Annotated in this window: 55 protein-coding genes and 2 pseudogenes (1 of these 57 running past the window's edge); 27 read left to right on the top strand and 30 right to left on the bottom strand. The window is 64.8% G+C overall.

Annotated elements, in window-relative coordinates; all coding sequences use genetic code 11:
* The 5 genes from flgA to K359_RS0148890 all read left to right on the top strand — a co-directional run.
* Positions 1 to 373: the final stretch of a flagellar basal body P-ring formation chaperone FlgA gene (gene flgA / locus K359_RS0148910; protein ID WP_029085394.1), read on the top strand. The gene continues 683 nt to the left of window position 1, outside the view; 373 of the gene's 1,056 nt are visible here — the last part of the coding sequence; the start codon falls outside the window, past its left edge; its stop codon occupies positions 371 to 373.
* A gap of 5 nt (positions 374 to 378) precedes the next feature.
* Complete coding sequence (gene flgH / locus K359_RS0148905) at positions 379 to 1,131, top strand: flagellar basal body L-ring protein FlgH (RefSeq protein WP_029085393.1); 753 nt, start codon at positions 379 to 381, stop codon at positions 1,129 to 1,131.
* Positions 1,132 to 1,459: 328 nt separating this feature from the next.
* On the top strand, positions 1,460 to 1,894 hold the full coding sequence (locus K359_RS0148900; protein ID WP_035978650.1) for a hypothetical protein: 435 nt from the start codon (positions 1,460 to 1,462) through the stop codon (positions 1,892 to 1,894).
* 96 nt (positions 1,895 to 1,990) lie between these two features.
* Positions 1,991 to 2,284, top strand: a complete 294-nt coding sequence (locus K359_RS0148895; protein WP_029085391.1) for a hypothetical protein — start codon at positions 1,991 to 1,993, stop codon at positions 2,282 to 2,284.
* A gap of 9 nt (positions 2,285 to 2,293) precedes the next feature.
* On the top strand, positions 2,294 to 2,725 hold the full coding sequence (locus K359_RS0148890; RefSeq protein WP_029085390.1) for a hypothetical protein: 432 nt from the start codon (positions 2,294 to 2,296) through the stop codon (positions 2,723 to 2,725).
* Here the strand turns inward: K359_RS0148890 and K359_RS0148885 are convergent.
* From K359_RS0148885 to K359_RS62990, 7 genes are all read right to left on the bottom strand, one after another.
* Positions 2,715 to 3,230 carry a GNAT family N-acetyltransferase gene (locus K359_RS0148885; RefSeq protein WP_029085389.1) on the bottom strand — a complete coding sequence of 172 codons (516 nt, stop codon included), beginning with the start codon at positions 3,228 to 3,230 and terminating at the stop codon, positions 2,715 to 2,717. The genes K359_RS0148890 and K359_RS0148885 overlap by 11 nt on opposite strands.
* Before the next feature lie 41 nt (positions 3,231 to 3,271).
* A complete protein-coding gene (locus tag K359_RS0148880; RefSeq protein WP_029085388.1) occupies positions 3,272 to 3,706 on the bottom strand; it encodes a DUF1801 domain-containing protein in 435 nt (144 codons plus the stop codon).
* Between the two features lie 46 nt (positions 3,707 to 3,752).
* Complete coding sequence (locus K359_RS0148875; RefSeq protein ID WP_029085387.1) at positions 3,753 to 3,986, bottom strand: hypothetical protein; 234 nt, start codon at positions 3,984 to 3,986, stop codon at positions 3,753 to 3,755.
* Positions 3,987 to 4,020: 34 nt separating this feature from the next.
* Positions 4,021 to 4,452: an SRPBCC domain-containing protein gene (locus tag K359_RS0148870; protein ID WP_029085386.1), complete on the bottom strand. Its 432-nt coding sequence runs from the start codon at positions 4,450 to 4,452 to the stop codon at positions 4,021 to 4,023.
* Positions 4,449 to 4,772, bottom strand: coding sequence for a helix-turn-helix transcriptional regulator (locus K359_RS0148865; protein ID WP_029085385.1), 324 nt, complete (start codon positions 4,770 to 4,772; stop codon positions 4,449 to 4,451). Before K359_RS0148865 ends, K359_RS0148870 begins: the two co-directional genes overlap by 4 nt.
* 299 nt (positions 4,773 to 5,071) lie before the next feature.
* Positions 5,072 to 5,917 carry a cytochrome c gene (locus K359_RS0148860; RefSeq protein ID WP_035978648.1) on the bottom strand — a complete coding sequence of 282 codons (846 nt, stop codon included), beginning with the start codon at positions 5,915 to 5,917 and terminating at the stop codon, positions 5,072 to 5,074.
* 14 nt (positions 5,918 to 5,931) lie between these two features.
* Positions 5,932 to 6,207 (bottom strand): hypothetical protein, encoded by a 276-nt coding sequence (locus tag K359_RS62990; protein WP_156929163.1) that lies wholly within the window; start codon positions 6,205 to 6,207, stop codon positions 5,932 to 5,934.
* Between the two features lie 1,053 nt (positions 6,208 to 7,260).
* Between K359_RS62990 and K359_RS0148855 the strand changes: the two genes are divergently transcribed.
* Positions 7,261 to 8,013 (top strand): carbonic anhydrase, encoded by a 753-nt coding sequence (locus K359_RS0148855; RefSeq protein ID WP_029085383.1) that lies wholly within the window; start codon positions 7,261 to 7,263, stop codon positions 8,011 to 8,013.
* A gap of 129 nt (positions 8,014 to 8,142) precedes the next feature.
* On the top strand, positions 8,143 to 8,499 hold the full coding sequence (locus K359_RS58200) for a ClpXP protease specificity-enhancing factor SspB (RefSeq protein WP_198031305.1): 357 nt from the start codon (positions 8,143 to 8,145) through the stop codon (positions 8,497 to 8,499).
* A gap of 228 nt (positions 8,500 to 8,727) precedes the next feature.
* Here the strand turns inward: K359_RS58200 and K359_RS0148845 are convergent, their stop codons facing one another.
* Positions 8,728 to 9,513, bottom strand: a complete 786-nt coding sequence (locus K359_RS0148845; RefSeq protein ID WP_029085382.1) for a 2-keto-4-pentenoate hydratase — start codon at positions 9,511 to 9,513, stop codon at positions 8,728 to 8,730.
* Positions 9,514 to 9,621: 108 nt separating this feature from the next.
* The gene (locus K359_RS0148840; protein ID WP_029085381.1) at positions 9,622 to 10,650 is read right to left on the bottom strand and encodes an aldehyde reductase; all 1,029 of its coding nucleotides are present in this window, start codon (positions 10,648 to 10,650) and stop codon (positions 9,622 to 9,624) included.
* Between K359_RS0148840 and K359_RS0148835 the strand changes: the two genes are divergently transcribed.
* Positions 10,631 to 11,173 (top strand): winged helix-turn-helix transcriptional regulator, encoded by a 543-nt coding sequence (locus K359_RS0148835; protein ID WP_371261272.1) that lies wholly within the window; start codon positions 10,631 to 10,633, stop codon positions 11,171 to 11,173. The two genes, K359_RS0148840 and K359_RS0148835, sit on opposite strands and share 20 nt — an antisense overlap.
* A gap of 105 nt (positions 11,174 to 11,278) precedes the next feature.
* Here K359_RS0148835 and K359_RS0148830 read toward each other — a convergent pair whose 3' ends face one another.
* The 3 genes and pseudogenes from K359_RS0148830 to K359_RS56805 all read right to left on the bottom strand — a co-directional run bounded on the left by K359_RS0148830 (position 11,279) and on the right by K359_RS56805 (position 13,517).
* Entirely contained in the window at positions 11,279 to 12,085 is an 807-nt protein-coding gene (locus K359_RS0148830) for a hypothetical protein (RefSeq protein WP_051346868.1), read from the bottom strand.
* Positions 12,086 to 12,322: 237 nt separating this feature from the next.
* Positions 12,323 to 12,688: an RNA polymerase-binding protein DksA gene (dksA, locus tag K359_RS0148825; RefSeq protein ID WP_170991616.1), complete on the bottom strand. Its 366-nt coding sequence runs from the start codon at positions 12,686 to 12,688 to the stop codon at positions 12,323 to 12,325.
* A gap of 222 nt (positions 12,689 to 12,910) precedes the next feature.
* Positions 12,911 to 13,517: pseudogene (locus tag K359_RS56805) on the bottom strand (NAD(P)-dependent oxidoreductase).
* A 103-nt stretch (positions 13,518 to 13,620) separates the two neighbouring features.
* Between K359_RS56805 and K359_RS0148810 the strand changes: the two are divergent.
* Complete coding sequence (locus tag K359_RS0148810) at positions 13,621 to 14,007, top strand: helix-turn-helix domain-containing protein (protein ID WP_029085377.1); 387 nt, start codon at positions 13,621 to 13,623, stop codon at positions 14,005 to 14,007.
* 66 nt (positions 14,008 to 14,073) lie between these two features.
* Here the strand turns inward: K359_RS0148810 and K359_RS0148805 are convergent, their stop codons facing one another.
* Positions 14,074 to 14,487, bottom strand: coding sequence for a flagellar assembly protein FliX (locus K359_RS0148805; protein WP_029085376.1), 414 nt, complete (start codon positions 14,485 to 14,487; stop codon positions 14,074 to 14,076).
* Between the two features lie 264 nt (positions 14,488 to 14,751).
* On the opposite strand from K359_RS0148805, the gene K359_RS0148800 reads away from it, so the two are divergent.
* The 4 genes from K359_RS0148800 (at position 14,752) to K359_RS0148785 (ending at position 17,296) form a co-directional block, all read left to right on the top strand.
* Positions 14,752 to 15,876 (top strand): flagellar basal body P-ring protein FlgI, encoded by a 1,125-nt coding sequence (locus K359_RS0148800; RefSeq protein WP_029085375.1) that lies wholly within the window; start codon positions 14,752 to 14,754, stop codon positions 15,874 to 15,876.
* On the top strand, positions 15,876 to 16,232 hold the full coding sequence (gene flgJ / locus K359_RS0148795; protein WP_029085374.1) for a flagellar assembly peptidoglycan hydrolase FlgJ: 357 nt from the start codon (positions 15,876 to 15,878) through the stop codon (positions 16,230 to 16,232). The genes K359_RS0148800 and flgJ overlap by 1 nt, the downstream gene beginning before the upstream one ends.
* A 23-nt stretch (positions 16,233 to 16,255) precedes the next feature.
* The gene (locus tag K359_RS0148790) at positions 16,256 to 16,753 is read left to right on the top strand and encodes a hypothetical protein (RefSeq protein WP_029085373.1); all 498 of its coding nucleotides are present in this window, start codon (positions 16,256 to 16,258) and stop codon (positions 16,751 to 16,753) included.
* A 156-nt stretch (positions 16,754 to 16,909) separates the two neighbouring features.
* On the top strand, positions 16,910 to 17,296 hold the full coding sequence (locus K359_RS0148785; protein ID WP_029085372.1) for a hypothetical protein: 387 nt from the start codon (positions 16,910 to 16,912) through the stop codon (positions 17,294 to 17,296).
* Between the two features lie 17 nt (positions 17,297 to 17,313).
* Here the strand turns inward: K359_RS0148785 and K359_RS0148780 are convergent, their stop codons facing one another.
* The 3 genes from K359_RS0148780 to K359_RS0148770 form a co-directional block, all read right to left on the bottom strand.
* Positions 17,314 to 17,679, bottom strand: a complete 366-nt coding sequence (locus K359_RS0148780) for a hypothetical protein (RefSeq protein ID WP_029085371.1) — start codon at positions 17,677 to 17,679, stop codon at positions 17,314 to 17,316.
* Between the two features lie 24 nt (positions 17,680 to 17,703).
* The gene (gene flaF, locus K359_RS0148775) at positions 17,704 to 18,069 is read right to left on the bottom strand and encodes a flagellar biosynthesis regulator FlaF (protein WP_029085370.1); all 366 of its coding nucleotides are present in this window, start codon (positions 18,067 to 18,069) and stop codon (positions 17,704 to 17,706) included.
* A gap of 204 nt (positions 18,070 to 18,273) precedes the next feature.
* Positions 18,274 to 19,443, bottom strand: a complete 1,170-nt coding sequence (locus K359_RS0148770) for a flagellin (RefSeq protein WP_035978669.1) — start codon at positions 19,441 to 19,443, stop codon at positions 18,274 to 18,276.
* 369 nt (positions 19,444 to 19,812) lie between these two features.
* Here K359_RS0148770 and flbT point away from each other — a divergent pair, with 369 nt between their 5' ends.
* The gene (gene flbT, locus K359_RS0148765; RefSeq protein ID WP_029085368.1) at positions 19,813 to 20,244 is read left to right on the top strand and encodes a flagellar biosynthesis repressor FlbT; all 432 of its coding nucleotides are present in this window, start codon (positions 19,813 to 19,815) and stop codon (positions 20,242 to 20,244) included.
* 75 nt (positions 20,245 to 20,319) lie between these two features.
* Here flbT and K359_RS0148760 read toward each other — a convergent pair whose 3' ends face one another.
* The 5 genes from K359_RS0148760 to K359_RS0148740 form a co-directional block, all read right to left on the bottom strand.
* Positions 20,320 to 22,200: a flagellar protein gene (locus K359_RS0148760; RefSeq protein WP_029085367.1), complete on the bottom strand. Its 1,881-nt coding sequence runs from the start codon at positions 22,198 to 22,200 to the stop codon at positions 20,320 to 20,322.
* Between the two features lie 7 nt (positions 22,201 to 22,207).
* Positions 22,208 to 24,085, bottom strand: coding sequence for a flagellar hook-associated protein FlgK (gene flgK, locus K359_RS0148755; RefSeq protein ID WP_029085366.1), 1,878 nt, complete (start codon positions 24,083 to 24,085; stop codon positions 22,208 to 22,210).
* 46 nt (positions 24,086 to 24,131) lie between these two features.
* Entirely contained in the window at positions 24,132 to 25,943 is a 1,812-nt protein-coding gene (locus K359_RS0148750) for a flagellar hook-basal body complex protein (protein WP_029085365.1), read from the bottom strand.
* A gap of 292 nt (positions 25,944 to 26,235) precedes the next feature.
* A complete protein-coding gene (gene msrB, locus K359_RS0148745) occupies positions 26,236 to 26,736 on the bottom strand; it encodes a peptide-methionine (R)-S-oxide reductase MsrB (RefSeq protein WP_029085364.1) in 501 nt (166 codons plus the stop codon).
* Positions 26,737 to 26,812: 76 nt separating this feature from the next.
* Positions 26,813 to 28,300 carry an FAD-binding oxidoreductase gene (locus tag K359_RS0148740; RefSeq protein ID WP_029085363.1) on the bottom strand — a complete coding sequence of 496 codons (1,488 nt, stop codon included), beginning with the start codon at positions 28,298 to 28,300 and terminating at the stop codon, positions 26,813 to 26,815.
* A 95-nt stretch (positions 28,301 to 28,395) separates the two neighbouring features.
* On the opposite strand from K359_RS0148740, the gene K359_RS0148735 reads away from it, so the two are divergent.
* Entirely contained in the window at positions 28,396 to 28,938 is a 543-nt protein-coding gene (locus tag K359_RS0148735) for a histidine phosphatase family protein (RefSeq protein WP_029085362.1), read from the top strand.
* A gap of 157 nt (positions 28,939 to 29,095) precedes the next feature.
* Complete coding sequence (locus tag K359_RS0148730; RefSeq protein ID WP_029085361.1) at positions 29,096 to 29,521, top strand: universal stress protein; 426 nt, start codon at positions 29,096 to 29,098, stop codon at positions 29,519 to 29,521.
* A 23-nt stretch (positions 29,522 to 29,544) separates the two neighbouring features.
* Here the strand turns inward: K359_RS0148730 and K359_RS0148725 are convergent, their stop codons facing one another.
* Entirely contained in the window at positions 29,545 to 29,781 is a 237-nt protein-coding gene (locus K359_RS0148725) for a DUF1127 domain-containing protein (RefSeq protein ID WP_029085360.1), read from the bottom strand.
* 180 nt (positions 29,782 to 29,961) lie between these two features.
* Between K359_RS0148725 and K359_RS0148720 the strand changes: the two genes are divergently transcribed.
* Complete coding sequence (locus tag K359_RS0148720; protein WP_029085359.1) at positions 29,962 to 31,305, top strand: PLP-dependent aminotransferase family protein; 1,344 nt, start codon at positions 29,962 to 29,964, stop codon at positions 31,303 to 31,305.
* A gap of 21 nt (positions 31,306 to 31,326) precedes the next feature.
* Here the strand turns inward: K359_RS0148720 and K359_RS0148715 are convergent, their stop codons facing one another.
* The gene (locus K359_RS0148715) at positions 31,327 to 31,971 is read right to left on the bottom strand and encodes a hypothetical protein (RefSeq protein WP_051346867.1); all 645 of its coding nucleotides are present in this window, start codon (positions 31,969 to 31,971) and stop codon (positions 31,327 to 31,329) included.
* A gap of 50 nt (positions 31,972 to 32,021) precedes the next feature.
* Between K359_RS0148715 and K359_RS0148710 the strand changes: the two genes are divergently transcribed.
* Positions 32,022 to 32,456, top strand: coding sequence for a hypothetical protein (locus K359_RS0148710; RefSeq protein ID WP_029085357.1), 435 nt, complete (start codon positions 32,022 to 32,024; stop codon positions 32,454 to 32,456).
* Between the two features lie 20 nt (positions 32,457 to 32,476).
* Here the strand turns inward: K359_RS0148710 and K359_RS0148705 are convergent, their stop codons facing one another.
* From K359_RS0148705 to K359_RS0148695, 3 genes are all read right to left on the bottom strand, one after another.
* Positions 32,477 to 34,882, bottom strand: a complete 2,406-nt coding sequence (locus K359_RS0148705; protein WP_029085356.1) for an EAL domain-containing protein — start codon at positions 34,880 to 34,882, stop codon at positions 32,477 to 32,479.
* 147 nt (positions 34,883 to 35,029) lie between these two features.
* Positions 35,030 to 37,036 (bottom strand): S9 family peptidase, encoded by a 2,007-nt coding sequence (locus K359_RS0148700; protein WP_029085355.1) that lies wholly within the window; start codon positions 37,034 to 37,036, stop codon positions 35,030 to 35,032.
* Between the two features lie 79 nt (positions 37,037 to 37,115).
* Positions 37,116 to 38,534, bottom strand: a complete 1,419-nt coding sequence (locus K359_RS0148695; protein WP_035978665.1) for an MFS transporter — start codon at positions 38,532 to 38,534, stop codon at positions 37,116 to 37,118.
* A 616-nt stretch (positions 38,535 to 39,150) separates the two neighbouring features.
* Here K359_RS0148695 and K359_RS0148690 point away from each other — a divergent pair.
* The 7 genes from K359_RS0148690 to K359_RS0148660 all read left to right on the top strand — a co-directional run bounded on the left by K359_RS0148690 (position 39,151) and on the right by K359_RS0148660 (position 48,167).
* Positions 39,151 to 40,227 carry a YbhN family protein gene (locus K359_RS0148690; protein WP_029085353.1) on the top strand — a complete coding sequence of 359 codons (1,077 nt, stop codon included), beginning with the start codon at positions 39,151 to 39,153 and terminating at the stop codon, positions 40,225 to 40,227.
* A gap of 116 nt (positions 40,228 to 40,343) precedes the next feature.
* Entirely contained in the window at positions 40,344 to 42,302 is a 1,959-nt protein-coding gene (locus tag K359_RS0148685; protein ID WP_035978646.1) for a hypothetical protein, read from the top strand.
* 380 nt (positions 42,303 to 42,682) lie between these two features.
* A complete protein-coding gene (locus K359_RS0148680; RefSeq protein WP_029085351.1) occupies positions 42,683 to 44,272 on the top strand; it encodes an ABC transporter substrate-binding protein in 1,590 nt (529 codons plus the stop codon).
* Between the two features lie 60 nt (positions 44,273 to 44,332).
* Positions 44,333 to 45,268 carry an ABC transporter permease gene (locus K359_RS0148675; RefSeq protein WP_029085350.1) on the top strand — a complete coding sequence of 312 codons (936 nt, stop codon included), beginning with the start codon at positions 44,333 to 44,335 and terminating at the stop codon, positions 45,266 to 45,268.
* A 67-nt stretch (positions 45,269 to 45,335) separates the two neighbouring features.
* On the top strand, positions 45,336 to 46,157 hold the full coding sequence (locus tag K359_RS0148670; RefSeq protein ID WP_029085349.1) for an ABC transporter permease: 822 nt from the start codon (positions 45,336 to 45,338) through the stop codon (positions 46,155 to 46,157).
* Positions 46,154 to 47,134 (top strand): ABC transporter ATP-binding protein, encoded by a 981-nt coding sequence (locus tag K359_RS0148665; RefSeq protein ID WP_029085348.1) that lies wholly within the window; start codon positions 46,154 to 46,156, stop codon positions 47,132 to 47,134. Before K359_RS0148670 ends, K359_RS0148665 begins: the two co-directional genes overlap by 4 nt.
* A complete protein-coding gene (locus K359_RS0148660; protein ID WP_035978645.1) occupies positions 47,127 to 48,167 on the top strand; it encodes an ABC transporter ATP-binding protein in 1,041 nt (346 codons plus the stop codon). The genes K359_RS0148665 and K359_RS0148660 overlap by 8 nt, the downstream gene beginning before the upstream one ends.
* 9 nt (positions 48,168 to 48,176) lie before the next feature.
* Here the strand turns inward: K359_RS0148660 and K359_RS0148655 are convergent, their stop codons facing one another.
* Both K359_RS0148655 and K359_RS0148650 read right to left on the bottom strand, forming a co-directional pair.
* Positions 48,177 to 48,752, bottom strand: a complete 576-nt coding sequence (locus K359_RS0148655) for a DUF2147 domain-containing protein (RefSeq protein ID WP_029085346.1) — start codon at positions 48,750 to 48,752, stop codon at positions 48,177 to 48,179.
* A 126-nt stretch (positions 48,753 to 48,878) separates the two neighbouring features.
* Positions 48,879 to 49,907 carry an NAD(P)/FAD-dependent oxidoreductase gene (locus tag K359_RS0148650; protein WP_029085345.1) on the bottom strand — a complete coding sequence of 343 codons (1,029 nt, stop codon included), beginning with the start codon at positions 49,905 to 49,907 and terminating at the stop codon, positions 48,879 to 48,881.
* A gap of 163 nt (positions 49,908 to 50,070) precedes the next feature.
* On the opposite strand from K359_RS0148650, the gene K359_RS0148645 reads away from it, so the two are divergent.
* Complete coding sequence (locus K359_RS0148645) at positions 50,071 to 50,532, top strand: thioesterase family protein (RefSeq protein ID WP_029085344.1); 462 nt, start codon at positions 50,071 to 50,073, stop codon at positions 50,530 to 50,532.
* A 6-nt stretch (positions 50,533 to 50,538) separates the two neighbouring features.
* Here the strand turns inward: K359_RS0148645 and K359_RS0148640 are convergent, their stop codons facing one another.
* Together K359_RS0148640 and K359_RS0148635 are read right to left on the bottom strand one after the other, a co-directional pair.
* Positions 50,539 to 50,859 (bottom strand): 2Fe-2S iron-sulfur cluster-binding protein, encoded by a 321-nt coding sequence (locus K359_RS0148640; RefSeq protein ID WP_029085343.1) that lies wholly within the window; start codon positions 50,857 to 50,859, stop codon positions 50,539 to 50,541.
* Between the two features lie 161 nt (positions 50,860 to 51,020).
* On the bottom strand, positions 51,021 to 51,398 hold the full coding sequence (locus K359_RS0148635) for an Hpt domain-containing protein (protein WP_029085342.1): 378 nt from the start codon (positions 51,396 to 51,398) through the stop codon (positions 51,021 to 51,023).
* Between the two features lie 379 nt (positions 51,399 to 51,777).
* Here K359_RS0148635 and K359_RS56800 point away from each other — a divergent pair.
* Positions 51,778 to 54,995 (top strand): annotated as a pseudogene (locus K359_RS56800) (negative regulator of septation ring formation); the annotation flags it as partial.

Genomic DNA, 54,995 nt, shown 5'->3' with positions numbered 1-54,995 from the left:
CGGCAACGACGCGGCGGTGCGCGACAGCACCATCGGCATGCAGGTCCGCCGCCAGCTCCGCGCTGGCCAGGCCCTGCGCGTCGCCGACCTGGTGAAGCCCGATCTGGTCACCCGCGACCAGAACGTCACGCTGATCTACCGCACCTCCGGTCTCTACCTCACGATCCGCGGCAAGGCGATCGACGGCGGCGCCGAGGGCGACGTCGTCAACGTGATGAACCTGCAGTCCAAGCGCGCCGTCTCCGGCGTCGTCACCGGCCGCGGCGAGGTCTCGATCTCGGTCGCGACCCCGCGCGCCGCGCCGGCCGCCGACGCCACCGATCCAAATTCCGCCTCCGTCAAGCTGAGTTCAGTCGCACCAAACGCCGAGTAAAGTTCATGCCCCAGTACCGTATCAACCGCCTCGTCCTGGCCGGTGCGCTGTTCGCACTCGGAGCGATCGCCAGCGGTTGCTCGTCGATCGACCGTCTCTCCCAGATCGGTGAAAAGCCGAAGCTGACGGAGATCGAGAACCCGACGACGCAGCCCGGCTACAAGCCGGTGCAGATGCCGATGCCGAAGCCCGAGGTCGCTTCCTACAGCCCGAACTCGCTGTGGCGCAGCGGCTCCCGCGCCTTCTTCAAAGACCAGCGCGCCGCGCGGGTCGGCGACATCCTGACCGTCATGGTGAACATCACCGACAAGGCCGCAATCGCCAACGAAACCCAGCGCAGCCGCACCAATTCCGAAGACTCCGGGGTCACCAACTTCCTGGGCTCGCAGACCATCACGCAGCCGAACAAGATCCTGCCCGGCCGCATCCTGACCGCCGACTCCACGGCCTCGAGCGACGGCAAGGGCTCGGTCAACCGCCAGGAAGCGCTGCAGACCAACGTCGCCGCTGTCGTCACCCAGCTGCTGCCGAACGGCAACCTGGTGGTCGAAGGCAAGCAGGAGATCCGCGTCAACTACGAAATCCGCGAGCTGATCGTGGCCGGGATCGTGCGCCCGGAGGACATCCAGAGCGACAACACCATCGACTCCTCGAAGATCGCCCAGGCCCGCATCGCTTATGGCGGCCGCGGCCAGATCACCGATGTGCAGCAGCCGCGTTACGGTCAGCAGGTCCTCGACGTGCTGCTGCCCTTCTAGTGGCATGATCCCGAAAAGTGGGAACCAGTTTTCGGAAAGGGATCATGCCCAACTAAGAGTCTTCACCAGCTCCCACATCTCGTCGCGAACCTAGGCGCGGCGCGGTGTACCAACACGGCCCTCGCTAGCTCCCCTGGCGAGGGCCGTGGCATTTTGTGACCGGTAGCGTGCGCTCGCGCGATCGGCGTGCACCAGTCGGATACCGCTTTCTGAAACTCACACGATGGCTTTCTCGGTTCGTTAACCGTCGCAGCAGCGCGCAGTGGAAGTTCGAGCGATTGCAACGTAGCTAGGCAACAACGCAGGGTTTTCTATTTGTATGACAGTCATGCAAAGAGACGGTCGGTATGCGGCGTGGTTCCGGACGCCGCGCGGCGAAGGCACCGGAATAGTCCAGCTCACAAATGGCAGGATCTCGGGTGGCGACGCCATGTTCACCTATGGCGGTAGCTATCAGCTCGAGGAGGACCGCTTCACCGCGATCCTGACGACGCACAGATATGCCGACGGCCCGTTCACCACGGTGTTCGGCTGCGACGAGGTCGAGGCGCAACTGACCGGCTCGTTCAACGGCAACCGGGCGGTGTGCTCGGGCACCGCCAAGCAGGCCCCCGGCGTACTGTTCGAGGCCACGCTGTTTCTGCAGCAGCACGAGCCGGAGCCCACCCCCGGCCCAAAAGCCACGACAACACGCGCGGATGTCGCGAGACTGCCAAAACTCCCCGACCGCCGCACGACGGTCGTGACCAGGCGTTTCAGCTGACCCGTCCGCAATGTCGATGGCGTCGCCGCCCCATCAGGCGTAGCATTGCGCATGCGCGAAGCGCAGCCCGATCGATGCAGCCGGAAGGAGGACCGCATGTATGCCGCCATCCGTCACGCCAAGGCGAAGACTGGTAGCGCCGAAGAACTCGCGCGCCGGATCAAGGAAGGCGCTATTCCGATCATCAGCGACGTCGAAGGCTTCATGGCCTATTACGTGGTCTATGCCGGCGACGACACGGTCACCGCGATCAGCGTGTTCAACAATTACGCCGGCGCCGAGGAGGCCAACCGCCGCGCGCTGGCCTGGATCGATGACAATCTCGGTCCATTGCTGATCGGCCAGGCCACCGCGGTTGCGGGTCCGGTGATCGTGCATACGAAGGCGTGACCGCCTGCAATGAACGCTCGGCCGATCACGGTCATGAAGCTGCTCGCGCATGCTTGCTGCGGCGCGGTCGGCGCCTTTGTGTTCGGCCTGTGCCTTGCAAGCTCGATCAAGCGCTTCGATGGCCTCTCCTTCGCAGTCACGATTCTCGTCCTAATTCCCGTCATCTCCGACTTGTTCTGGACGCGGCGCGAGGTTCGCCGGCTGGCCGCCGGCAAAGCCGCCGATCAGCAGGCAATTCAATTCCTGTGGTCCTATCTGTTCTTCACCATGCTCTCGACGGGCTTCGGCATCGCGGTCATGGCCGTGATTTTGCAGTCGGCGGACTTCACGCGGACATTTGGCGCAATCCTGTTCGGCGTGCTGACCTGCGCCGGGATCTATCCGGTTGTCCGCGACGCGAGGCGGCTTGCCGATACAGTTGAGCCACGGACTATCCCTTGATCTGGCCGCTCCCCTCGGGCCTGTCGCTCAAGACAACAAAGACCTTGCCGTTGAAGTCGTACCGCGCGACCTCGCGCATGCCGAGCCGCAGATGCGCCTTGAGCGAGCGCGGATTGTCGTCCCTGATGAAAAGGATCGCCTCACGGCCGGGAAAATTTGCCTGCAGCCTCGCGTACAACGCCTCCAGGACTCCAAGGCCGCGCGCGTCCTGCGAGATGCATACGGGACCATACACATAGGCATCTGGACGCCCCGGCCAGGCCTGCAGCATGGCCTGCACCGGCGGAGCCTCGTCAAACCCCTTCTCCGACGTCAGGAGCGCGCCGAGCAGCCTGCCCGCTTCGTCGATCGCGATGACGATCGATTGCCCGCTTGCAATGTGCGTCTCGATCGCATCGCGCGGCCATTGCCCGAGCAGCATGCCGCCCCGGTCACCGCTGTTGGCTGTCAGCAGCGCGGAGACGGCTTCCGCGTCCGACGACGTGGCGAGCCTGGTCCTGATCATCTCAGCTCGATCGAGTCAGCGGGCCAACGCACGATCGCAACTCACGCCTTTTTCTTCGCGGCCGCGCGGGCACCCGCCGCAGCCTTCTTCGCAGCTTTCTTGGCCGGCTTCTTCGATTTGGCCTGGTTGAGCTCGATCGCGGCGCGGATCAGGGCCTTGAATGCGCGGTCGTTGATCTTGTCGCCCTCGAACAGGTCGATCGCGCGCCGCACATTGCCCTCGAAGCCGGTGTTGAACACTCTGTCGGGGTCCGGCAGCTGCGCGCCGTACATGAAGGTGAGCTTCACCTTCCCCTTGTGCGCGTTGCCGACCGCAATGATGCCGTCACGCGACCACACCGGGCTGCCCATCCACTTCCACTCCTCGATGATGCCGGGGTCGGCGGCGAGGATGCTCTTGCGCAGGCTGGCCAGCGTCTTGCCGCGCCAGTCGGTGAGATCCTCGATCATCCGGTCGATACGGTCCGATGCCGTCATGTCTGCCTCGTGTTCCTCGCCCGCCTCATGCAATCACACCATGCAATCATACTTGCGATGCACTGGTCGATCCCCCGTGGTCGCGCCGCGGCGCCAGATAGGGCAACGCGAACAGATAGAGGCCGCTGAGCAGCATGAAGATCAGCGGGAACAGCGCCAGCAGGCCGATCCACACGGCTTGCTGCTGCTGCACCATGGCCATGATGTTGATGATGACGGCGACCGTGAAGGCAATCGAAAGCCAGCGGTGAATTTGCCTGATCCAGTTGTTCCAGTTCAATGTGACCTCCTGTTTGATAGGTGTTGTGCGGGGCTCACTCCGGCCGCGCCATCAGCTGATCGAGATTTTCCAGGAACTGCTTCCACCCGGCATGGGCGCCGCCATAGGCCTGCTTCTGATGTGGCTGGAAGCCGGACTGCTCGACGCGCAGATGGGTGCCCTTCGCCGTCGGCGTCAGCGTGAACACCACCACGCTCTCGAGATTGTAGGCGGCATCCGCATGCGCGAAATTCCAGGTGTAGGACAGCGTCTTGTGCGGCTCGACGGCGAGCACCTTGCAGTCCAGCACGCCGCCCCACTCTCCGCGCAGATTGAAGCTGTGCCCGACCTCGGGCTTGAAGTCGTTCTTCATCAGCCACTCCTCGATCAGATGCGGTTGGGTCAGCGCGCGCCAGAGCTTTTCCGGCGCATGGGGAAATTCGCGCTCGACGATTGCGGAGCGCGTTTCAGCGGTGGCCTTGTTCATTGGTCCATCCTTTTGAGCAGATCTTCGAGGTGGTCGAACCGGTTCTGCCAGAAGCCCGCCATCTGGCTGGTCCAGTCGATCAGCGGCGCCAGTGCGCCAAGCTGCGCGCTGTAATGCGTCTGCCTTCCTTCATGGCGATCGCGCACCAGCCCGGCCTGTTTCAGCACGCCGAGATGTTTCGACACCGCCGGCTGCGAGATTTTCGCGCGGGCCGTCAGCGCGCCGACGGTCTGCTCGCCCTCGCGGCACAGGCGCTCGAAGAGCGCGCGGCGGGTCGGGTCTGCGAGGTTTCGAAACAGCGCGTCGTGGGCGTCTGACATTTTGCGATCCATAACCTTCTGGCTATGGATTAATACATAACCGGTCAGCTATGGATATGTCAACGAGAAACTTGCGCATTGCGATGAGAACGGTCTGGTAAGGCTTTTGCAGCTCGATTCCGAGGAATGATCGCTTCGGCCTTTCATAGCCCGTGGGTTATTTGCCGGAGCCGATTTGCCCGCTGGAGCAAGTCGGTAAGATCCGTCAAGCCTGCCGAATGCGGCCACGCCAATCCGTGTTGTTGGGCTCGGCCAACAACAGACCGTCTCGCAAGGGCAAGGCCCAAGAGACTTTCGGACTACTCTTTCGGCGGCACCGTACGCAAATAGGCGACGATGGCATCGAGATCGGCAGCTGACACGGTGGCGTAGTAGTGGAAACCCATCGGCGGATTGAGCTTGCTGCCATCCTTGCTGACGCCCTGGGTGATGGCGCGTTTGATCTCGTCGTCGGTCCAGCCGCCAATGCCGTTCGTCTTGCTGGAGCTGATGTTCCTCGAAACCGATACACCCCAAGGTCCCGGAAACTTGCCGCCACCAGCGCCCAGCCTGGTTGCAAATTCTCGCCCTTGCGGCCCCATCGGCGTGTGGCACTCCATGCAGTGCGCGATCGTGGTGAGGTAGAACCCTTGCTGCACCTTGTCGCCCAACATCGCCTCGGTGTACGCGCTATCACCGCCCGGGGGGACGGAATGTCGTTGCACCATCCTGTAGATCGGGTCCGGCACCGCATTCTTGACCGGCTTGATCGTGCGCAGATAAGCGATCACCGCATCGAGATCGCGCTCGGTCATAATCTCGTAGAAGCCGCTTGGCATGATCATGGCGACCCGTGCGCCGTTGCGCTTGATGCCCTTGCGCAGGAGTTGCCTGAGCTCGGCGTCGGTGTAATTGCCGATACCGGTTTCCTTGTCCTGCGTGATGTTCGAGGCGGTGACCTTGAAAGGTGGCTCGTCCCATGACGCGCCGCCGGAAAATGCCTTATCCGTGATCTCGCCTGATGGCCCCTTCGGCGTATGGCAGTTGCCACAGGTCAGGATGCCATTGACCAGATAATCACCCCGCGCGACCAAGTCCGATTCCGCGCTCAGCGGGCTGATCAATATCGCACCGATAACGAGCGCTAACGATCCGCTGCGGATCATGACGACGCCTCCAATCAATTAAATATGTTGATCGAGCACTGATCGATTTCTGGATTCAAAAAGTACGTCAGCGAAATGTGCGCGCCGCTGTCGACACTGCGAAAGCCGGCGCAAAAACTACGTATCTGGTGCGCTCGAAAATGCCGCGCGCGGATCGATGGTACGATCGCCAGCCTTCTTTTGGCAGGACCGAGGGCCAGCTGCACGAAGCTATCAGATTTCACTGCGGTGAGAAGACGGGTCTTCGAATCAAAACGATGCGATGCGTTTCGATCCGGAAACACTTCCATCGTCACTCCGGGCTCGCCAACGGGTCCGCGCAGAGCGCGGCCCGATGACAGGCTCCGCGAGAACCCGGAATCCATCGGGCCGCGCATCTCGCGGATGAATGGTTTCCGAGCCCGAGCCTGTCATCAAGCGTGCATTCACGCGAACCGCTGAAACTGTCCCGGAATGATGAGAGGATGGCGGCTGCCACTGAGTTGCCCGACGGCGCAAGCCCCCGCAGCAAAAATATTTCGGTTTATCGGAAAGATAATTTGATGTATGGTTCGCCGGTCTCACCCGATCGAGGGGCGCTTCGCAATCGTCACGAACGCGGGTCGAGATGCGGTGGACGCCGAGCGTGGCACTGACGAGGGCACGCAAGGCGGACGGTGAAGTCGTGTGGTCCTGACGCCCTAGCGGCCGGTGTCCTCTTGTGAGACGCAATTGCGTCTTGCAAAGGCGGTGACAAGCAAGCCCAGTCTCGCCGGGGAGAGCACGAAGTAAGCCGTAAACCATCGCGCAGGGAAAGCCGGAGTGTTTCCGGTTACACCTGTGGTCCTACCCCCGAGCTTTCTACCTTTTGCTCGGGGCCCATGGGTGCGATCGGCACCCGGCTTTCCCTGCGCCCTCTGCAAGAAGAGAGGGCATAACGAACAGCAAAGCTCGGACGATTCATGTCGCGAGAACGCAAAGCTGCGTCCCCACCCACACTGTCATCGCCCGGCTCGACCGGGCGATCCAGTACGCCGCGGCCTCTCGGCTCAAGCACTGGCGTCTCTGGAATACTGGATCGCCCGGCCGGTCGAGCCGGGCGATGACACCGAACAAGACAGGTTGAATCGAGAACCATCCTCATCGTCGTCCCGGCGAAGGCCGGGACCCATTACCACGAGTGGTAATTGTCGCACGTTGCTGGAACGACGAGTCCCGTTCACTACATCTGCTGCGGCGTATGGGTCCCGGCTATCGCCGGACGACGGTGGTGTATCTGGCGCGACATGCGAGCCCGTTGCGATGGCGCTGCGCATGACCTACAACCATTGCGCGGATGCAGTCCTTGTTCACGGAGATCCTTGATGTGCCAGCTCTGCGACGTCACTCTTCCCACCCAGACCTCACGGCGCCGCTTCCTCGCTGTCGCGGCGGGCAGCGCAGCCAGCCTCGCCCTTGTGCCGCAGGTCTCCGCCAAGGAGACGAAGCCGCCGCCGAAGCCGCAGAACGTGCTGTCGCCGGACGCGGCGCTGGACCGGCTGGTGAAGGGCAATCTCCGTTATATCGAGGGCGTCTCGCGGCGGCATGATTTCAAGCACGAGCGCGAGGCGCTGGCCGGCGGACAGAATCCGTTCGCCGGCGTCCTGAGCTGCGCGGACTCCCGCATCGCGCCGGAGTACGCTTTCGACACCGGCCGCGGCGATCTGTTCGTCTGCCGCGTCGCCGGCAATTTCGCCAGCGATGAGATGATCGCAAGCCTCGAATATGCGGCGGCGGTGCTCAACGTGCCGCTGTTCATGGTGCTCGGCCATGACGCCTGCGGGGCAGTCGACGCCACCATCAAGTCGCTGAAGGACAACACCACCCTGCCCGGCCATCTGCCCTCGCTGGTCAATGCGCTCGCGCCGGCCGTAAAGGCGACCGAAGGCAAGCCCGGCGACCGGCTCGCCAACGCCATCACGCAGAACGTCATCGACAATGTCGCGAAGCTCAAATCGGCGACGCCGATCCTCAGCGCCGCGGTCGATCAGGGCAAGCTCAGGATCGTCGGCGCGGTCTATCGGCTGGCCAACGGCAAGGTGGAGCTGGTCACGGACGCGAAACGACCGGCGACGTGAACCTCGGCGCAGACTCCGGCCACTGAAACCATGCGAGCGACATGGAGAGGCCGGATGTGGCACGGGCAGCGAAGGATTGGGCCCCGAGGGATTGGGCAGCGAAGGATCGGGTGCAGAAAGATTGCTTTGGTGCTGCTGCTGGCGGCCTCGTTCACCGGGCGCGCCGGCGCTGAACCCTGCAACACCGCGCCGAAGCGAATCGAGATGGCCGCATCGCTCCGCCATGCTGCGGAGGACCGGCCGGTCAACATCACCTTCGCAACCGGGGCCAGCGGCGTGAAACTGCCTGCCGCCGTGATCGAGCAATACCCCGAGGAGATCACGATCATCCCGCAACACGAGTTCGATCGCCTGGTGGTGAAGGATGACGGCTTCGAGGTCGGGGTCTGGTTCAAGCGCAAATATGCGCGGCTGACCGTGCCGTTCGAGGCGGTCAGGGCCGTGTGGGACGGTTCGGTTCAGACATGTGCGAGCGGTCACCCCTAGGGAATGGCGACCATTCGATATGGCGAGCATCGAAAAGTCAGGCGGAGGTCGTTCCGCACTCTCAGTGTCGTCCCCGCGAAAGCAGGGACCCATAACCACGAATGCTGTTTGTTGCGCATTGCTGGAACGACGAATCCCGTTCAATACACGGGCCGCGGAGTATGGGTCCCTGCTCCCGTGCGCAATCGCGCACTAGGCAGGGACGACAACCCTGCCTGGAACGTCCCCTCAGGTGAACGTCGCTTCCACCTTGCCGAGCCCCTCGAGCTCCATCACGACCGCATCGCCGGCCTTCAGCCATATTGTCTTGACCAGGCTGCCGGTCAGCACGATCTGGCCGGCATGCAGGCCGCGGCCTTCGGCGGCGAGATGATTGGCGAGCCAGGCGAGCGGATTGTGGGGATGGCCGAGCACGTCGGCGCCGGTGCCGCGCCCCTCCTCCTTGCCGTTGATGAGCGCGCGCCCGGTGACCTTGCGCAGATCAGGCACGGTGATGCGCGGCACCGCTTCCCCGAGCACGCAGCCGGCGGCGAAGAAGTCGTCGGCGATCAGCGTCGGCGCGCCCAGCGTCTCCCATTTGACGTAGCGGTCGTCGACGATCTCGATCGCGGGATGGTAGGCCTCGATCGCTTCCGCGACCCATTCGGCGGTGAACGGCGCTTCGCCGGGAGCGAGACTGCGCGCGAGCCGCACGGCGATCTCGCACTCGACGCCGACATGGACGAAATCGGCCGCCGGCAGCTGCACGCCGCTGTCATGCACGACCTTCTCGAACACCCCGCCGCCGCAGGGGTGCGGGATGTTGATGTACTCCTGCATCACTGCGCTGGTGCAGCCGATCTTGTAGCCGACCAGGCTGCCGACCTGTTCCAGCAGCAAATCGTGCAGCGCGCGCTGCACCTCGTAGCCTTCGGCCTCGTCGCGCGGCACGACGTCCTTGGCGAGCGCCTTCAGCGGCGCGCGATTGCGGCGCGCGGCGGCGATCGCCTTTGCGGCCGCGACGACCCGGTCCATCTGCGCAGCCTCCCTGATGTTCTCGGCGGCGCCGTGGCGCCCCTGTCTGCTCACAGCAATTCAGCACTCGCCGACGCATCTGGCAAGCACGCTGGACGTGAGCTGCCGTCAGGCCTTGACCAAACCGAGCCTGATCAAGCTCTCGGCGGTCGCCACAATCATCTCCTCATTGCCGCGCGGGCGCCAGCCGAGCAGGTTCTGCGCCTTGGCGCTGGTGGAACGCCGCACCTTGCCCAGCAACGGCAAGGCTGCGCGGGCCAGCGGATTGCGCCGTGCGGCGAGCCGCATCATCAAGTCCGGCGCCTGGAACCGGGGCACACGCCGCGCCTTGCTGCCGAGTTTTTCGCGCAGCAGGCGGGCAACGGCAAGCACCGACAGGGTCTCGCCGGCGACCGCCAGGAAGCGCTCGCCCCTGGCCTTGGGCGAGGTCATGGCGCGCAGATGCAGGTCGGCGACATCGCGCACGTCGACGAGCCCGAAATGGATCCGCGGCACCGCCGGCATCGCGCCGTCGAGCAGCGCCTTGATGATGCCGATCGACTCGGAAAAGTCGGGCCCCAGCGCCGGGCCGAACACCGCGGTGGGATTGACCACGGCAAGCTCGAGGCCATTGCCTTCGCGTGCGATGAAATCCCAGGCGGCGCGCTCGGCCAGCGTCTTGGATTTGGGATAGGCCTGCACATCAGGACCATCGAGATTGGACCAGACGGTCTCGTCGAACGGCGCCGCCTGCGGCGGATGGCCATAGCCGACCGCGGCAAACGACGATGTGATGACGACGCGCTTGACGCCGGCCTCGCGCGCCGCGCGCAACACCCGCAACGTTCCTTCACGTGCCGGAACGATCAGCTCGTTCTCGTCCTCGGGCACTTGGGCGCCGAGCGGCGATGCGACATGGAGCACGTAATCGCAACCCGAAGCCGCCTCGCGCCAGCCGTCGTCGCGCAAGAGATCGGCGGTGACGAAGCCGACCTGGTCGGGCGTGGCAGCACCGCCCTCGCGCAGCATCGCGATCACGTCCTTGCTGCGATCCGGATTGCGCAGCGTGGTGCGCACCGCGTGCCCGGCGGCAAGCAGCTGCAGGACCGTATGCGCGCCGATGAAGCCCGTTCCGCCCGTGACCAAAACCGTGCTCATGCCCTCGCCCTCTCCATGGTTCAGCGGGTCCGACGTCGCGCCGCTCACCCTGCACAGACCGCATCTGGTCACTATCTCTGTTCGGGCAAGTAGAATGAAAATCGAGACCGGTATGGAAAACAATACCAGCGATCTGTGTGACGGCGGTGACTGCGAGAGTTGCCCGACCGACCCCGCCTTGCTGCTCGAGTTCAAGCACGCGATCCACGCGCTCAGCGGCAAGTGGAAGCTCGAGATCCTGTTCACGCTGATGAATGGCGGCGTGCGGTTCGGCGCGCTGCGCCGCGCGCTCGCGCCGATCACCCAGCATATGCTGACCGCACAGCTGCGCGAGCTCGAGCGCGACGGGCTGATCGCGCGCAAGGTGCTCACCGAGAAGCCGCTGCAGGTCGCATACGAGCTGACGGATTCGGCCTGGAGCCTGACCCCGGCCTTCCGCGAATTGCTGGCGTGGTCGAAGACATTCGGCGCCCGACGAAGCGCCGTAGCAGGCGAGACGCAGCTTGGAATTGGAATTGGCTGAGTGAGGACCGATTGCATCGGCACCGGGACTCGGCCCCCTCTCCCGCTTGCGGGGGAGGTGGAGCCAGCGCGTGGCGCGGCCGCTTCACCAAACGGCCATCGCACTTCACCCCAAACCGAGCGCGCGCCGGATCGCGATCTCGACCGGCGAATACGCGCCGTCGTCACGCGCGAGCCGATACGACTCGCCGGCGCCGAGCGCCGGCTGGGCCATGAAGCGCGGCCTCGTTCCTCGATGCATCTGCGCGGCGTGCACGAGGAAGGGATGGCACAGATAGACCGTCCCCGCCTCGCCTGTCGCGAGTGCGACCTCGCAATCGGCGCCCATCTCGTCGAGCACCATGCGCGCACGTCCTGCCTCGCCGGCCGGCGCAAGATGGCGCGCCATCGGCAGGTGCGATCCGACCCTGATCCGGGTCGGCGCGTCGTGCTCGCCGACGTCGGAGAACAGGAACAGCATCAGGAGCGCCCGGCCGCGCGACACGATGTTGGCCCGCCAGGCGGAGAAGTCGCTGCGCTCGCTCGGGTCGCAATCGTCGCCGGGAAAGCTGACGTCGATATGCCAGCCGGCATCACCGGGATCGTCCGGATGCGGAAACCGCACCGGAAAGGTCCCGATGTTGTGGCGCGGAGACCAGCGGCCGGGGCCGGCAATCTGGTCGAATGCCCGATGCAGCACCGGCGTGTTGATCGCCTGCCGGAACGGTTCCTCGCCATAGCCGGGCAGCCGCACCACCGGATGCGTCCAGGTCGAGGGATCGTGCTCACGGCATGGCAGGTCGCGCCACATGATGGCGCGTCCGGCATCAGCGAGTTCGCGGGGAAAGGCATTGTCGATCCGGACAAAGCCCTGTTCGATGAATTGCTCAATCTGCGCGCCGTCAAGCGGACGCGCGTCGTCTCGATGAATCATGATTGTCTCTCAAACTGTCGCCAGCCATCGCTGCTCCGCGATGCGCGGAACCTGACCGGCTCATTCGATTCACTGGAACCCGGCCAAGCAGATCTTGCCGGGGCGATCAGCGCTTCCTCGTGGAAGCGGGATCAGCCCAGGAAGAAGACCGAGGCGATGTTGAGAGTACGTGTCATCATGGCGGCGCGAACCTACAACCGGTGCGCACCGGGATCAATCCGTGGCGATCAGCCGCCACTATTCGTCGCGATAGACCTTCTCGCGCTTCTCGTGGCGTTCCTGCGCCTCCACCGACAGCGTCGCGATCGGGCGGGCTTCGAGCCGCTTCAACGAGATCGGTTCACCGGTCTCTTCGCAATAGCCGTAGGTGTTGTCTTCGATGCGCTGGAGCGCCGCGTCGATCTTGGAGATCAGCTTGCGCTGACGGTCGCGGGCACGAAGTTCGATCGCGCGGTCGGTTTCCGAGGACGCTCGGTCCGCGAGGTCGGGGTGATTGACGTTCTCTTCCTGCAACGTCTGCAGCGTGACCTTCGATTCGCGGAGGATCTCATCCTTCCAGGCCAGCAGCTTGGCGCGGAAATAGTCGCGCTGCCGCTCATTCATGAAAGGCTCTTTTTCAGTCGGCCGGTAGTTCTTCAGCTTTTCCAAAGGCAGCCATGTCCCTGTCAGGCGGAGGGAACAAAACCCCTCCGCGCGGCGCCTTATATAGCCACGACATGTGACAGACAATATCTGCAACCATGAAAGGCGGGCTGCCCCCAAGGCCTTGCACAGGCAAACTTATCCGCCCTGCCTGGGGGACGCCCTGCGCCCTCTCCCGCGCTCTCAATAACCGACCGTGAAACGCCTGCGGATATGGGCCGGACGCTCGATTTCGTCGGCGAGTGCAACTGCGAAATCCTCGAACGAGATCCAGCTTTTTCCGTCCGCGGCGGTCAGGAGCTGGTCGGCGCCGAGGCGGAACTTGCCGGTCCGCTCGCCCGCCACGAACAGGGCCGAGGGCGAAGGTCCAGTTCAGGTCCTTTTCGCGGCGCAGCAGATCAAGGAACTCGGCCCCCTTCGAGGCTTCGGCCTTGTACTGGGCCGGGAAGGTCGGGGTGGTCACCAGGCGGACGCCGGGGGCCACTTCGAGGCTGCCGGCGCCGCCGACCACGAGATAGCGACCAGTCCCGGAGGCCTTGGCCGCCCCGATCAGCTTGGCGGGGTCGCTGACCGAGAAGTGGACGGAACTGATTGCGGCATCGTGGCCGACCCACAGCGCGGCCAGGGCGGCCTCGTCGTTCACGTCGCCCTTCTTGGCGGTGACACCGGGCAGATCGGCGATCTTCTCCGGGTTGCGGGCGATGGCGGTGACGGCGTGGCCGCGGCGGGCGAGTTCCGCCGTGATGCGCGAGCCGGCCTGGCCGGACGCGCCGGCGATGGCGATCTTCATCTCAAGTCTCCGATTGATGGTTTCCAATGGTGACTAGATAGCGAAATGGATGTAGGTGTGAAGAAGGCACTCTTGTCTCACCTGATTACGCCGGAGTAACCCGATGAAAGCCGCCAGCCTGAAGCCGGACGCCTATGCCGCCAATTGCCCGACGCGCCAGATCCTCGACCGGGTCGGCGACAAATGGGCGGTGCTGATCCTGTTGCTGCTGCGCAGCGAGCCGATGCGGTTCAACCAGCTCCGCCGCGCCATCGAGGGCATCTCGCAGAAGATGCTGTCGCAGGTGCTGAAAAGCCTGGAGCGCGACGGCCTGCTGCGCCGCCGTGCGATCGCGACCGTTCCGGTCACCGTGGAATATTCGATCACGCCGCTCGGATCGACGCTCGCCGAAGCGGTCGATCCGCTGCGCGATTGGGCCGAACAGAATCTGAAGGAGGTGCTGGCCGCGCAACGCCGCTACGATACGCAGCGCAAGGCACTGGCGGCCTGAAGGCAGTGGCGGCGTGAGGCACCAGCGACTTGAGACGTCAGTTGCGATGAGTTGATCGGGAGGAGCCTAGTACTGCCCGGCCTTGGCGAGTTCGACCTCGACGCGCAGCTCGATCTCGCCGAGCACGGCATCGAGGCCGGGATCGCCGGAGGATTCCTTCAGGTTCGCCGCCGCGCTGCGCAGCTGGCTCACGGTGGAGGGATCGAAATTGCCGGACAGCAGTCCGAGCTTGAGCGCGTCGAGCACGTCGAGCGCCCCCTTGCCGCGGGCCACCGAGCGCTTGCGGCGTTCGGTCGGGTCTTCGACGCCCTGCAGCGCGAGCAGCGCATCGAGGCTGGCGGCGGCCTTCGGTGCCGCGGTGGAGCGGACCTCCTCCTGCGCGGTCGTCGCGTCCGGCAGCGAGAAGCCGCTCGACGAGGTCCGCCGCGTGGAGCTGGTCGACGTGCCAAGCGTGGTGCCGTTCGGTCCGTAGATGCGCATCGTGGTGATCCCGCAGGCCTGAATGCCGCAAGCATCGCCGTTTTATGGTTAACGGCGCGTAAACGACCCGGCAATTTCTGCCGCCACACGGCAGTTTCGCGCGCCCTGGCGCACCGGTGGCGAATGGCGCGCTGACAATTTCGATAAATATATCAATACATTGTACCGCCGAAGCGATGTGGCACGCCACTCGCATGGTTAATAGCGGATCGCCGTCATGGGAGTGTCGCGTGATCCGCGAGTAAGGTCTGAGGGGAGTTTGGGATGCCTGGCATCCGGATCGCACGTTTATTCGGGATGGCCTGCGCGGCGCTGCTGGCGCTGGCGGCGTCCGCCGGGCCTGTGGCCGCGACGTCGCGGATCAAGGATCTCGCCAACATCGAGGGCGTGCGCCAGAACCAGCTGATCGGCTACGGCCTCGTGGTCGGCCTCAACGGCACCGGCGACACGCTGAACAACATCCCCTTCACCAAGCAGTCGCTGCAGGCGATGCTCGAGCGTATGGGCGTCAACATCCGCGGCGCCACCATCCGCACCGGCAACGTCGCCGCCGTGATGGTCACCGGCAATCTGCCGGCATTCGGCACCCAGGGCACGCGGATGGACGTCACCGTCTCCGCGCTCGGCGACTCCAAAAACCTGCAGGGTGGCACCCTGCTCGTCACGCCCCTGCTCGGCGCCGATGGCAACGTCTATGCTGTGGCGCAGGGATCGGTGGCGGTCGCAGGCTTCGCGGCCGAAGGCGCCGCGGCCAGCGTCGTCCGCGGCGTGCCGACCGTCGGCCGCATCGCCAACGGCGCCATCATCGAGCGCGAGATCGAGTTCGCGCTCAACCGCCTGCCCAATGTCCGCCTCGCGCTGCGCAACGCCGACTTCACCACCGCCAAGCGCATCGCCGCCGCGGTCAACGACTATCTCGGCGTCAAGACCGCCGAGCCGATCGACCCCTCGACCGTACAGCTCTCGATCCCGCCGGAGTTCAAGGGCAACGTGGTCGCCTTCCTGACCGAAATCGAGCAGCTGCAGGTCGACCCCGATCTCGCGGCGAAGATCGTGATCGACGAACGCTCCGGCGTCATCGTGATGGGCCGCGACGTCCGCGTCGCGACCGTTGCGGTGGCGCAAGGCAACCTCACCGTCTCGATCTCCGAAAGCCCCCAGGTCAGCCAACCCAATCCGCTGTCGCGCGGCCGAACCGTGGTGACGCCGCGCACCAGCGTCGGCGTCAGCGAGGACGGCAAGAAGTTCGCCGTCGTCAAGGACGGCGTGTCGCTGCAGCAGCTCGTCGACGGCCTCAACGGCCTCGGCATCGGACCGCGCGACCTAATCAGCATCCTGCAGGCGATCAAGGCCGCCGGCGCCATCGAAGCCGACATCGAGGTGATGTGATGGCGAGCCTGATCAACAGCACCACGGGCAGCATGCCGAACAAGGCGTTGATGCCGATGTTCAACGGCCGCCCCGATCCCGTGCTGCAGGACGCGATGAAGAAGGTCACGCCGCAGCAACTCACCAAGGCGAAGGCGACCGCGACCGATTTCGAATCGATGTTCCTGAATTCGATGTTCTCGCAGATGACGACCGGCCTGAAGGGCGACGGCCCGTACGGCGACACCGTCGGCACCGGCGCGTGGCGGTCGATGCTGACCGACGAATATTCGAAGAATTTCGCCAAGGCCGGCGGCGTCGGGATTTCCAACGAGGTGTTCCGCTCGCTGATCCTGCAGCAGGCGAACAAGAGCTGATACGGTCCCAAGGAGAAGCGCCGATGAACCAGCGTCCCCCGCAGCGACCGGCGCCCGCCCCCGCCGCGCGCCCGGCGACCTCGACGCCTCCGGACGTCGCACGGCTCGCCAACGAGCTGACGGAAGTGATGAGCGGCTTGCTCGCGGTCATCGAGCAGGAGACCGAATTCGTCCGCGCCGGCAAGATTCGCGAAGGCATGCGGCTCGAGGCGCAGAAATCCGAGCTGTCGCGGCGCTACATGCTCGCGGTGGAGCATCTGAAATCGATGCAGAAGATGCTGTCGCAGACCGATCCCGAACTGCTCGCGACGCTGCGGCGTCATCACGAGACGTTCCGCGCCATGCTCCAAGTCAACTTGACGGTGCTTGCGACCGCGCACGCCGTCTCCGAAGGGATCGTGCGCGGCGTCAATGCCGAGGTGCAGCGCCGCAACATCCCGAACACCTACACCGCAAGCGGACAGCGCGCCACGCCGGGCCCGCGCAACATGACGCCGATCGCGGTCAGCCGCACGCTCTGACTCGCTTGCAATTTAGCTCAATTCAACGCGGCCGCGGCAGCGCGACATTCAGCGTGTTTTCTAACACCCTATTGAGAGGTTCCCCGTAGAGTTGCGGATCGTGAGGGGTTGGGATTTGACTCAAGCAAACTAGTGCCTGTGCACTACGAGGCTGCCATGAGTACAGATTTCAACATCAAGCCGGTGGGGGCACCGGTCGCGGCGCCGATGATCACTCCCGTGAGCGATGCGGCGCAGAAGGCGGTCAAGACCGAACTGCCGGCGAGCCAGAGCGTCGCCGCTCCGGAGCCGAGCGTGCGCGTCACGATCGATCCCAGCGCCGTCAACGCATCGATTGCAAATCAGGCGCCGTCGGTCACCGACCAGGTCATCATCGACCGCGACGCCCGCGCCGTGGTCTACCAGGTGGTCGACAATCGCACCAACCTGGTGGTGAGACAGTTTCCGGAAGAAGCTGTATTGCGCCGCCGCGCCTATTTCCACGCGCTCGATCTCAGCAAGGATGCGCCGACGCGGGCGCGCGCGACCGACCGCCGCGCATAAGCGCAGACGGGCGCCCGTCAGGTCTGCTGGGTGGCGTAGGCCTTGTCGAGATAGGTCGACCCGGTCGCCGGGTCGGTGACGACATTGGCGATCAGCGCCGTCCCCTGCTGCACCAGCGAGAACTTGGTATCGCCGATCCTGAAGGCACCGTCCTTGATCAGCACGTCCTGATACTTGCTGGTGCCATCGCTCTGATAGTGGACCTTGGCGCGGAAGCCATCGACGTTCGACACCGAGATGTTGAACGACTTGTTGTTGGCATATTTGCCGCTCCAGCTGCCCTCATAGAGGTTCGGATCGACGGCCACATAGGGCGTCTTCGACGGCACCGTCAGGCCGGCGGCCTTGTAGTTGGCCGACAGGATGCTCAACACGTCGGCCATGCCGAGGGCTCCGCTGCCGGTCGATCAGCCGCGGCCCGACAGGCCGGCGGCGATGTTGCAGTTGATGTCGATCAGCGACTTCAGCTTCGCCGGGTCCGGATTCATCTGAATGTCGATGGTCTGCTTCATCACGAACACGCTGATGTTGGCGATGTTCTGACGCACCTCGAGCGGCTGCGGATTGTCGTCGCCCTCTGCCGCGCTGAGGAAGATCGACCACAGCCGGCGGTTGAACAGCAACGCGTGATCGAGCGCCTTGTCGAGGCCGTTCCAATTCGCCTGGACTTCCTGCAACTGCCGGGCCGCCTTCAGGAGCGCCTGCGCCTCGATTTCACGTGGGGACGCCGTCGTCGTGGACGTACGAGCGTAGGCCTGGGCTGCATTCGACATTCAATGACCTCGATGGGATGCGGATTTCTCGAGCCGCGGAGACGCAATTCTAGCGCCTGATATTTATGCATCGGCCGCCTTTAAATATGGTTAGCAGGCGTTACGAAATGCGTCGTTCTGACGGCATAGACAGATACCGTAATATCCCGGAGACAAAAGAAAACGGCGGGGTTTCCCCCGCCGTTCCCGGACTGCTTGTCACGCTTAGCGGAGCAACTGCAGCACGCTCTGCTGGCTCTGGTTGGCGAGCGCCAGCGCGGAGACTGCAATCGACTGGCGGGTCGACAGCGCCTGGCTGTTGGCCGCTTCCTCATTGGTGTCGGCCAGCGTCAGGTTGGACGAACCGGTCTGCAGCACGTTGATCAGGTTCTTCGAGAAATCCTGACGGATCTGCACGATCGACAGGTTCGAACCCAGCGTCGACGCTTCGCTGCGCAACGAGGAGCTCGCCGTGCCCAGCGCCGTCAGCACCTTGTTCGCCGAGTTGTTGTCGAGGAAGTCGGTGCCCGCGGTCAGCGAGTTCAGGCCGAGGCCGGCGGCATTGAAGGTAACGCCGGTGATGCTGAGCGTGGACTTGCCGGTCTCGTTGAAGGTCAGCTTCAGGCTGTCGCCGTTCAACAGGTTGATGCCGTTGAACGAGGCGTCCTGCGCCGTGGTCGTGATCTGCGCGATGGTGTTGTTGTACTGCGTCACCAGGGCGGCGCGCGCCGACTGCGAGGCCGAGTCGGCAACCGGAGCCGTGCCGGCCGCGCTGAACGTCGCGGTACCGCCGCCGGTGTTGGTGAAGGTCACCGCACCGATCGTCGAGGACGCCGCGTCGTTGGTCGTGGAGATGACGAGCTTGTTGGAGCTGTCGAGCGTCGCCGTCAGGTTGCTCGCCGCCAGCGACGAGTTCAGCTGCGCCAGCGAGTTGCTGGCCCCGAAGGTGAAGGTGAAAGCGGGCTGGCCGGCCGACGCCGCGATCGACAGAACGTCGCCGCTCTTGATGGTGGTACCGTCGACGAGGTTGGCGGAGGTGCCGCCGAGCGCCGCGGTGGAGGTGACCTGCGACCTGGTGGTATAGCCGGTCGGGCTCTGCAGCACCTGGTTGGCAATCGACTTCGCGGTATCGACCAGCTTCTGCAGCGAGGTGATGCCGGTATTGGCAGCCTGCAGCACCTGCACACCGTTGCCGATGCCGTCGAGCAGGTTGTTGATGTCGCTGGCGCGGTTGTCGAGCGACTGCGCGGTGAAGAAGTTGGTCGGGTTGTCGAGCGCCGTATTGACCTTCTTGCCGGTGGCAAGACGGTTCTGCGTGGTGGAGAGCAGATCGGCGGTGGACTGGAGGGAGAGGAGGTTCTGACGAACGGAGGAGGAGAGAATGATATCGGACATTTTCATACCTTTCTGGTGTGAAACTGAGGAAAAGCCCGCGCCAATCCTTTCTGATCGGGCGGATGAGCCGATCCTGCGGTCAAGCCGCGAAGGAAAAAGAAATCTCCAACACGGCATTTGAGACGAATGCCGAAGAATAAAATTGTCGCTATTGGGCGAAGTTCGCCGCGAAAACTACTGAGAGGATTGCCGATTCCGGACGAGCGGCGACACCCGCGCCCGCCCTCTGTTTACCAAGCATTAACCATCATGGGAAAGGATCGCTGTCGCATCGGCACCTAGCCGCATCGGCGACTGCTAAGCAGTGCCGAACACAATTTCGTTCCGCTAACGACGACATCGCGCGACTGCCGGCAAAGGAGAACGGTCATGGCCCTGAAGGTCGAACTCAAACCGAACGAGCGCATCATCGTCGGCAATTGCGTGATCACCAACACCGATCAGCGGGCCCGCCTTTTGATCGACGGTGATCGGATTCCGATCCTGCGCGAGAAGGATATCCTGACGCCCGAGACCGCGGACACGCCGGCGAAGCTGATCTATCTGGCCGTGCAGCTGATGTATCTGTCGCCCGACCCGATGGCGCACCACCCGACCTATTTCAGCCTCGTGCGCGACATCATCACCGCGACGCCGAGCGCCTGGCCGTTCATCGAAAGTGTCAACAATTTCATCCTCAACGGCGACCTCTATCACGCGTTGAAGGAATCCAAGAAGCTGATCGCGCACGAGGAGAAGCTGCTGGAAAGCGCGCGCAGTCAGCAAAACGCCAATCAGGACGACACCCGCAAGAGCGCGTAAACAACCCCTGACCTGAAACGAAAAAAGGCCTCCGCGAGGAGGCCTTTTTGCTATCCATGGATGCGCAGCGGGCGATCAGCTGATCGGCAGATATTTCAACAGCGTGGTCTGATACAGCATCGATGTCGTCTGGTACGACGCCTGCAAGCTGGTCTGCAGCGCCAGGATCTTGGTCGCCACCTCGTCCTGATTGACGCCCTCGACCGAGTCCAGCATCGTTTCCGCCATGCCCTTGAGCTGGGTCTGGCGATCGGTGGCCGCCTTCGTTGCCGTCTGGGCGCCGGCGAATTCCGCCTGCACGTCCTGGATCTGCTGCTGACCGTTCTGCGGAGCGAGGTTCGCACTGACGCGCTGCGCCAGCGCCGTCACTTGCTGGCTCGCATTCGGATTGCTGGCATTGGTGGTAACAGCCGCATACACCGCGACGTTCTGCAGCAGATAGCGGAAGGCCTGCTCGTTGGCGCGCGCGCCATACTGCACGGTGATCGATTGATCGACCTGCGCGACGGCGGTGCCGCGCGCCGATCCCGGGCCGTTCTCGCCGGTGTACCAGTAGACGGTGTTAGCCGGCGTGCCCGCCACCAGGCTGGTCGCGGTGTCGAATGGCGGTCCGCCGACCCTGAGCGGCGCCGGCGTCGCGGTCGTATTGTTGGCGATGCCGAGCGCGCCGAGCGCTGCCGCATTGGAGCTCGATACCGAGAGGCTCTCACCGTCGGCGCCATGCAGCGTGATCGCACCATTGCTGATGGTGGATGGGTTCTTGGTACCGCTGATCTGGTCGATCTTCGCCATCAGCGTCTGCACGCTGTCGGTGACGTTGGCCTGGTTGCCGGTGGCACCCGAGGCAACGAAGGTGATCGGGGTGCCGTTCACCGTGATGGTGTCACCGGCCGCGAAGCTCGTGGACGCCGAGTCGGTGCCGGCTGCGCCCGAAAGCGCCGTGGCACCGCTGATCGGCGCCGGCGGCGTGTTGTGGTTGTTGACGGCCGCGCCCGAGACGGTCGCGACCGGATTGAAGAAATTGTTGGACGCCGCGACCGCGGAGGCCGCGACCAGCGAGGTGTCGCTCAACGTCTTGATCGACGAGGTCAGCGTCGACTGCAGGTTGGCGGTCGTCGCCGCAGTGTCGGCGCCGATCAGGAACGAGCCCGCGGGCGGCGGGTTCGTCGTCGTCGCCGTCAGCTCGATCGCATCGGTGGTGCCGTCGGGCAGCGTGAAGTTGAACTTGATCTTGTCGCCATCCTTCGGATTGACGGCGCCGAGATCGACCGAGGTCGCCTTCGGCGTGCCGGTCGGCTGTGTCACGGTGGCGCCGGTCAATGACGACTGCACCGACAGGAGCTTGAGGCCAAACGGCGAGCCGTCCTCGGCAGCGCTTGTCACCGTCGTGGTCGCCGGCGGCGACGAGACGCTCAGCCGTCCCATCAGATTGCTGCCCTGATCGGCCTGCTTGCGCTCATTGATGAGCTGGGTGAGCCCGGCCTGGGTCGCCGTGCCCTTCAGCATGGTATCGGCGGACACCGTGGCCGGAGTATCCATCGCACGGCCCGAGAACAGATAGCGGTCGCCGGACTGGCTGTTCAGCATCGCGACCGCATTGGCGAAGGCCGCCTGCGCCGTGATCTGCCCCGAGGTCTGGCCGCTGTCGTTGAGGCTCAGCGTCGCCGTTGTCGCGGAGTTCTTCACCTGGGTGCCGACGTCGGACAGCCCCTGCAAAGTAAGGTTGGCGACGCTCAGGCGCGTGTTGAGGTTGGTGGCCGTATCGGAGAACGCATTGATGCCGCTGATCTGCGCGCGCAGGCTGAGCGCAAAGCCGCGATCGAGCCCCTGCCCCGCATAGGTCGTCGAGACCTTGCCGGTCGCAAGCTGCGTCGTCAGGTCATTGAGCTGATTGCGCAGGTTGAGGATCGTGGTACCGATATAGGAAGTTCTGCCGCTTACGCCGTCGATCGACATGTTACCCTCACGTGAGCTGCAGCAGCGCGTCGTACATCTGCTTGATCGACGACATCACGCGCGCATTGGCGGAATAGGCGTTCTGCAGCGAAAGCAGATGCGCCATCTCCTCGTCCATGTTGACGCCGGAGGTCGAGTCCATCTTGGTCTGCAGTGTATTCAGCACGACGTCCTGGCCGTCAGCCAGTTGCTTGGCGGCGGTCGCCGACTCGCCCTGCTGGCTGATGAACTGCTTGGCAAAGTTCAAGAGCGTGCCGGTGAACGGCGCGCCCGTGGTGCCAAGGCCGGTTTGCGGCGAATAGCTGTACGACGCGTTCGACAGCTGGTTCAGGATGAGGTTGGCGCGCGTGGTGTCGCCGGCCGGGGTCTGCGGATTGGTCGAATAGATGACCATGCGCGAGGGATCGCCGACCAGCGCGGTGTTGACGCTGATCCGCGCGGCGAGGCCGGTGGTCTGCGAGCCGTTCGCGGTGATCGCGCCGGTGTAGAGCCCGCCATTGTCGGTGAACAGCGGAAGCTGCGGATCGCCCGATGTCAGCGACGAGACGGTTGACGTGACCGACGCCGCGGTCACATCCGCCTTGTTGGCGGCGCCGTCGTCAAGCACGCGCAGCGTCGATCCGGACGGATTGGAGAACTGCAGCCCGGTTCCGCCGAGCGCGCCGTTGAGCTGCGACAGCACCGAGCTCATGCCGCCGGAGAAATCCACTCCCAGCACCTCGTCGTTCGGATCGACGGTCGCGGTATTGCTCAGCGGCAATACGCTCGGATCGTTGACGCGGATGATCGACAGATTGTGCGTGAGGCCGGTGGTGTTGTCCTTGTAGGAGACGTGGATGGTATTGCCGCTCTGCAGTCCCGAGAGATCGAGGTCGAAGCCGGACTGCGTCCCCGCCGTCGCGGCAGTGCCCGCGGTCGTCTTGTCCGACAGCGCGCTCGACATCGCGGCGGCGAACTGGTCGATCTGCGTCTGGGCCTGCGCCAGCGTGTTGTCGCGCAGCTCGAGATAGGCGGCGATCTTGCCGGAGCGGATCGAGTTGGTCGACACCATGTCGTAGGTGCCGCCATGCGGGAACGTGATGGTGATGGTGCCGACGGTGCTCTTGGTCGGATCGGTATTGTACAGCGTGTTGGGCGTCATCGTGCCCTGGGCGTTGAAGCTGAGCGACGCCGCCTCGGTGCCGACCAGCTGCACGCCGGAATTGGTGAACACGGTCACCTGGTTCTGGCTGTTGGTGACGGTGCGGATGTCCATCAGCTGCGAAAGCTGCGTGACGTAGCGATCGCGCTGATCGAGCAAGGCCGCGGTCGACGCGTCGGCCGTGCCGCCGTTGGCCTGCAGCTGGACATTGAGACGCGCGATCTGCTGCAACGCATTGTTGGCGGTGTTGATGGAGTCGCTGATGCCGGCCTCGGCGTTGGCACGCAGCGTCTGGATGCCCTGCGAGGTCGCGTTGAGCTGCTGCGCCATCGATTGCGCGGCATTGACGACGCCGATGCGCGCCGATTGCGATTCCGGGCTGGTCGACAAGCCCTGGACCGCGGTCAGGAACTTGTTGTAGGCGTCCTCGATCGTGCCGGTGGAGTCGGGATTGCCGTACACGCCCTGCAGATTGGAAAGGAAGTCCGAGCGGACGTCGGCGTAGGCGGCTCCCGAGGTCTCGGTGCGCAGCTGGGTCTGCAGGAATTCGTCGAGCTGGCGGTTCACGCCGGTGATGAGGACGCTCGATCCGTACTGGCCGGTGGTGCCGGTAACCTGGTTGAGCGTCTTCCTGACGTAGCCGGGCGTCTCCGCGTTGGCGACGTTCGAGGACACGAGCGAGAGCGAGGCCTGCGTGGCGCGCAGGCCCGACATCGCGGTGGAAAGGGCTTGGCCCAAACCCATGATCTGTACTCGCCTTTACTGCTTCACTCGTGCATCGCCGATGCGATCAGCGCACGACGTTCAGGAGATCCTGCACCATCGAATTGGTTGTCGTGATGACCTTGGTGTTTGCCGAATAGGCCTGCTGGGTCACGATCAGCTTGGTGAACTCGTCGGCAATATCGGTGTTCGAGCTTTCGAGCGACGAACCGACGATGGTGCTGCCGCCCTTGCCGAACAGCGCGCCACCGGACTCGTCGGTCGCCTCGAACGCACCGCCGTCGATGCGCTTGAGGAAGTTGGTGCCGTTGAAGGTCGCCACCGATATCTCGGCGAGGTCGATGTTGCGGCCGTTGGTGTAGTTGCCGACGATGCGGCCGTTAGTGGAAACGCTGACCGACTGCAACTGGCCGGCGGGAAAGCCGTCCTGCTGGATCTGGTTGACCTGGACGTTGCCGTTGGCATCCGCGAACTGGGTCACGCCGCCGGAGCCGAAATTGATCGCGGGGTTGCCGAGCGATACGCCGTTGACGACCGCATTGTTGAGCGTCACCGAGGAGATCGCCGGCGACATCTGGCCGTTCGAGGCGAAGGTGAAGTTGATGTTGGCGTTCTGCCAGGAGACCTGCGTGCCGGTCGCATTGGGATTGACTTGATAGAACAGGTTCCAGGTATCGGTATGCCCGGAGCCCAGCGAGGAGCTGTCGGTCTTGGCCCAGCGGAATTGCAGGTTCACCGGCGCACCCGAGACGTCGTAAGCCGTGACCGCGCCGCCCGAGACGGATTCGTTCAGGAAGGTCGAGTTGTCGTTGCCGACGACCTGGCCGGTGCCGACCGTTCCGCCACCGCCGCGGTTCGCAACCGCCGAGCCGGTGAAGCCGAGCGCCGCGAAGGCTGCGGTGTTCGAGCTCGTTACGCTGAGGTCGGCCGCGGTGCCGGAGTGCATCGTGATCGAACCGTTGCTGGCGATCGTCGACGAGATCCCGGAGGCAGTGATGGTGTCGATCTTGTTGAGCAGCGTCCCGATCGTGTCGGTGATATTGAGCTGGTTACCGGTGGCGCCCGAGGCGACAAAGGTCAGGACGGTGCCGTTGACCGTGATGGTGTCGCCCGCCACGAAATTGGAGGCGATCGAGTTGCTGGGCGCGGTACCGTTCAGCGTGGTGGCGAACGTATTGGCGACCGACGGGGTCGCCTTGTTGTTTTGTGCGGTGCCAGTGACGGAGGAGTCGGTCGGGGGCGCGGCCGGCGTACCGATCACCAGCGGGTTGTGACCGGCACTGAACGCGCCCGGCCGCAGCAACTCGGAGCCGGGAACCGAGGTGTCGTGCGCGGTGGTCAGGGGGTAGGACGCGAGGTTGGCGCGATAGTCGATCTTGGTGGTCTGCTGCGCCGGCAGGAAGTCGTTCTTGAATTGCAGCACTTGCGGCGAGCTGCCCGCGGGGTTGCCCGTGGTCGGGTCGATCGGCACGCCCTCGAGATAATAGCCGGCGCCGTTGACCAGATAGCCGTCCTTGTTGAGCTGGAAATCGCCGCGGCGGGTGTAGCGGTCGACGCCGTCGAACACCGGCGCACCGTCTGTGAAGCTGCCGGGCTTTTGCACCGCAAAGAAGCCGTTGCCGTTGATCGCCATGAAGGTCGCGACCGATGCCGACTGCACGTCGCCCTGCACCGAGTTGGTCGAGCGGGACTGCGCGGTGACGCCGCCGGCGAGTTGCGCGGTTAGCGCGGTCTGCGGGACGAGGTCGAGGAACGAGGTATCGATGCGCTTGAAGGCCGTGGTCTGAGAGTTGGCGATGTTGCCGGAGATGTTTTCGAGCGCGTACGACCCTGCGCGCAAGCCACCGACCGCCGTCGTAAGAGCGCCGAAGATACCCATGACATGTTCTCCAATTCGATTCCCGGCGGCTGGCAATCACAAGAGTGGCCGCATCAGCCGAGCATGTCGCAAGGGTCGTGCCAGGAAACGAATCGTAACAAAATCATGCGCTTGAAAAAAAAGCCCCCGCCGTTTAACCGGGGCACAATTGCCGGGCAGGCAACAATTGCCGGGACGGAGCGCCGTTCCGACGGCGCTCGTTCATTCCTATTTTGACGCATTTTCTTGACGCGAACCGGCACCCATCCCGCATCAAGTGCGGGACAGGCTTCGCTCGAAAACGCGATGGCCGTCAGGTCGCCGACGGCGCCGCCGGATGAAACACCAGCGCAAAACCGTCCATGCAGTAGCGCAGCCCGGTCGGCTTCGGGCCGTCGTCGAAGACGTGGCCGAGATGGCCCCCGCAGCGGCGGCAATGCACCTCGGTGCGCGCCATCCCGAAGGTGCGGTCGGTCGTGGTGCCGACCGCATTCTCCAGCGGCTTCCAGAAGCTCGGCCAGCCGGTGCCGCTCTCATATTTGGTCTCGGACGAGAACAGCGGCAGGTCGCAGCCGGCGCAGGCGAAGGTGCCCTTGCGGTGCTCCTTGAGCAGCGGGCTCGATCCCGGCCGCTCGGTGCCTTCCTTGCGCAGTATCTCGTATTGCTGCGGCGTCAGCTGCGCGCGCCATTCGGCGTCGGTCTTCTCGATCTCGAATTTCTCGGCGGCCTGCGCCGGCGAGGCACGCAGCCAGCGGAAGGCGGCAAGGCCGAACAGGCCGGCGACGGAAGCAAGCAGGATACGGCGATCGATCATCAATAAGCTCCGTTTGCGGAGGGCCCAGGGTACGTGCCCACGGTTCGTTACCAGGTACGAACACAGCCCTCCGACGTTACATCCGCCCGTCGGAGATCCGCTCACTTTCTTGCGAGGCGGGAGGATGCGGCTCCTCGGGCGGCAGGGCTGCGGGTGGCGGCATTGGCCGCGCCACGGGCACCGGCGGACGGCGCGGCGCCGGCCCCCTGGTTCCCGCCTTGAAATTGGCCTCGGCCAGCCGCGCCTCGCGGAGGCGTTCCTTCGCACGTGCACCCTCGCGGTAGCGGGCCAGGACGCCCGCGGCGGACGAGGCTCCCCTCGCCCACAGGCCGATGAAATGACCGGCAACCCGGCCGGTGGTGCCACCGGCCCAGACCAGCTCGAATGGCGAAAACAGCCGCCAGCGGTCGTCGCCCCACAGGATGCTGCGCGCGATCAACTGCCCGGCGAGCGCCGAGGTATTGAGCCCCTGCCGGCCAAAGCCGCTCGCCACCCACAGCCCTCTGCGCAACTGCCCGATCTGCGGCATGCCGTGCACGGTGACGCCGACCGCGCCGCCGAACATCTCGGCGATCGGAACCTTGCCGAGCTGTGGAAACACCGTGGCGATGCGGCGCTGCACCGCCGACCCAAGGCGCTGCGGCCGTGCGTTCCAGGTGGTTTCCGGACTGGCCCACAGCAGACGATCGCCATCGACGATGCGGAAATGGTCGATGCCGTCGCTGTCGGCGACCGAGCCGGAAAACGCGATCGTCTCCGAAAGCTGTTCCCCGAGCGGCTCGGTCAGCGCCGCATAGCGCCACACCGGCAGCAGCGTGTCGGACAAGCGCTTCAGCGGCGCACCGAGATGGATATTGCCGGCGAGGACAATATGGTTGGCGCGCAGCCGCGCCGTCGGCGTCACGATGCGTTTGCGGATGCCGGAAAAATCGATGCTGACGACCGGCGTTTCCTCGAAGATCCGCACCCCCGCCCGGGTCGCCAGCGCGGCGAGGCCGTGCACATATTTCCGGCCATCGATCTGGAACGCCTTCGGATAATAGATGCCGTGGAAATAGCGGGGTGTCCTGAGCACGCTGCGCACGCGGTCGACCTGCCAGCCTTCGACCTCGGTGGCAAAATCCACAGCCAGCGTCTGCAGCCGGCTGATCAAGGCCTCGCCGACATCGACATTGGAAACTTCGAGCGCGCCATCGCTCGGGTTGATGCCCGGGATAAGATCCTCGGTTGCGGTGGCGCGGACATAGTCGGCGCCCTCTTTCGACAGCGCCCACAATTCGCGGGCATCATCGAGGCCGACACGCTCGATCACATCTGATATCGGCAGGCCGAAGCCCGGCATCACGGTGCCGAGATGGTGGCCCGAGGCGTTCCAGCCGATTTGGCGGCCCTCGAGCACGGCGACGCTCGCGCCGAGCCGCGCCGCCTCGCGCGCCACCGTCAGGCCGGCCAGCCCCGCTCCGACCACGCAGATGTCGACGTCGAGGTCGAATGCCAGACGGTCGCGGAACGGCGATGTCGCCTCGTCAGGGCCGTCCGCCGCACTTGTGGAAGTCTCGCTCATGGCGTTTCTTACGAACCGCTGCGGCGCTTGTCACCTTGTCCGGAGCATGAGCCTGTAGAATTAATGCGACCAGACCGAATCGAGAATGGAAGTCCATGCGCCGTTTGCTGCTGCTGCGTCACGCCAAGACCGAAACCGACGCGCCTTCGGGGCAGGACCAGGACCGCCGTCTCGACGAGCGCGGCCACCGCGATGCGGCGGAGATCGGCGGCTGGATCGCCCGCCATCCGCCCCTGCCCAACCTGGCGCTGGTGTCGCCAGCGGTCCGCACCACGCAGACCTGGGAGATCGTGCGCGAGGCGCTGAAGGGTGTTGGAGCCGCGCCGAAGGTCGAATTCGTGCCGGACCTCTACGGCGCCGATCCGGCACAGCTGCTGACCGCGATCCGGATGGCTTCGGTCACCGATCCGAAGCGGCTGATGCTGATCGGCCATAATCCCGGCATGCACGAGCTCGCGCTGACGCTGACCGGCAGCGGTGACGAGGCCGCGAAGCGCGCGCTCAGCGACAATCTGCCGACCTCGGGGCTCGCCGTCTTCGACTTCGCGACCGACGACTGGAACGACGTCTCCTTCCGACGCGGCAAGCTCGTCCTGTTCGTCAGCCCTAAACTGTTGAAGCAGGCCTCGCGCGGCTGACGCAAGCGGACAGCGCCGCTCTGCCATGCTATATTGATGTCGGCGCGACAGGGGGACCGGTTCGCGGCGACACTACAAGGTGCTTCAAGAAAAAGAAGGCGCGCGTCCCGGCACAGGGACCAAACGGCTCCAGACCAATCGCGGACAGGAGGCGCAAATGTACAAATCCATTCTCGTGCCGATCGACCTCTCCGATACCGACCTGGCGAAGCCAGCGATCGCAACCGCTGCGACGCTGTCGCAGACATGGAACGGCTCGGTGCGCCTGCTCAACGTGCTGCCGATGACGCCGGTGATGCTCGCCGAATATGTGCCGGCGGATTTCGACAGCCAGCAGCGCGAAACGTCTGAAGAGGCGCTCTCGATCGTGGCGCGCGAATCCGGCATTGCGCCCGAGCGCATCTCGGGCGTGGTCCGCCAGGGCGGCATCTATCACGAGATCCTCGAGGAGGCCGCGATCATGAAGGCCGACCTGATCGTGATGACCTCGCACCGCCCGGCGATGCGCACCTACTTCCTCGGCTCAAACGCCGGCCACGTGGTGCGCTACGCCAAATGCTCGGTGCTGGTGGTGCGGCATTAGTCCAACGCCGCACCACTGACGCCTCAACGGATCCGCACCAGCTCAAGGTTGAGATCGCCGGTGACGGCGGGCTCGATCTGGCAGCGCGAAATTCCGATATCGCGCAGCGTCCGGTCATCGAGTTGGCGCAGCGTCTTGATCGCCTCGCGGCGCACCCAGTGGGTCGCGAGTGCATCGCCCCACGTTCGGAGCAATCGGAGCAATCCGCCCAGCATGCTGGACCGCGCGGGCGGTGACGCGGCTGAGGTTATCGTCGTCATTGTCATCTCCTTCGATGCCCAGAGGCGCGGCTATGCCATTGACGTAGATGCCATTTCGGCACTCGCGTCATCGTGACCTCGGATTGCTTGCGCACTCCTCGGTGCAATCATGGGCTTGTTCCCTCTTCAATGATCCGGTACATTTCTCGGAGCAAGTAAAACATTGCTCTCGGTGCAATAATGTCGCGATTCGAGTACCTGAAACTGGCGGATACGGTGGCCGCCGAGATCGCCAGCGGCGCGCTCAAGGCGGGCGACCGCCTGCCGCCGCAGCGCCATTTCGCCTATGACCGCAACATCGCCGTCTCGACCGCGAGCCGGGTCTACACCGAGCTGTTGCGGCGCGGGCTGGTGGTCGGCGAAGTCGGCCGCGGCACCTTCGTGTCCGGCGAGGCGCGTCGCGGCATTGCGGCCCCGACCGAGCCGCGCGGCGCCCGCATCGACCTCGAATTCAACTATCCGCTGCTGCCGCATCAGGCGACGATGATCGCCAAGAGCCTCGAAGGGCTCGAGCGGCCCGAGGTGCTCGAAGGCGCGCTGCGGCCGGCCACCAGCTTCGGCACGCGGGCGGCGCGGACCATTTCCGCGGAATTCCTCGCGCGCAAGAGCTGGGCGCCGAATCCCGACCAGATCGTGTTCACCGCCAACGGCCGGCAATGCATCGCCGCCGCGCTCGCCGCCGTCGTACCGCCCGGCGGACGCTGCGGCGTCGAGGCGCTGACCTATCCATTCGTGAAGGGCATTGCCGCACGGCTCGGCATCGCACTGGTGCCGCTCGCGATGGACGAGCATGGCGTGCGCCCGGACGCGGTGCAGAAGGCGCACCGCGAGGCGCATCTGTCCGCGCTCTACATCCAGCCCACGATCCAGAACCCGCTCAGCATCACGATGCCGGCCGAGCGCCGGGCCGAGCTGCTGCGCGTGACGGAGAAGCTCGGCCTCGTCGTCATCGAGGACGGCGTCTACGGTTTCCTCGACGACCAGGTGCCGCTGGCCGCGCTCGCGCCCGACAGCTGCATCCTGCTCGACAGCCTCTCGAAGAAGGTGGCGCCGGGCCTCGCGCTCGGCTTCATCGTCTCGCCGCCGCGGCTGCGCGAGAGCATCATGGCCGCGGTGCGCTCCGGCGGCTGGACGGCGTCGGGCTACGCCTTCGCCGCCGGGCAGCGGCTGATGGCCGACGGCACCGCCGCCGAATTGTCACGGCTGAAGCGGATCGACGCCGGCCGCCGCCAGCAGCTGGCGGCGAAATATCTGGCCGACTTCGAGATCCAGACCAACCCAAAGTCCTATCACCTCTGGCTGACCCTGCCGCCGCATTGGCGCTCGCAGACGCTGGTCGCCGCCGCGGCGCGCCGCGACATCGCGCTGACGCCGTCAACGACCTTCGCCGCAACGCCGGGACACGCGCCCAATGCGGTACGGCTTGCGCTCGCCGCGCCGCCGCTGGAGCAGCTCGAGCTCGGCCTGCGGACGCTGGCAGGAATGCTCGGCGCGACCGAAGAGGATTTTGATTCGACCGAGTGAACGCGACGATGCCGCGGTTCATCACGCTTGATTGCGGGGTGGCTTCGGCAGCAACGCATCGGGCAATCGATCGAAGCTGTAGCGCCGCGGCCGGTTGCGCGTGATGAAGCCGCCGACCTGCCAGGCGAACAGCGCGGCAAAGCCGACCAGGAACAGCGCACCCATCCAGTTCGATGTCAGCAGCGCCATCAGCAGCAATCCGATCATTGCCACCGCAAGGCATGCCAGCAGCGCCAGCGCGGCGGTGTAGGTCTTCGGCCCGAGACCTCCGACCAGCCTGGCGGTGCTGCCCGCGGCCTGCATCCGGCGATGCAGCTCGACGATGAAGGTGCGATACAGATCTCCCTGCGGCGCGACCAGCGTCGCGGTCTGCCAAGTGGTCGAGAGGACCGCAATCCGTCCTCCTTTGGCATTGTCGATGTCGGCGCGAAATCGCTGCTGCTGCATCGAGACCGGGCGATACGACAGTTTCACGGCGGAGATGTCGGCGTAATCCCACGCGCCAGACCTGCCGGCGATCCGCCACGCCAGCCCGTCCTCGGTCAGCTCGAACTGGTGCGCCGAGCCGACCAAAGAGGCCTTGTAGGCATAGCGCACGGCTGAGCCCTCGCCTGCCTCCGACCGATCCTGCAACGTTGTTGGCAATCCGCCGTTCCACCCGTTCATGCACGTTCGCGCGCTTGCGCGGAACGTCATGCCTATCCTACAAGCGAGCCATGCCCGAGACGACCTATTTTCCGCGTTACCTCATCCTCGGCGGCGCGATGATTTCAGGCGTGCTGCTGGCGCTTGCCGTGCATATGCTCGGCGCGCGCTACGGGCTCGATCTCGGCGGCCTGTGGCGCTCCGATACCCACGAGTTCATGCCGGCAGGCGCGGCGATTGCGTGGTGGCTGATCGCGAGCGTCGGGTTTTCGGGCGGCTACTTCACCGCCAACCTGATGCACAGCGCGGTGGCCGGCCAGATTCCGCAGCGGATGCGGCAGTTCCTGATCGTCGTCGGCGTGCTGATGCTGGCGGGCGCCGGCCAGGCCGCGGCGGCGCCGAGCACGGTCTCGACCATCTCCGCCGTGCTGGCCGGCCTCGCCGCGCTGTGCCTCGGCGCCGTAATGGCGTTTTGCGGCGCCTATTTTGCCCTGCGCAAGAGCTAGGCGTCCTCGCCCGTCGTTGATCAAGCCACCGATCGTTCCGGCAGCCTGCGCAGCAGCATCTTGGCGACATCAGCCGCCGGCCGCGGCGGGCTGAACAGATAGCCTTGCGCCTGCGTGCAGCCCTCCTGCCGCAACAAGTCGAACTGCGTATCGGTCTCGACGCCCTCGGCCGTGGTGACGATGCCGAGACTCTTGCCGAGGCCGGTGACCGCGCGCACGATCGCCATCGAGTCCTCGCGTGTCGCAAGGTCCGTCACGAAGGAACGGTCGATCTTGATCTTGTCGAACGGGAAACTGCGCAGATAGCTCAGCGAGGAGTAGCCGGTGCCGAAATCGTCGAGCGAGATGCGGACACCGAAACCACGCAGCTCGTGCAGCACCGCAAGCGTCGCCTCACTGTTCTGCAGCAGCACCGATTCGGTAATCTCGAGCTCAAGCCGATCCGCAGACAGGCCAGATGCTTCCAGCGCCGCCTTCACCGACGACACCAGGTTCGGGTTCTTGAACTGCACCGGAGAGAGGTTGACGGCGACCGCGATGTCCTTGGGCCAGCCTGCGGCATCGGCGCAGGCCTTGCGCAGCACGATGTCGCCAAGCGGAACGATCAGCCCGGTTTCCTCGGCGACCGGAATGAAATTGTTGGGCGCGATCAGGCCGCGCAGTGAATGGTTCCAGCGCGCCAGCGCCTCGAAGGCGACCACCTGATCGCCCACGACATCGCGGATCGGCTGGTAATAGACCTCGAACTCGTCGCGCTCGAGCGCCAGCCGCAGGTCGCGCTCCAGCAGGCGGCGCGCCTGCGCGCGCGCGTCCATCCCGGTCTCGAAGAACCGATAGGTGCCGCGGCCGTCGGCCTTGGCGCGGTACAGCGCCAGATCGGCCTTTTGCAGCAGTTCGTCGGGACCCTTGCCGTCTTCGGGTGCGAGCGAGATGCCGATGCTGACGCCGATCACGAGCTGATGGCCGCCGATCTCGTAGGGCGCGGCGATCCGCTCGACCACGAGACTTGCGAGCTGCGACACGACTGATGGTTCGCAGTTGCTGCAGAACTGCACGATGGCGAATTCGTCGCCGCCAAGCCGCGCCACGGTGTCATGCTCGGTCACGCATTCGCCGAGCCGCCGCGCGACCTCGCGCAGCAGCGCGTCGCCGATCGGATGCCCGAGCGTGTCGTTGATCTCCTTGAAATGATCGAGGTCGAGACAGAGCACGGCGAGCTGGTCGGAGCGCTTGGCCAATCTCGAGGCCTTCTCGAGCTGCTCGCGGAACAGCGTCCGGTTCGGCAGGTTGGTCAGCGCGTCGTGCCGCGCCATGTGCGAGATCTGTTCCTGGGCCTGCTGCCATTCGGTGATGTCTTCGAAAGTTGCGACCCAGCCGCCGCCCTTCATCGGCTGGTCGACCACGCGGATCGCGCGATCATTGCGGCTGACGATCCGCGTCGCGCTGTGGCCGGCTTTTGCCTCGGCAACGAGAACATCGCAGAACTCCTCGGGATCGCCGTCCCACTCGCCGATGGAATGCAGGTCCTGCAGGACGTCGATCAGCAGGCGTCCCTTGAGCGGCACGCGGTTGCGCCCCATGATCTCGCTGTAGCGCTCGTTGAACAGCATGATGCGGCCATCGGCATCGAACATGCACAGCCCCTGCGACATATTCTCGAGCGCGGTATCCAGCACCACTTTCTGCTTGTGAAGCTCGGTCTTGGCGCGACGATCGAGGATGGAAGCGATCAGCGACAGGCCGAGGATGGCGAAGGCCGCAACCGCAGTCATGAACGAAAGCACGCGCGGCGAGACCGAAAGCCCGTCGGGAACGATCGTCGGATCCGGGACCAGGGTGACCGCACCCATCGCGGTGAAATGATGCGAGACGATCGCAACGGTCAGAAGGCCGGTCGCAGCCAGAGTAGTGCGAAGGCTTTCGCCACGCGTGGCAACGACAAGCGCGAGCGCGCCAAACAGGCTCCCGAATGCGATCGATGCGGCCACGATACCGGGCGACCAGACGATGCGCGCAGGCAGCTGCAGGCCCAGCATGCCGGTGTAATGCATCGCCGCGACACCTGCGCCGACGATCGCGCCACCGGCCGCCACCGTCCACCAGCGCTCGTCGAGCGTGGCGACGGCCAATCCGACGGCCAGGATCGCAACTGCAAGCACCAGCGACAGCAGCGTGATGGGAATGTTGTATCCGGCCTCGATGCCAGGATCGTACGCCAGCATGGCGACGAAATGGGTGGCCCAGATCCCGCAACCGCCCACCGCCGCATCAAGACCGATCCAGATCTCGCGGGCGCGGCCCTCTGCGGCGCGGGCACGGTGAAACAGGCTGATCGCGACGGCGCTGGCGAGCAGGCAGATCACTCCGCCAAGGACGACCAGCCGCCAGTCATGTTCCAAAGTGAGACAGGTCAAAACGCGATACATTATAGGCCCCATTTATGGACCTATAAAAACCAGCGCATTCGTGTACGAACGGTAACCGCACTGCAACAAGGTTCCACGCATGGTGAAAAAGCCTTGAACGCAGGACATATCGTCAGGGAATACGGCAATCCCGAGTTGCAATTCGTCTCAGCCGCGCAGCCCGGGCACCAGTTCAGCTCCGGTCTCGACCTTGAGTGACGAGCCGGCGAAATCGTTTCCGATTGGCTGGCAACGGCCGCCGAGATGCTTGGCAAGGAACGCTTCGGTGACGCCATAGAAGGCAAGCCGGTTTTCCGGCCGCACAAAACCATGCCCTTCGTCAGAGAATGTGACGTAGGTCACGGGTACTCCGCGCTGCTTGAGCGCATTGACCATCTGCTCGGACTCGGCAGCCACAACCCTGACATCGCGCAGGCCCTGCGCGATCAGGATCGGCTTGATGGCACGGTCGATGTGGGTCAGCGGCGAACGTTCGACCAGGAATGCACGGCCGGCCTCGGTGTCGGGATCGCCGAGCCGGTTTTTCCAGACACTGATCCACGGGCCCCAGTAGGGCGGGATCGTCGCCATGAAGGTGACGAGGTTGGAAATGCCGAACAGATCGACGATGCAAGCGAACACATCGGGCGTCTTGGTCGCCGCCATCAATGCCGAATAGCCGCCATAGCTGCCGCCGAAGAAGCCGACGCGCTTCGGATCGGCGATACCTTGTGCGATCGCCCAATCGACCGCATCGATCAAATCGTCGTGCATCTTGCCGCCCCATTCGTGGTCGGCGGCAGTGACGAAGGCTTTGCCGAAGCCGGTCGAGCCGCGGTAGTTGACCGCAAGCACCGCATAGCCCCGGCTGGCGAGCCATTGATGGACCGGGCTGAATCCCCAGCTGTCGCGATAATACGGCCCGCCATGGATCACGAGCACCAGCGGCACCCGGCCGGCCTCGGCCTCGACCGGCCGGGTCAGATAGCAGTTGAGGCGCAGGCCGTCGCGCGAGGGGATCACGACCGGCTCGAGCTTGCGCAGCGCAACGCCGTCAAGCGTGTGGCGCTGCGTGAACAGCTTGCGCACCTCACGCGTGCGGCGGTCGAGCAGCGCGTATTCTCCGCTCTCGGTGTCGCGCTCGAAATGGACCGTGCCCAGCTGGAGATCATCGCAGTTGCTGACAAAGCTGATGTCGCCGGCACCATAGCGGCTCAGATCGGCGAGGTCCCTGGCGACGCTTTGATCGACGGCATGCCAGTGCATCCGGTCGGTGATCGCCAGCGCCGCCAATGGCCGGCGATTCTCGTCGAAGATCGCCCTTACGATGTCAGCATCATCATCGGCGGCAAGCAGCGTGGTCTGGCGCGTGGCCATGTCGAGGGCGAACAACGCCGCCTTGTCGCGGCCGCGTGAATCGATCAGGTGCAGCGTCTTGCCGTCGGCGCTGAAATCCAGCATCTGCGTCGTGTCGGTGTCGGCGATCGGCACCGTCATGAAGGGCGCCCAGCTGCCGTCCGGACGGCGCTCGAACACCTCGGCCGAGCCGTCGGCGATCAGGCGATATGCCAGGCGCAGCTGGAACGCGCTGTCGGTGATCAAGCCGACATAGTCGCGGTTCTCGTGGACGAGCTCGCTCGTGCCGGTCACGATGTTGACGCGGTACAGGTCGAAGTAGCGCTTGTCGCGCTGGTTGTGCCGCAGCAGCATCTCCTCGGGGAATTTGCGATCGGACTCCTGCACGAAGGCTTTGACACCGGTCTCCGGCGTCAGAGGCACAATCTTCCCGTCGGTGATGTCGACGCTCGCGGCGCGCCAGTTCTCGTCGCCGTCGCGCTCGCGGAAGAACACCACATGGCGGTTGGTATGTGCCCAGCGATAGCCTGCCGAGATGTTGCGATCGGTGACGTGCGTGACCGGCCGCGCCGCCTTGAGATCGGAAAGCGGGGCGACCCAAAGGTTGTTCACGCCATCGAGCGGCGCGACATAGGACAGCTGCGTCCCGTCCGGGCTGAGACGGACATTGAGGTAGTCGGGATTGTCGAAGAACACCCTGCGCGCGACCAGGTCGGGCGCCTGTCCTCGCGCCGAACCGATCAGACTGGCGAATGGCAGCGCAGCGCCAAGCATGGCGGCGCGCTGCAGCAAGAGGCGACGGTCGATTGGCGCAGGCATCTGATCGGCCCCCGTAGGCGGCGTCCGCCGATGGTGCAACGTTAGATGCAGGCTGGCCGCCGTGCAATCGCCGGTTCAATCATTGCCGCGCTTGTGATGATGCACCGATCCAGATCAGCGCGGCGGCCGCAAGCAGCAATGCGGCGGAGATCACGAGCGCTGCATGCAGGCCGGCGATGAAGGCTGTGGACCGGCTGACCATCGAGCCGAACAGCGCGACACCGAGCACGCTGCCAGTCTGCCGGGTCGCATTCAGCACCCCGGCCGCGATGCCGCCATGCTGCGGCTCGGCGCTGCCGAGCAATGTCGACGTCAACGGCGGCACCAGAAGGCCGAGGCCGGCGCTCATCGCGAGCAGTTGCAGGCAGATCGCGGGGTAGCTGGTGCCCGGGCCTATCAACAGCAGGCCTGCACATCCGGCGGCCGAGGTCGCGGCGCCGAGCGCGATTGCCCGCGGCGCGCCGATCCGCTCCGCAACATGCGGCGCGATCAAATTGGCGGGCAGCACGGCGCCGAGCATCGGCACGAACGCCAGACCGGTTGCGAACGCCGACAGGCCGTTGACCTGCTGGAAGTAGAGGCTGAGCACGAAGATCAGCCCGTAGAACGCGATGTTGACCAGCAGGCCGACCAGCGAGGTCAGGGCAAACATCCTCCGGCGGAACAGCGAGAGCGGCAGCATCGGCTGCGCCGCGCTAGCCTCACGCCAGACGAACAGCACGGAGAAGACAGTGGCGAGAACAAAGCCTGCAACCACGAACGGGCTGCCCCAGCCAAGCGCGCCGCCCTCGATCAGCGCGCCGGCCAGCGTGCCGAGCGCGGCGATGGCCGCAAGCTGGCCCGGCAGATCGAGCCGGTGCTGCTGATGGCGCGTGGTTTCACCGGCAAAGCGCCAGGCGAGCCACAACCCCGCAAGGCCGATCGGCAAATTGACCAGGAAGATCGCGCGCCAGCCGACCAGTATGATCAGCGCGCCGCCGACGAACGGACCGGCGGTCAACGCAAGGCTCGCGCCCGCGGCCCAGACGGCGACCGCGCGTCCCCGCGCCTTCTCATCCGCATAGGCGTGGCGGAGCAGCGCGAGCGAGTTCGGCACCAGAATCGCCGCGGCCAGTCCCTGCACGCAGCGCGCGGCGATCAGCGTCACGGCGTCGGGCGCGACTGCGCAGGCAACCGATGACGCGGTGAAGATCGCAAAGCCCGCCATGAAGACGCGTTTGGCGCCGATCCGGTCGCCAAGCGCGCCGGCGGTCAGGATGAAGGCGGCAAAGGCGATGGTGTAGGCGCTAACCACCCATTGCAGCTCGGCAACGCCCCCGCCGAGCGAGCCGCCGATGGCATTGAGCGCCGTGTTGACGATGGTGACGTCGAGCTGCACGACGCCGTAACCGAGACTCATCGCGGCGAGCGTCAACGTTGCCGCAAGGCCGGTCGACTGCCGATGGGACGCTGCGCTCCCGTCCGGCATGCGCCGGACGTTCAGGGATGTCTGCTGCATGGTCTTGTCCTCGCTCTGGGCAACCAATGCGAGAGATAGGCCTTCGTTTCGACGCAATACTTCGTCACCGATCGAAGTGTGCTGTCGTCATGCCGGCCGGCCCGTGCGGCTGCGGCCATCTTGCGCGGCGTTTTGCCTCAATAGACCTACGGACCGGGTCTTGCGCGGCTCATCCGGGCCCGAGCGGCGGTCTGCAGCCGGACCACGCGCATGTGCACGGCGACTTCACGCTTTGGTAAACGCCGCGGCCGCGCTCCGGCGTCCCCGTGCTGATGCATATCGTCCATTCGCTTCGCGCCGACTGCCCGGCGCCGGTGCCGAGACGGCGGCAAAATCGGCAAAAATGCGGATGAAATCGCCGGGAACGGCCGCAGAACGGCGGAACATGCCGCGTCCCCGCCGCGACGGACGGATACGAGCGACTCACATTCCGCAGAGCGAGACCATATGTAGCCAATATGACAATGACGCTGAACGTGAGCCGAAGGTTGGCTTGTCAAGGGCTGCACAACGCATCGGTTTTGCCTTATGGGTCATCGCGTACGGTGCGTTTGCCCCGTTACCCGTCGCTATCCGTGACCGGGTCCCACTGAAATTGTCCCTGCCGGGAGGATGAATGCTTCGGCTGCTGACCACGCTTGGGCGTGGCTTCAAGGAAAAGATCGGCTGGAAACGGCTCGGGATCGCTGCGAGCGTGCTCATCATCGCGTTCGCAATCACGACGCTGGTCCACACCCTGAAGGGCGTCGATACCGGTATCATCCTCACCGCGCTGACCGACATCGCACCGCACCGGATCGCGCTGGCGGCGCTCTGCGTGGTCGGGGCGTTCTGCACCCTGACGTTCTATGACTTCTTCGCGCTGCGCACGATCGGCAAGACCCACGTCCCCTACCGCATCGCAGCGCTGTCGAGCTTCACGAGCTACACGATCGGCCACAATATCGGCGCCACCGTCTTTACCGGCGGCGCGATCCGCTTCCGGATCTATTCCGATTACGGCCTGTCCGCGATCGACGTCGCCAAGATCTGCTTTCTGTCGGGCCTGACGTTCTGGCTCGGCAATCTGTTCGTGCTCGGCTTCGGCATGGCCTGGCACCCCGCGGCGGCATCGGCAATGGACCTGCTGCCGCCGGCAATGAACCGCCTGATCGCGCTCGGCTGCCTTGCCGGCATCGGCGCCTATTTCGTCTGGCTCCTGACCGGCGAGAAGCGCCGCGAGCTCGGCCAGAACGGCTGGAAGGTGGTGCTGCCCTCCGCCAGGCTGACGCTGCTGCAGATCATCATCGGCGTGGTCGATCTCGGCTTCTGTGCGCTTGCGATGTACCTGTTGATGCCGACCGAGCCGCATATCGACTTCGTCTCGCTCGCCGTCGTGTTCATCCTGGCGACCCTGCTCGGCTTCGCCAGCCATGCCCCCGGCTCGATCGGCGTGTTCGACGCCGCAATGCTGGTGGCGCTGCCGGAGTTCAGCAAGGAACAATTGCTGGCAACGCTGGTGGTGTTCCGTATCCTCTATTTCCTGATTCCGTTCGGGATTTCGATCTCGATCATGGGCATGCGCGAGCTTTGGCTCAACGTGGTGAAGCCCTGGCAAGAACGAAAGCGACTGAGCCAAGCCTGCACGGCTTCGGCGACCGTGCGGCAACCGATCGAAAGCCGGCAGCAGCAGATCAGGCGGCTGAGACGGTAACAGCGACGTTATCGGCCCCAGGTCCCAGCTCTCGGTCCCAGCTCTTCGATGCCGGTATTTCGATCCCCGCACCCGCTTCTCTTATTTTCGCCGTACCGCTCACGTCAAACCGCGCCATGATTGGCTCTCTGGTTCGATTTTCGTTTCGTGTGACGGTCTGCAGCGTGCTGCTCGGCAGCGCACTGCTGGCGGTATTCGCATCAGCCGCCGACGCGCAGGACAGTCAGTTGCAGATCTCCTGGGAGGTCCGCAACCGCTTCCGCCTGTTCCGCGAGGAGCGCGACTTCCGCCTCCATGTCGAAAGCGGGCTTGGCCGCAGCGTGCTGGCCACGGAACAGGCGCTGGAACTGCAAAGCGATGGCCGCGGCTGGGCGCGCAACATGGTCAACCGGCTCTGCATCGACCTGCAGGGCCGCGTCAGCGAGCCCTGCACCCGCGACAACGTCAAGGAAAGCTACCTGACGCCGATCGATCACCCGATCGTGGTTCGCCTCACCGGCCCGGTTCCGGTCGGTGCGACCTGCGCCTGGTCGTTTGACGACGGCGACGGGCCGCAATCCTCGACCTTCGATTGCGCCGAGCCGGTCAATCTGCGCGTCCGTTACGGCCGCACCACGGTCGCGACCGTCGATGTCGCAAGCGGCGCGGACGCCAACCAGCGCCTGACGACGCAGATCGCGGTGCGCGATCTGCTGATTGCGGGCCTCGGCGACAGCATCGCATCCGGCGAAGGCAATCCCGACCGCGCGATTGCGCTCTCCGACGAGGGCTTCTGCTTCCGATCCTATCTCGGCGGCGCGCAGTATTACCGGCCGAGCCGCGCCGGCTACAAGGGCGGCCGCGCCTGCGAGGCGCCGGACACCCTGACCAACTGGCAGCGCCAGAGCGCACTGTGGCTCAACTCGGCCTGTCACCGCTCGCTGTACAGCTACCAGACCCGCACCGCCCTTGCGCTTGCCGTGCAATATCCGCACATCGCGGTGACCTATCTGCCGCTGGCCTGCACCGGCGCCACCATCGCCGACGGCCTGCTCGGCTCGCAGCAGGCGCGGGAATGCCTGCCGACCAAGACCGCCAACACCTGCTCGGGCACCGTCAACGGCCAGATTGCGGAGCTGCGCACGGCGCTGGCGGCCGCCAAGCGCCGGCAGCCGGAGCGCACGCTCGACCTCATCTTGCTCTCGGTCGGCGCCAACGACATCTACTTCTCCGGCCTCGTCGCCAACGTGATCGTCGACACCCCGACCGAGCGCACGCTGTTCAGCCGCGGCGGCTCGATGGCCAGCGTCGACGATGCCCGTTCGGCGCTGGCGCGCGACCTGCCGGCCGATTTCGCCAAGCTGCGCGATGCGCTGAAGCCTCTGGTCGGCGGCGACCTCTCGCACGTCGTCTATACGGCCTACGCCAATCCGGCGCTGGCCAATGGCGGCGCACCCTGCCCCGGCGGCCGCGCCGGCTTCGAGATCCATCCCTCGTTCAACGCCGATCCCAAGCGGCTCGCGTCGGTCTCGGGCTTCGTGCAGAACGAGTTCCTGCCGCAGCTCAAGGCGATCGCGCAGTGCCAGTCCGGCATCATCTGCCGCAATCCGCAGGCCGACCGCATGACCTTCGTCGACGCGCATCAGGATGCGTTTGCAAGCCATGGCTTCTGCGCACGCGCGTCGACCGATCCGGAGTTCGACCGCGACTGCTTCGCCGCCAACGGCGACAGCTTCGTGTCCGACATCGTCGCCGCGGCCAACCAGCCGCTCAAATGCGGCCGCAGCGCCGGCGAATATCGCGCCTATCTGCCGCGCGCGCGCTGGATCCGCGACGCCAATGACAGCTATTTCGCGGCGATGACCTATCCGCAAGGCCTGCCGTCCTCGATGCAGCCGACCGACATCCACGACGCGACATGGGGCATTTTGTCAGCGGTGTATGGCGGCGCGGTGCACCCGAGCGCAGAAGGCCATGCGGCGATGGCCGATGCCGCGGTCCCCGCGGCCGCTACGGTGCTGCGATTGAACACCGTCGTGCCTGAGGTGACGTCCGAGCCGGTCGCACCGCTGCCGATTGCGCCCGAGCAGCGCTGAAGTCGTGAGCCGTTCCTGAAACGAACGACCTTCATGAATTCGGCGCAGAACTAAAATTCATTCAATCGCAATTACTTACAGCCCCCACGCAAACTATGGACTAGGGCTGAGTGCGATTGAATCAATTCCAGCGAGCATCCTGCCGATGCAACCCTGGATATCAACTTCCGCGCCCTGCCCCTATTCATTCGACACGCGCCCTGGTCACCTTGCGAGCGACATTTCGAACCGGATGGCGCACCGCACGCCGCCCTCGATGGTTGTCCGCGCGCTCGCTTTGAGGCTGCACACGTATTGGACCCGATCGCCATCAACGTTTGCTTGCGCTTGACGTGCTGCGAGTGGTCAACTTGCTGATCAATACTCCCGTTTGGAGAAGCATGATGTTCAAGCAGATTGCGATAGTGGCAGGTTTGGCACTGGCACTATCCGCCGCGGCGGAGGCCCAGACACCGCGCAAGGGCGGTACCATTCGGATGACGGCGCCCTATGGCTCAAGTTTCACCAGCATGGACATCCATACGACGCAGCGCGCCCAGGACGAGATCTACGCCAAAGCCCTGCATCGTTCGCTCTACATCTGGAATTCCGCCGAAGGCAAGCCGGTGCTGGAACTGGCCAAGGAGGACATCGTCTCCGGCGGAGGTCTGGTCCATACCTTCAAGCTGCGCGACGACGCGTATTTCCATCACGGTCGCAAGATGACGGCCGATGACGTCATCTGGAGCTACAATCGCATCATGGACGGCAGCAAGGCCTATCCCGGCGCGCGTTTTGTCCGCGTGATCGAGGGCGCGGCCGCGGTCGAGAATGGAGCGGCCAAGGAGATATCCGGCCTCAGGAAGATCGACGACTTCACGCTCGAGATGAAGCTGACCGAGAAGGTCGATCCGGGCTTCTACTTCTTCACCGCGCTGACCTCGATCTATCCCGCCGACGAGGCCGCGAAGGAGGGCTTCCTGCAGAAGCCGATCGGTCTCGGCCCCTTCAAATTCGTCGAGCACGTGCCGGGATCGCGCGTCGTGCTTGAGCGGTGGGACAAGTTCTACAAGCCCGGCAAGCCGTACGCCGACAAGCTCATCGTGTCGCTGATGGGCGAAGCCGCGGCGCGCGATGTCGCCTTCCGCAACAAGGAAATCGACACCTCGGTGCTCGGGCCCGCGCAGTATGTCGCCTATCAGGCCGACCCCGATCTCAAGGGCACCATCGTCGAAGTCGCCGAAGTCTTCACGCGTTACATGGGGATGAATCCCGCATTCAAACCGTTCTCCGACAAGCGGGTCCGGCAGGCGATCAACCATGCGATCGATACCGATCTGATCATCAAGAAACTGGTCAAGGGCAAGGCCTATCGCGCCACAAGCTGGCTGCCCCTGACGTCGCCGTTCTACGACAAGACCATGAAGCCCTATGCCTACGATCCTGCGAAGGCGAAGCAGTTGCTCGCGGACGCAGGTTATCCCTCCGGCTTCGAATTCGAATGGACGACCAGCCAGAATGAAAGCTGGGGCCTGCCGATCGTCGAGGCCATTATCCCGATGCTGGACAAAGTCGGCATCAAGGTGAAGGTCAAGCAGGTCGAGACCGCGGTGTTGTCGGAAGTCATTCGCAAGGGCGACTTCCAGGCCTATGTCTATTCCCAGTCGACCGGCCCGGATCCCCAGGCGGCCCTCAAATGCTTCCACTCGGCGACGCCGCAATCAGCCTGCAACTACATGAGCTTCAAGAACGCGGACTTCGACAAGCTGATCGATGAGGCCGGGCAGACCGATGACGCCGCCAAGCGGGGCCAACTGCTGCAGAAGGCCAATGCGCTGCTCTATGACGAAGCGCCGGTCTGGTTCTTCAACTACAACAAGGCGGTCATGGCGGTGCAGCCGTGGCTCAAGGGGATCCAGTTGAACGCCACCGAACTGACCCACCAGAACGTCGAAGACCTCTGGGTCGACGAGACCTCGCCCGCGAAGTGACATGTGCTCTCGCCCTCCCTCCATCGCAGGGACTGATGGAGGGAGGGAGGAAAACGTCCAATGCTCGCCTTCCTGATCCGTCGAATCCTGCAAACCATTCCGACCGTGCTGGCCGTCGTGCTGGTGATCTTTGTGCTGTTCAGCGTCGTTCCGGGCAGCATCGTATCGAGCATGGGCGATGACGGCAGAGGGCCGACGGACCCGCAGGTCGTGGAGCGCATGAAAAAGCAGCTCGGCCTCGACGATCCCGTCTACATCCGCTTCGGCTCCTATATCTCGAGGCTCGCGACAGGCGATTTCGGGACGTCGTTCCGGACGCGCGAGCCCGTCACCACCATGATCGCCAAACGGATGTGGCCGACGCTGCAACTGATATTCGCAGCCATGACGTTTGCAATTGTGGTCGGGGTACCGCTCGGTTTCATCGCGGCGCTGCGGCCGGGCGGCATCGTCGACACGGTCTCGATGGTCGTGGCGGTGTCGGGCCTGTCGATGGCGAAATTCTGGCTCGGGCTGCTGCTGATGTACCTGTTTGCGTTGAAGCTCGGCTGGCTGCCGAGTTTCGGCTATGGCGATGGCGGGCTCAAATATCTGATCCTGCCTGCCGTGACGCTCGGCGTCTCGCCGATGGCGTTGCTGGCACGGACGACGCGCGCCGCGGTTCTCGAGATCATGACCGCGGATTTCGTGCGGACCGCGCGCTCGAAGGGCATGAGCGAGACCCGGGTCGTGAAATGGCATGTGCTGCGCAATGCGCTCGTGATCATTCTCACGACCATTGGCCTGCAATTCGGCGCGTTGATGGGACAGGCGGTCGTGGTCGAGAAATTGTTCTCGTGGCCCGGCATCGGCTCACTGCTCGTCGACAGTGTCCTGCAGCGCGATATTCCCACCGTCCAGGGCTCCATTCTCGTGGTGGTGCTGTTCTTTCTCGCGGTCAATACGTTGATCGACGTGGCCTATGCCGTGATCGATCCGAGGATCAGATACGCATGAGCGCCGGTCGGCTCTCTCACGGCTGCGCGCGATTGAGCGTACCGCCTGTCTCGGCGGAGCTGCCACGATGAAGCTCGGAACCAGTCTCATCGTCGGCGGGGCGCTGTTCGCGCTTGCGGTCTTCGTCGGCCTGTTTGCGCCCTGGCTGGCGCATACCGATCCCGTCATGGATGCCAACCTCTTGAATGCGGAGGAGCCGCCGAGCTGGATCTGGTGGTTCGGCACCGACGCGCAGGGCCGCGACATCTACTCCCGCGTCTTGTACGGTGCGCGCATCTCGCTGACGGTCGGCATCGTCTCGCAGCTCGCCAACAGCGTGATCGGCGTGACACTGGGCCTGACCGCGGGCTATTGGGGCGGCTGGTGGGACGACGTGGTCAACGGGCTGACCAATCTCATGCTCGCAATTCCCTCGCTGATCTTCGCGCTTGCCATCATGGCGGTGCTTGGGCCCGGCCTGACCAGCCTCCTGATCGCGCTCGGGCTGACCAACTGGTCGTTCTCCTGCCGGATCGCACGGGCGTCGGCGCTGTCGCTCAAGAGCCAGGGTTATGTGCAGGCGGCAAAAGTGCTGGGCTACGGCGATCTGCGCATCATGATCACGCAGCTGCTGCCGAACATGCTCGGACCGATCATCGTCATCTCTACGCTGGGCATGGGCGGCGCGATCTTGGCCGAAGCCTCGCTTTCGTTCCTGGGCCTCGGAATCCGCCCGCCCTTTCCAAGCTGGGGCAGCATGCTCTCGGAGGCCCGAGACCAGATCACCACGGCGCCGTGGCTGTCGGTTTTCCCCGGCCTCGCGATTTTCCTGACGGTGCTCGGCCTGAATCTGCTCGGCGATGGCCTGCGTGACATTCTCGATCCACAGTCGCGGAGCCGGCGCACATGACGCCCCCTCCTTTGATCGAAGTCGAGAACCTGCGTATCGACCTCGACAACGGGTCCAGCCGGGTTGCGGCGGTCGAGGGCGTTTCATTCCGCATCGATCGTGGCGAGACATTCGGCCTGGTCGGCGAATCCGGCTGCGGCAAGAGCATCTCGGCGCTCGCCTTGATCGGCCTGTTGCGCCGGCCGCTTTCGATCGGCGCCGGCGCCATCCGATTTGAGGGCCGCGAGATCCAGGGACTTACGGCCGCCGAACAACGCGTGCTGCGCGGCAATCGCATCGCCATGATCTTCCAGGAGCCGATGACGGCGCTCAACCCGGTCTCGCCCGTTGGACGGCAGATCGCGGAGATGTTCGTGCTGCACCAGGGCAAGAGCTGGCGCGAAGCCGACCAGCTGGCTGTCGAGGCGCTGGCCAGCGTCCGCGTCCCCGCGCCCGAGCGACGGGTGAAGGATTACCCACACCAGCTTTCGGGCGGCATGCGTCAGCGGGTGATGATCGCCATCGCACTCGCATGCGGACCGGACCTTCTGATCGCCGACGAGCCGACCACCGCGCTTGACGTGACCGTGCAGGCGGAGATCATCGAGCTGATGCGGAATCTATGTGCCGAGAGAGGCACTGCGATCCTGATGATCAGTCACGATCTCGGCCTGGTCGCCAACCTCTGCCGCCGCGTCGCCGTCATGTATGCCGGCCGCATCGTCGAGGAGCGCGGCTCGGACGATGTCTTCCGTGCATGCGCGCATCCCTACACGCAAGGTCTGGTCGACGCGTTGCCGCGGCTCGGCACGCGTGCGGCACTCGGCCGTAGCAGGCTGAAGGAGATCGCGGGCGTCGTCCCGGCGATTGCGGATTTCCCCGCGGGTTGCCGGTTCAATCCACGTTGCGCGCAAGCGACCGAGATTTGCCGGACCACCGCGCCGGAGATGACACTGCTCGGGGAAGACGGATTTGTCAGGTGCCATCACCATGCATGAACCTGCGCAAGGGTCCGGCGACGATGTCATCCTCAGCGTGGAGGATCTCGCGGTCCATTTTCCGATTGGTGGCGGATTCCAGGGCGGCGGCCGGAGGCTGCTGCGTGCCGTCGACGGCATCGATCTCGAACTGAAGCGCGGTGAATGCCTCGGTCTGGTCGGCGAATCCGGTTGCGGCAAGTCGACGGTCGCGCTTTCGATACTTGGCCTGCTGCCGCCGACGCGCGGCCGCATCGTGCTGGACGGGCAGGTCGTGACCGGGCGGCAATCGATCGATCGAAAGGCATTGGCCCGCATCGTCCAAATGGTGTTTCAGGATCCCTACGCTTCGCTCAATCCCCGCCAGACCGTTCGTCGCACGCTCGAGGCCCCGCTGCGGCTGCATGGCGTGACGGCCAAGAGCGAGATCGACGGACGCGTCGAGGCGATGCTCAAGCATGTGGGCCTCCGGCCCGAGCAGGCCGGCCGCTACCCACATGAATTCTCGGGCGGCCAGCGTCAGCGCATCGGCATCGCTCGCGCGCTGATCCTCAATCCCAGGATTGTCATCTGTGACGAGCCTGTATCGGCGCTGGACGTCTCGATCCGCGCCCAGATCATCAATCTGCTGCTGGAGCTGAAGGAAACGCTTGGTCTCTCCTACATCATGATCAGCCATGACCTCGGCGTCGTCGAGCACATGAGCGACCGGGTCGCCGTCATGTATCTCGGCCGCATCGTGGAGACCGGCGGCTGGCGCGAAATCTTCGAACGACCGGCGCACCCGTATACGCAAACCCTTATCGCCGCGATTCCCGATCCGCTACGCCGCGCACCGCTTGCGACGACAAGGGGCGAGCCTCCCAGTCCGCTCAATCCGCCCGACGGATGTGCGTTCAATCCGCGCTGTCATTATGCCGAGGCGATCTGCTGCCGCGAGCCCGGGCCATCGCTCGAAACGCGCCCCGACGGACACGCGGTCCGGTGCTGGCGAACTGAAGAGATTGCCGGTCGGGCCTTCGCGGACCCTGCCCCAGCCTTCAATCGAGACTGAGAGAGGACCTTACCGCTTCTTCAACGGCTGCGGTGGTGGCGGCGGAGGCGGCTTCACCGCTGCGGCTTGCGCCGGCAGATACTTGGCGACGATCGCGGGATCGAGCTGGGCGATCGCGGTATCCGGCAGCCGGGTCCAGACCTCGTCCTTGCCGAACAGCGAGATGCCGAGATAGCCGCGCATGGTTAGCGTCTGTCCATCGGCGCTCAGCGTCATCTTGGCCTTGTAGATCTTGCCGTCACGAGGATCGAGCACGTTGCCGTTCTCGTACTTCAGGCCATCGCGCTTCATTTCGCGAATAAAGGACAGACCAAGCCACGGCGCGTTCTTGCGGTCGTCAGTGCATTTCGAGCAGACCGGATTCGGCGGATCATCCGGATCGGAGAAAATCTTGGCGATCACGCCCTCGAAGATGCCGTTGTGGTCGATCACCAGGAACCAGCCGTCGGGCTTGCCGTCCACTAGCTTCTGCCAGAGGCCGGCCGCGGATGATGGGTCGGCCGCCCTGGCTGAAAGCGGAGCAGCTAGAGCGAAGGCTGCCGCGATCGCAACGATCAGCCGAAATCTGGACAGCGTATTCCGCATCGTCATCACCTGATCAATCGACAACTCGAATAGCAGCAGACTACGGCCATTTCACGGAGGGTTCCAGTACCCGCACCGCGCAGGTCATGGCCGATGCCTCCGGCATTGGTCGCTATTGGAGTGGAATCAGTTCACTCCAAGCTTTTTCTGCAAACTCGATGACGAGGTTGTGTACTGGAACACCAGCCGCTTGTCCGGATACACGTAGCGGTGGGCCTTCTGCGCCATCAGCGCGCCCTCGTGGAAGCCGGAGAGAATCAACTTCAGCTTGCCCGGATAGGTGTTGATGTCGCCGATCGCGAAGATACCGGAAATATTGGTCTCGAACGCCGCGGTGTCGACCGGTACCAGATTGTTCTCCAGCGCCACGCCCCAGTTCGCGACCGGGCCGAGCTTCATGGTGAGCCCGAAGAACGGCAGCATCGTATCGCAGGTAATGGTCGAAAGCGCGTTGTCGTTGCCCTTCAGCGCCGCGCCGGTGAGCTGGCCATTGGCGCCCTCGAGCCCCGTGACCTGACCGATCTTCAGATCCATCTTGCCGCCGGCGACCAGCGCGCGCATCTGCTCGACGCTGTGCGGCGCTGCGCGGAAATCGTCGCGCCGGTGCAGCAGCGTGATGCGCTTGGCGATCGGATGCAGATTGAGCGTCCAGTCGAGCGCGGAATCGCCGCCGCCGACGATCAAGATGTCCTTGTCGCGGAACTGCTCCATCTTGCGCACGGCATAGAACACCGACGTGCCTTCATAGGCCTCGATGCCGGGTACCGGCGGCCGCTTCGGCTGGAACGAACCGCCGCCAGCCGAGATCACCACGACCTTGCACTCGAATTCGTTGCCGGCGTCGGTCTTCACGCGGAACAAGGGATCGCCGATCTTCTCGATCGACTCGACCATCTCGTTGAGGTGGAAGGTCGGGTTGAACGGCTTGATCTGCTCCAGCAGCTGCTCGGTCAGGCCCTGGCCGGTGACGAAGGGGATGCCGGGAATGTCGTAGATCGGCTTCTCAGGATAGAGCTCGGCGCACTGCCCGCCGATCTTGTCGAGGATGTCGACCAGATGCACCTTCATGTCGAGCAGACCCAGTTCGAACACGGCGAACAGTCCGCAGGGACCCGCGCCAATAATCAGCACATCGGTTTTGATCACTTCGCTCATATCCGCTTCTTTTCAGTTGAAATCGGCTGGACGGCTTTCGCCTGCCCAACCAAGTATGGCCGGATCGGGACATGCATAATAGGGACAGCGGCTGGCGCGGCAACCCCTTGCCGAGCCTGCGCAACTCGGCTGTATGGGCGGGAAACCGACGGAGATCCCCCTCGTGAACGCCCCTGTCCGCGCCGACGATGCGCTGCGCCTGGAAGACTTTCCCTACCGCCTGTCCGACAATGTGCGCTTTGCCGATCTCGACCCGAACGGGCACGTCAACAACGCGGTCTATGCAAGCTATTTTGAAACCGGCCGCGTCACGCTGGTGAAAGACCGCAGTATGGGGCTGATGCCGTCGGGGCTTGGCTGGATCATGGTGCGCCTCGACATCCATTTCCGCGCCGAGTTGCACTGGCCGGGTCAGATCGAGCTCGGGCTCGGTCTCGTCAAGTTCGGACGGACGTCGACCACCTTCGATCAGGTGGTGTTTTCGGAAGGCAGATGCGTGGCGTCGGCGAAGGCGGTCACGGTGATGATCGATGAGGCCACGCGCAGGCCGACGCCGCTGCCGGCGGAGGTCAAGGACAACTTCCGCCGCTGGGTCCGTCGTGGTGTGAACCCGGACGGCGCATAAGGGACCTTAAGCTTGCCGCTCCGGCGTCGACACGACCAATCCGTCGAGGTCGTCGGTTACCTTGATCTGGCAGGACAGCCGCGAGTTCGGACGCACGTCGAAGCCGAAATCCAGCATGTCCTCTTCCATCGGCGACGGCGCGCCGACCTTCTCGCGCCAGGCTTCATCGACATAGACATGGCAGGTTGCACAGGCGCATGCGCCGCCGCATTCGGCTTCAATGCCGGGAATCGCGTTGCGGATCGCGCCTTCCATCACCGTCGCGCCGTTCTCGATATCAATGGAGCGTTTCTCTCCGGAATGGTCGATAAAGTGGATTTTGGCCATGATTGCTCGTGCTGCCGGAATGCGCCGGACGATGGTTGGAAAGGTCCCGGCAGTCGTATAACGGGTCGATCCGCGCTGCGCTAGCGCGGAGACCGAAAACCTGCCGGCCGGCCCGGGCGGGCGCTCAGGCAGCGGCGGCGGGCTGTAGAAGCGTTGTAGGGCTAGGAACGGCGCAGAATCAGCTCGATCGCCGTGCGCGCCTCGGCGATCGCGGCCCCGAGCGCGGCCAGCGGCTGAACCGGATCGGAACCGCCGGTCAGCGCGGTTTCGAGCTGGGTGGCGGCCTCGGCGACGCCGAATGCGCCGATCGCCCGCGCCGATCCTTTCAGGGTGTGGGCATGGATCGCCGCCTCGGGCGGCAAGGCAGCCAGCTCGCCGAGGATCCGGGCGGACTGGGTCGAGAACATGGCCAGGACTTCCCGCTCCAGCCCCCGGTCGCCCAGCGTCATGCGCTGCAGGTGATCGAGGTCGATCGGCCCGTCGCCGGGCGCGAGCGGTGGCGATTGCGTCCATTCAATCCGTTCGAGATGAAGCGGCATGGCCCGTCCCTGTCGTCTCCGCCCGGTCTCGCCGGCGGCGCGTTGGCCAAACCAATCACGAAACTGGTTAACGGATTGTTGTCGGGATGATCGGTAAAACCGCCCCATTCTGGACAATTTCCGGACACAATCGACGCGCTAACGCAGGAATTTCGAGTACCCATAAGGCCTTATGGCGCAAAGCTGTTAACGATGATTAAGAAAGTATTAATCGCAAGCATTTCATTCGCATCGCTCAGCCAATAGGATGTTTGCGGATGTAGCGGACAAGCCGCCGAGGGGGGCGCTTGCCTCCGCTTGTGGGCACCGGCTTCGAGCTTGCGTGGGGACGATCGCAGGCTCGCCGACGCGTAAAATAGTGAGAGGGCTTGGACTGAACATGGCGAACACTCCCAAGAAGGTCAAAGATCCCACCGAAGTCGCGCTTTCTGCCATCCAGGAAGCCCTCAATATCAGCGAACAGGGCGCGGAGAACCGCAGCCCCCTCAACGAAGGCGCCGCGCCGCCGAATCTGCCGCCGCCTGCGCCCGATTTTTCAGCTGCGTTCGATCAGCGTCCGAATGCCGATCGCCCGGCGTTCGAGCCGATCGAGGAGTCGCGCGCCCCGCGCCGCGCTGCCAACGATGATCGCGAGACCATCGGCCAGATGCTGCAGACGTTGCAGGGCGGCCGTTCCGCCGGCAACGCCTTCACGCTGTTCTTCGTCTGCTCCGGCGCCTGGCTGCTCGGCGGCGCGATCCTCACCATCGCGTTCTGGCCCGCGCTGCAGGCTTCGATGGCCCAGGGCACCGGCGTGCTGGTGCTCGCCGGCCTCGCCGCGCTGTTCGCCGTGCCGATCCTCCTGTTCTACTATCTCGCCAGCCTCGCCGCGCACGGTCAGCGCATGCAGATGATCGCGCAATCGATGGCGCAGGTCGCAATGCGATTCTCCGAGCCGGAAAACGCCGCCGCCGATTCCATGGTGACGGTCGGTCAGGCGATCCGCCGCGAGGTCGCGGCGATGGGCGACGGCGTCGAGCGTGCGATCGCGCGCGCCGGCGAACTCGAGACCCTGGTTGCCAACGAAGTGGCGGCGCTGGAACGCGCCTATTCCGACAACGAAGTGCGCATCCGCGCGCTGCTGCAGGACATCGCCCACCAGCGCGACAATCTGGTCGGCCAGGCCGAGCAGGTGCGCAGCGCGATCTCCGGCGTGCAGATCGATCTGCGCCACGACATCGCGCTGATCTCGGACGCGATCGCCTCGCGCGTCGACGAGGTCGCCAAGAGCATCACCGGCGCACTGGAAGAGCGCGGCCAGCACATCACGACGGCGCTGAGCCATGCCGGCGACAACATGATCCTCGCGCTCGGCGAGCGCGGCGGCGACCTGCTCGACCGCCTCGAGGAAGCCAGCGCCGAGACCACCCGCGCGGTGATGGACGCCTCCGAGCGGCTCACCACCAGCCTCAACTTCAAGACCGGCCACGTCCATGACGAGTTCGTCGACCTGGCCGATCGCGTCCACGAGATGCTGAACGAGCGCGTCGACCGCATCACCGGCGAGTTTGAGCAGCGTTCGTCTGCGATCGTCGACGGCATCTCCGACCGCACCGAAGAGGTCCACGACTCCCTGAAGAACTCCGCGGACTCTCTGCTGCTCGAGCTCGAGCTGCGCAGCAATGACCTCGTCAGCAAGATCGACGACGCCGGCAACCGCCTCGCCGGCCAGATCATGACGTCCGGCGACAAGGCGAGCGAGGCGCTCGACGTCACCGTCAATTCGCTGGTCGCCAAGGTGGTGGGCCAGACCGAGACCGCGCACGATTCGCTGTCGCTGCAGATGAGCGCGTTCGACGACCTGGTGAAGAACCACGGCAGCGAGCTCGCCGAGAAATTCGCCCGCGACTCCGGCACGCTCGGCGCGCTGATCACCCGCCACATCTCGGAATTCGACCGCACGGTGAAGACCTTCGGCGGCGATATCGTCGAGCGCATGGGGCAGCGCACCCAGGACATCGCCGACAGCCTGAAGACCTATGTCGACACCTTCGACCATCGCGTCACCACCAATAGCGGCGATATCACCGCCTCGCTCGACCAGCGCCTGCTGCAGTTCGAGACCACGCTCGGCAGCCGCGTCACCAATCTCGACGCCTCGCTGAACGACAAGCTGTCGTCGTTCGACTCCTCGCTCGCCAGCAGGATCGGCTCGTTCGATGGCCGCCTGCAATCGCTGGATGACACGATCGACGGCCGCATGAGGACGCTCGAAGTCACCTTCGAGAGCCGCGCCAAGTCGGTCACCGACACCATCGACGGCCATCTCGGCACGCTCGCGACGCAACTCACCGACGGCGCCACCCAGGCGATCCAGTCGATCGACTCGCGCCTCGGCCTGCTCACCACGACCCTGACCGAGGGCACGGTGCAGGCGATCGCTGCGGTCGACCACCGTATCAACGGCGTCACCGAGACCATCGACAACCACAGCAACCGGCTTGCCGACACCATCAACGGCCACAGCACCCGCCTCGCCGAGACCATCGACGGTCACAGCACTCGCCTCGTCGAGACCATCAGTGGTCACAGCTCGAACCTGACCGACACCATCACCGCGCGCTTTGCCGATATCCGGCAGGGCATCGAGAGCCGCGTCGGCGTCATCGCCGGCGACATCGACACCCGCGTCGCGCAGTTCGAGGACCTGCTGGGCTCGCGCGTCGAGGCCGTCGCCGGCCGCATCGAGAGCAGCGGCCGCCAGGCGAGCGAGGACCTGATGTCCCGCGCCGAATTGTTGTCGTCGAGCATCAAGTCCCATGTCGAGGACGCCGAGCGCTCGCTGACCAACCTCGTGGTCAACACCAGCGAGACGATCCAGACCGGCGCGCGCACCGCGCAGCAGGCGCTGCTCATGGTGTCCTCTGATGTCGGCAACCAGCTCAAGCAAAGCTCGGCCGAGGTCGAGAGCGTGCTGACCGCCGTCGGCACCAGCGCCGCCAATTCGATCCTCACCAGTGCCCGCGACGCGCAGGTCTCACTGGTCTCTGCGTCCGGCGACGTCGCCTCCCAGATCAAGGCGCTGTCGGAGGATGTCGAGCGCACGCTGCAGGCCGCCGGCAGCGCCACCGCAGCCTCGGTGCTGTCGGGCGCCCGCGACGCGCAGACCACGCTGGTCTCGGCCTCGGCCGAGGCCGCCAGCCAGGTCAAGTCGCTCGCCGCCGATGTCGAGCAGTCGCTGTCGATGTCCGGCTCTGCCGCCGCCGAAGCGATCATGACCGGTGCGCGCGAGGCCCAGACCACCCTGATCGCGACCTCGACCGACGTCACAGGCCAGGTGAAGTCGCTCGCTAGCGACGTCGAGCGCTCGCTCTCGATGGCGGGTTCCGCGACCGCGGAAGCCGTCGTCGCCTCCGCCCGCGAGGCCCAGAGCACGCTTGCCGGCGCCTCCACCGAAGCCGCCAATTTGGTCCGCACGCTCGCGGCCGACGTGCAGCACTCGCTCTCGACCGCCGGCACCGCGACCGCGGAAGCCGTCGTCGCCTCCGCCCGCGAGGCCCAGAGCACGCTCGCCGGCGCATCCACCGACGCCACCAATCTGGTCCGCACCCTGTCGGC

Origin of the sequence: Bradyrhizobium sp. th-b2 (assembly GCF_000426785.1) — a bacterium.
Lineage (GTDB): Bacteria > Pseudomonadota > Alphaproteobacteria > Rhizobiales > Xanthobacteraceae > Bradyrhizobium > Bradyrhizobium septentrionale.
Note: the sequence above shows the minus strand (reverse complement) of the source record. Positions and strands in the feature narration are given on the sequence as shown.

Excerpts from the sequence above, each read along its gene's own strand:
- flgH (WP_029085393.1), top strand. The coding sequence starts at position 379 with ATGCCCCAGTACCGTATCAACCGCCTCGTCCTGGCCGGTGCGCTGTTC.
- K359_RS0148900 (WP_035978650.1), top strand. The coding sequence starts at position 1,460 with ATGCAAAGAGACGGTCGGTATGCGGCGTGGTTCCGGACGCCGCGCGGC.
- K359_RS0148895 (WP_029085391.1), top strand. The coding sequence starts at position 1,991 with ATGTATGCCGCCATCCGTCACGCCAAGGCGAAGACTGGTAGCGCCGAA.
- K359_RS0148890 (WP_029085390.1), top strand. The coding sequence starts at position 2,294 with ATGAACGCTCGGCCGATCACGGTCATGAAGCTGCTCGCGCATGCTTGC.
- K359_RS0148885 (WP_029085389.1), bottom strand. The coding sequence starts at position 3,230 with ATGATCAGGACCAGGCTCGCCACGTCGTCGGACGCGGAAGCCGTCTCC.
- K359_RS0148880 (WP_029085388.1), bottom strand. The coding sequence starts at position 3,706 with ATGACGGCATCGGACCGTATCGACCGGATGATCGAGGATCTCACCGAC.
- K359_RS0148870 (WP_029085386.1), bottom strand. The coding sequence starts at position 4,452 with ATGAACAAGGCCACCGCTGAAACGCGCTCCGCAATCGTCGAGCGCGAA.
- K359_RS0148865 (WP_029085385.1), bottom strand. The coding sequence starts at position 4,772 with ATGTCAGACGCCCACGACGCGCTGTTTCGAAACCTCGCAGACCCGACC.
- K359_RS0148860 (WP_035978648.1), bottom strand. The coding sequence starts at position 5,917 with ATGATCCGCAGCGGATCGTTAGCGCTCGTTATCGGTGCGATATTGATC.
- K359_RS62990 (WP_156929163.1), bottom strand. The coding sequence starts at position 6,207 with ATGGAAGTGTTTCCGGATCGAAACGCATCGCATCGTTTTGATTCGAAG.
- K359_RS0148855 (WP_029085383.1), top strand. The coding sequence starts at position 7,261 with ATGTGCCAGCTCTGCGACGTCACTCTTCCCACCCAGACCTCACGGCGC.
- K359_RS0148845 (WP_029085382.1), bottom strand. The coding sequence starts at position 9,513 with ATGGACCGGGTCGTCGCGGCCGCAAAGGCGATCGCCGCCGCGCGCCGC.
- K359_RS0148840 (WP_029085381.1), bottom strand. The coding sequence starts at position 10,650 with ATGAGCACGGTTTTGGTCACGGGCGGAACGGGCTTCATCGGCGCGCAT.
- K359_RS0148830 (WP_051346868.1), bottom strand. The coding sequence starts at position 12,085 with ATGATTCATCGAGACGACGCGCGTCCGCTTGACGGCGCGCAGATTGAG.
- dksA (WP_170991616.1), bottom strand. The coding sequence starts at position 12,688 with ATGAATGAGCGGCAGCGCGACTATTTCCGCGCCAAGCTGCTGGCCTGG.
- K359_RS0148810 (WP_029085377.1), top strand. The coding sequence starts at position 13,621 with ATGAAAGCCGCCAGCCTGAAGCCGGACGCCTATGCCGCCAATTGCCCG.
- K359_RS0148805 (WP_029085376.1), bottom strand. The coding sequence starts at position 14,487 with ATGCGCATCTACGGACCGAACGGCACCACGCTTGGCACGTCGACCAGC.
- K359_RS0148800 (WP_029085375.1), top strand. The coding sequence starts at position 14,752 with ATGCCTGGCATCCGGATCGCACGTTTATTCGGGATGGCCTGCGCGGCG.
- flgJ (WP_029085374.1), top strand. The coding sequence starts at position 15,876 with ATGGCGAGCCTGATCAACAGCACCACGGGCAGCATGCCGAACAAGGCG.
- K359_RS0148790 (WP_029085373.1), top strand. The coding sequence starts at position 16,256 with ATGAACCAGCGTCCCCCGCAGCGACCGGCGCCCGCCCCCGCCGCGCGC.
- K359_RS0148785 (WP_029085372.1), top strand. The coding sequence starts at position 16,910 with ATGAGTACAGATTTCAACATCAAGCCGGTGGGGGCACCGGTCGCGGCG.
- K359_RS0148780 (WP_029085371.1), bottom strand. The coding sequence starts at position 17,679 with ATGGCCGACGTGTTGAGCATCCTGTCGGCCAACTACAAGGCCGCCGGC.
- flaF (WP_029085370.1), bottom strand. The coding sequence starts at position 18,069 with ATGTCGAATGCAGCCCAGGCCTACGCTCGTACGTCCACGACGACGGCG.
- K359_RS0148770 (WP_035978669.1), bottom strand. The coding sequence starts at position 19,443 with ATGTCCGATATCATTCTCTCCTCCTCCGTTCGTCAGAACCTCCTCTCC.
- flbT (WP_029085368.1), top strand. The coding sequence starts at position 19,813 with ATGGCCCTGAAGGTCGAACTCAAACCGAACGAGCGCATCATCGTCGGC.
- K359_RS0148760 (WP_029085367.1), bottom strand. The coding sequence starts at position 22,200 with ATGTCGATCGACGGCGTAAGCGGCAGAACTTCCTATATCGGTACCACG.
- flgK (WP_029085366.1), bottom strand. The coding sequence starts at position 24,085 with ATGGGTTTGGGCCAAGCCCTTTCCACCGCGATGTCGGGCCTGCGCGCC.
- K359_RS0148750 (WP_029085365.1), bottom strand. The coding sequence starts at position 25,943 with ATGGGTATCTTCGGCGCTCTTACGACGGCGGTCGGTGGCTTGCGCGCA.
- msrB (WP_029085364.1), bottom strand. The coding sequence starts at position 26,736 with ATGATCGATCGCCGTATCCTGCTTGCTTCCGTCGCCGGCCTGTTCGGC.
- K359_RS0148740 (WP_029085363.1), bottom strand. The coding sequence starts at position 28,300 with ATGAGCGAGACTTCCACAAGTGCGGCGGACGGCCCTGACGAGGCGACA.
- K359_RS0148735 (WP_029085362.1), top strand. The coding sequence starts at position 28,396 with ATGCGCCGTTTGCTGCTGCTGCGTCACGCCAAGACCGAAACCGACGCG.
- K359_RS0148730 (WP_029085361.1), top strand. The coding sequence starts at position 29,096 with ATGTACAAATCCATTCTCGTGCCGATCGACCTCTCCGATACCGACCTG.
- K359_RS0148725 (WP_029085360.1), bottom strand. The coding sequence starts at position 29,781 with ATGACGACGATAACCTCAGCCGCGTCACCGCCCGCGCGGTCCAGCATG.
- K359_RS0148720 (WP_029085359.1), top strand. The coding sequence starts at position 29,962 with ATGTCGCGATTCGAGTACCTGAAACTGGCGGATACGGTGGCCGCCGAG.
- K359_RS0148715 (WP_051346867.1), bottom strand. The coding sequence starts at position 31,971 with ATGAACGGGTGGAACGGCGGATTGCCAACAACGTTGCAGGATCGGTCG.
- K359_RS0148710 (WP_029085357.1), top strand. The coding sequence starts at position 32,022 with ATGCCCGAGACGACCTATTTTCCGCGTTACCTCATCCTCGGCGGCGCG.
- K359_RS0148705 (WP_029085356.1), bottom strand. The coding sequence starts at position 34,882 with ATGTATCGCGTTTTGACCTGTCTCACTTTGGAACATGACTGGCGGCTG.
- K359_RS0148700 (WP_029085355.1), bottom strand. The coding sequence starts at position 37,036 with ATGCCTGCGCCAATCGACCGTCGCCTCTTGCTGCAGCGCGCCGCCATG.
- K359_RS0148695 (WP_035978665.1), bottom strand. The coding sequence starts at position 38,534 with ATGCAGCAGACATCCCTGAACGTCCGGCGCATGCCGGACGGGAGCGCA.
- K359_RS0148690 (WP_029085353.1), top strand. The coding sequence starts at position 39,151 with ATGCTTCGGCTGCTGACCACGCTTGGGCGTGGCTTCAAGGAAAAGATC.
- K359_RS0148685 (WP_035978646.1), top strand. The coding sequence starts at position 40,344 with ATGATTGGCTCTCTGGTTCGATTTTCGTTTCGTGTGACGGTCTGCAGC.
- K359_RS0148680 (WP_029085351.1), top strand. The coding sequence starts at position 42,683 with ATGATGTTCAAGCAGATTGCGATAGTGGCAGGTTTGGCACTGGCACTA.
- K359_RS0148675 (WP_029085350.1), top strand. The coding sequence starts at position 44,333 with ATGCTCGCCTTCCTGATCCGTCGAATCCTGCAAACCATTCCGACCGTG.
- K359_RS0148670 (WP_029085349.1), top strand. The coding sequence starts at position 45,336 with ATGAAGCTCGGAACCAGTCTCATCGTCGGCGGGGCGCTGTTCGCGCTT.
- K359_RS0148665 (WP_029085348.1), top strand. The coding sequence starts at position 46,154 with ATGACGCCCCCTCCTTTGATCGAAGTCGAGAACCTGCGTATCGACCTC.
- K359_RS0148660 (WP_035978645.1), top strand. The coding sequence starts at position 47,127 with ATGCATGAACCTGCGCAAGGGTCCGGCGACGATGTCATCCTCAGCGTG.
- K359_RS0148655 (WP_029085346.1), bottom strand. The coding sequence starts at position 48,752 with ATGCGGAATACGCTGTCCAGATTTCGGCTGATCGTTGCGATCGCGGCA.
- K359_RS0148650 (WP_029085345.1), bottom strand. The coding sequence starts at position 49,907 with ATGAGCGAAGTGATCAAAACCGATGTGCTGATTATTGGCGCGGGTCCC.
- K359_RS0148640 (WP_029085343.1), bottom strand. The coding sequence starts at position 50,859 with ATGGCCAAAATCCACTTTATCGACCATTCCGGAGAGAAACGCTCCATT.
- K359_RS0148635 (WP_029085342.1), bottom strand. The coding sequence starts at position 51,398 with ATGCCGCTTCATCTCGAACGGATTGAATGGACGCAATCGCCACCGCTC.